We start from the raw sequence: 56,693 nt of genomic DNA on the forward strand, positions 1-56,693 counted from the left end.
TGCGCGGCCGGCGCCGCTTCTCCGGCCGCGAACAGCCCGATCTCGTAGCGCACGCTGGACGTGCCGAGCTTCGCGACCCGCAGGCCGGCATCGACCGACTGCGGAAACACGAGCGGCGCGAAGTAGTTGCACTGCGTCTCGACCACGAGGCCGATCGTCTGCCCGTGCTCGACGTCGAGCACGCCGGCGCGGATGAGGTATTCGTTCACGACGGTGTCGAAGTAGCTGTAGTAGACGACGTTGTTCACGTGGCCGTAGACGTCGTTGTCCATCCAGCGGGTCGTGATCGGCAGGAAGTGGCGATAGGCGTCGCGCGAACGCGCTTGCGGCTTGTCGGACATGGCGGTGATGGTCAGAGGGAGGATGACGTGGCGACGCGCGCGTGCGGCACGGCGCGATGCGACGCGGCGGAGCATGGACGGGCGGCGGCGCGGCCCGTCACTGGCCTGCCCGCTCGACGAATTCGAAATCGAGGCCGCGCGCGCGCATCCAGTCGGCCAGCGCGTAGCCGGTGCCGGCGCGCCACGGGCGCAGCAGCGGCGGATCGACCAGCCGGTATTCGAGCAGCTCCGGCGACAGCGCGACGGTGCCCGACGCGCGCACGTGGTACGCGATGATCAGTTCGTTCTTGCGCATGAATTCATAGACGCCGACGAGCGTGACCTGCTCGGCCTTCAGCGCCGTTTCCTCGAACACTTCGCGCGCGATGCCGTCCTCGGGCGTTTCGCCGTTCTCGAGGAAGCCGGTGATCAGCGCGAACATCCCTTCCGGCCAGGCCGCGTTGCGCGCGAGCAGGATCTTGCCGTCGAGCTCGACGATCGCGGCCACGACCGGCAGCGGATTGTTCCAGTGCACGTAGCCGCAGGTGTCGTCGGGGCACGCGCGGCGCACGCGGCCGCCTTCATGGGCGGGATCGGCGCGGTCGGTCAACGGACGCGCGCATTGCGGGCAAAAACGGTAATCGGCGGTGGTCATCGATCGGGAGTTGGGCGGACGCCGGCGCGGCCTGACGGCCGCATCGCGCGCCCGCTCGGCGCGGGAAAGGCTTCATTCTAGCGAGTTTGCCCGCGCCGCAGAGGGTGCGACGGCGAGCGTGCGGCGCTCATGCGCGCGGGCGTGCGCCGCGGGCCGCGAAGCCGGCGGCGCCGGCCAGCAGCGCGCCGGCCGCGACCCACAGCGCCGGCGAAAACGACCCGAACCGCGCGGCGAGCGGCGCCGCGACGAGCGGCCCGAGGATCTGGCCGACGCCGTACGACGCGGTCGCATAGCCCATCAGTCCGGCCGCGCGCTCGCCGTGCAGGCGCCGCGCCTCGCGCATCGCGAACAGCGTGATCGCGGTGAACGGCAGGCCGAGCAGCACGCTGCCGATCGAGAAGCCGGCAGCGTTCGGCCACACGATGCCCGCCGCGATCCCGAGCGCCTGCGTCGCGCAGCCGGCGGCGAGCAGCAGGCGGTTGTCCCAGTGGCCGGGCAGCCGCGCGGCGGCGATCGCGCCGACGATCAGCGCCGCACCGAACATCGGCCAGAACAGGTCGGGCCACGGCGAGCCGGCCGGCAGCGCGGCGCGCGCGATCACCGGCAGGAACGTCGCGGTGATGATGTAGCCGAAGCCCGGCATCCCGTACAGCGCGACGAGCCATGCGGCGTCGGCGCGACGGCGGCGTGCGTCGGGCGGCGCGGTGGGGGCTGGCGCGGTAGGGGCCGGCGCGGCGGTGGCTGGCACTGCGGCAGGCGTCACCGCGGCGGCCGGCGTGTGCGCGGCCGGCACCGCCGACGCGGCTGGGGCTGGGGCTGGGGCTACCGCCGCGGCTGGGGCCACCGGTGCCGGCGCGCGGCCGAACGTGCGCCAGATCGCCGCCGACAGCAGCGCCGACAGCGCCGCGAACCCCAGCCAGCCCGGCGCTGCGCGGTGGCCGGCCAGTGCGCCGCCGATCAGCCCCGTCAGCACGATGCCGACGCCGGGCCCCGCATAGATCACCCCGCTCCATTCGGGCGCGTGCAGTTCGGCGAGCCGCCGCAAGCCCCATTGCGACACGAACACGAAGGTCCAAGCGCTGACCACGCCGGCGACGAAACGCACCGCGAGCCACGCGGGCAGCAGGTGGCCGACGCCCATCGCGGCGGTCAGCAGCACGGTGGCCGCCAGCCCGAACCGGACCATGCGCGCGGGCGCGACGGGCAGCGCCGCGCAGCTGAGCGCGCCGACGAAATACCCGGCGTAGTTCGCCGACGCGAGCCAGCTGCCGGCCCGCAGGCCGATCGAGCCGTCGGCGAGCATCAGCGGCAGCAGCGGCGTGAACGCGAAGCGCCCGACGCCGAGCGCGACCGCGAGCCCGACCATGCAGGCGAGCGCGGCCGTGCGCGCGCGGCGGTCGGCATCGGCTGACGGGCGGGCACGGGCGGCGGTGTGAGCATCGGAACGGGACATGGCGGCGGCGGCCGCGCGCGGCGCGCGCCGGCCGGAACAGGAATCGGAAGAGCTTCATCGTAGCTTGACCGACCCTTCTCGAAAAATGAATAATCGAGAATCCACCTATCTCCCGGAGAGAACCATGGACCTGGCCGCGCTGGCGATTTTCCGCGCCGTCGTGCGCGAGAACGGCGTGACGCGTGCGGCGGCGAAGCTCAATCGCGTGCAGTCGAACGTGACGACGCGCATCAAGCAGCTCGAGGAGGAGCTGGGCGCTGCGCTGTTCGTGCGCGACGGCCGCCGGCTCGTGCTGACGCCGGCCGGCCACACGCTGCTGCCGTACGCGGAGCGACTGCTCGCGCTGGCCGACGAGGCGCGCGACGCGGTGCGCGAAGATACGCCGCGCGGGCGGCTGCGGCTCGGCACGATGGAGAGCACGGCCGCGAGCCGGCTGCCGGCCGTGCTGGCGCGCTACCACCATGCGTGGCCGGCCGTGTCGCTGGAGCTCGTCACCGGCACGAGCGGCTGGCTGATCGACAAGGTGCGCGACTTCGAGATCGACGCCGCGCTGTTCGCGCGGCCACCGGCGCCGGACACGCTGCCAGACACGTTCGAGACGGTGCCGATCTATCGCGAGGACCTCGTGCTGCTGACGCCGCGCGGCCATCCGCCGGTGCGCACGCCGCGCGACGTGATGCTGCCGACGCTGGTCGCGTTCGAGCGCGGCTGCACGTACCGGAAATACGTCGAGCAATGGTATGCGGCGCAGGGAATGAAGCCGGCGCGCGTGCTCGAGCTCGGGTCGTATCATGCGATCGTCGCGTGCGTCGCGGCCGGCGCGGGCGTCGCGGTCGCACCGCGCTCGGTGCTCGAGCTGCAGCCGCATACCGACAACGTCGCGGCCCATACGATCGTCGAATTCGAAGGCATCGACACGCTGCTCGCATGGCGGCACGGGTACGCGTCGGCCGCGCTGGCCGCGCTGCGCGATGCGCTCGCGGAGGGCGCGCGGCGGCCGGTCGATGCGGGGGTCGCGGCGGTGGCTGTGCCGGTCTGAGGCGGGGACGCGGCGGGCGGCCTTCGCAGGCCTAGGCTGGGCTTGGCCGAATCGAATCAAGTCGAGTCGAGCAGAGCCGGCCGGACGGAATCGAATCGAGCCGGCACGAGCCGAACCACCGGACCTGATCGGATTGAGCCGAACCGCGCCGGGGCGAGCCGAACCGAACCGAGCCGAACCGAATCGCGCCGGGCCGAATCGAACCGGGCCTCACCGAGCCCTACCGGGCCTAGCCAAACCCAACCGGCCGCCGCCCAGCCGAACCCCACCTCACCGCCCCCACCCCACCGCAAAAAACAAAGCGACCCGTCCGGCCAACGCCGAACGGGTCGCTTTCCCCAAGACGCGCGACGCGGTCAGCGAGACCGCATCGCGCCGTCGGCAACGATCAAGCGATCAAAGACGCGCTTCGATCCAGCCCTTCACGCCCGCGAGCGCGCCCGGCAGGTTCGCCGGTTCCGTGCCGCCCGCCTGCGCCATGTCGGGGCGGCCGCCGCCCTTGCCGCCGACCTGCTGCGCGACGAAGTTCACGAGCTCGCCGGCCTTGACCTTCTTGCTCGCCTCGGGCGTGACGCCCGCGATCAGGCTGACCTTGCCGCCTTCGACGGCCGCCAGCACGATCGCCGCGCTCTTCAGCTTGCCCTTGAGCTTGTCGACCGTCTCGCGCAGCGTCTTCGCGTCCGCGCCGTCGAGCGTCGCCGCCAGCACGAACACGCCGCCCACTTCGACGGCCTGCTGCGCGAGCTCGTCGCCCTGGCTCGACGCGAGCTTCGACTTCAGCGCGCCGAGCTCCTTCTCGAGCGACTTCACCTGCTCCTGCACCTGCGCGATGCGCTGCGTGAGCTCCGACGGCTGCGCCTTCAGCGCGGCCGCGGCTTCGTTCACGCGCGCGTCGAGTTCCTGCACGTAGCGCACCGCGTTGTCGCCGGTGATCGCCTCGACGCGGCGGATGCCGGCCGCGACGCCGCCTTCGACGACGATCTTGAACAGCCCGATGTCGCCGGTGCGCTGCACGTGCGTGCCGCCGCACAGCTCGCGCGAGAAGCCGAGGTCGAGCACGCGCACTTCGTCGCCGTACTTCTCGCCGAACAGCGCCATCGCGCCGCCCTTCACCGCTTCGTCGTACGGCATTACGCGCACGATGCCCGGCGCGTTGGCCAGGATTTCGTCGTTGACGATCTGCTCGACGCGACGGATTTCGTCGTCGGTCAGCGGCGCGTTGTGCGCGAAGTCGAAGCGGGTCTTGTCCGCATCGACGAGCGAACCCTTCTGCTGCACGTGCGCGCCGAGCACTTCGCGCAGCGCCTTGTGCATCAGGTGGGTCGCCGAGTGGTTGCGCTGCGTGCGGGCGCGGCGCTGCGCGTCGATCTCCGCGCGCAGCACGTCGCCGACCTTCAGCGTGCCCTGCTCGAGCGTGCCGTGGTGGCCGATCACGTCGGCCTGCACCTTCAGCGTGTCGGCCACCGCGAAGCGCGTCGCGGCGTTCGCGAGCACGCCCTGGTCGCCGACCTGGCCGCCCGATTCCGCGTAGAACGGCGTGTGGTCGAGCACGACGACCGCATCCTGGCCGGCCTTCACTTCGCCGACCGACGACCCTTCGACGTACAGCGCGACGACCTTCGCGTCGTCGAACGCGATTTCCTCGTAGCCGTGGAAGGTCGTCTTCGCGCCCGTGTATTCGAGGCCCTGCGTGGCCTTGAACTTGCCGGCCGCGCGCGCCTGCTCGCGCTGACGCGCCATCGCGTCGTCGAACGCCGGCTCGTCGACCGTCATGCCGCGCTCGCGGCACACGTCGGCGGTCAAATCGAGCGGGAAGCCGTAGGTGTCGTGCAGCTTGAACGCGAGTTCGCCGTCGAGCACCTTGCCGCCCTTCGCCTCGACGTCGGCGAGCGCCGCCTCGAGGATCGACATCCCGTGCTCGATCGTTTCGAAGAAGCGCTCCTCTTCCTGGCGCAGCACGTCGGTCACGCGCTGCTCGGCTTCCTTGAGCTCCGGATACGCGGCGCCCATCTCGGCGACCAGATCGGCCACCAGCTTGTGGAAGAACGCGCCCTTGCGGCCGAGCTTGTAGCCGTGGCGGATCGCGCGGCGCACGATCCGGCGCAGCACGTAGCCGCGGCCTTCGTTGCCGGGGATCACGCCGTCGACGATCAGGAACGAGCACGCGCGGATGTGATCGGCGATCACCTTCAGCGAGTTGTTGTTCAGATCGGCGGTCTCGGTCACGCGCGCGGCGGCCTTGATCAGGTTCTGGAACAGGTCGATTTCATAGTTGCTGTGCACGTGCTGCAGCACCGCGGCGAGGCGCTCGAGGCCCATGCCGGTGTCGACCGACTGCTTCGGCAGGCGCGTCATGTTGCCCTGCGCGTCGCGGTTGAACTGCATGAACACGAGGTTCCAGATCTCGATGTAGCGGTCGCCGTCTTCCTCGGGCGATCCCGGCGGGCCGCCCCAGACGTCCGGGCCGTGGTCGTAGAAGATCTCGGTGCACGGGCCGCACGGGCCGGTGTCGCCCATCGTCCAGAAGTTGTCCGACGCGTAACGCGCGCCCTTGTTGTCGCCGATGCGGATGATGCGCTCGGCCGGCACGCCGACTTCCTTCGCCCAGATGTCGTACGCCTCGTCGTCTTCCTGATAGACGGTCACCCACAGCTTGTCCTTCGGCAGCTGGTAGACGGTCGTCAGCAGCTCCCACGCGAAGCGGATCGCGTCGTGCTTGAAGTAGTCGCCGAACGAGAAGTTGCCGAGCATCTCGAAGAACGTGTGGTGGCGCGCCGTGTAGCCGACGTTCTCGAGGTCGTTGTGCTTGCCGCCGGCGCGCACGCTGCGCTGCGCGGTGGTCGCGCGCGTGTACGGGCGCTGATCGGTGCCGAGGAACACGTCCTTGAACTGGACCATGCCCGAGTTGGTGAACATCAGCGTGGGGTCGTTACCGGGCACGAGGCTCGACGAGCGGACGATCGTATGGCCCTTCGATTCGAAGAATTTGAGGAATTTCTCGCGGATTTCGGCAGCTTTCATGGCGTGCGGGGAATGTCTGGCTAAGACGGCTTCAAGCGCCGGCCGTCCTCGCGGACGCACGGCGGGCGAATATCGTAAACGGTCGATTATACGATAGAGACCGGCGGCCGCAGACGGCAGCGGCCCGCCTCGCCGGACGACCGGAATGGGCCACCGGCCGGGACGATTCGCCTTAAGATGCTCGGCATGCCAATCCTTCGCCGGCCGCGGCGAGCCATGACAGGAGACGAATCGACGATGGGTGCCCTGAGCCATATCCGCGTGCTGGACCTCACCCGCGTGCTCGCGGGCCCGTGGTGCGCGCAGACGCTTGCCGACTTCGGTGCGGACGTGATCAAGGTCGAGCGCCCCGGCGCCGGCGACGACACGCGCCACTGGGGGCCGCCGTACCTGAAGGACGCGAACGGCGCCGACACCGCCGAGGCCGCGTACTATCTCGCGGCGAACCGCAACAAGCGCTCGGTGACGGTCGACATCGCGACGCCGGAAGGCCAGCAGATCGTGCGCGAGCTCGCCGCGCAAAGCGACGTCGTGCTGGAGAACTACAAGGTCGGGCAGTTGAAGAAGTACGGGCTCGACTACGAATCGCTGCGCGCGGTGAAGCCCGACCTGGTCTACTGCTCGGTCACCGGCTTCGGCCAGACGGGCCCGTACGCGCATCGCGCGGGCTACGACTTCATCGTGCAGGGGATCGGCGGCTTCATGAGCATCACCGGCGAGCGCGACAGCGAGCCGGGCGGCGGCCCGCAGAAGGCCGGCGTCGCGATCGCCGATCTCGCCACCGGCCTCTATGCGACGATCGCGGTGCTCGCCGCGCTCGCGCACCGCGACCGCACGGGCGAAGGCCAGCACATCGACATGGCGCTGCTCGACGTGCAGGTCGCGCTGCTCGCGAACATGAACACCAACTTCCTCGCGAGCGGCAAGCCGCCGGTGCGCTGGGGCAATGCGCATCCGAACATCGTGCCGTACCAGACGTTCCAGACGAGCGACGGCTGGATCATCGTCGCGGTCGGCAACGACGGGCAGTTCCGCAAGTTCGTCGAGGCCGGCGGCCGGCCGGAGCTCGCGCTCGACGAGCGGTTCGCGACCAACCCGTCGCGCGTGCGCCATCGCGACACGCTGGTGCCGATCCTCGCGGAGATGGTGAAGACGCGCGGCAAGACCGACTGGATCGCCGCGCTCGAAGCGGCCGGCGTGCCGTGCGGGCCGATCAACGAACTCGACGAAGTGTTCGCCAACGAGCAGGTGGTCGCGCGCGGGATGCAGGTGTCGCTGCCGCACCCGTGCGGCGCCGACGTGAAGCTGGTGCGCAATCCGATCCGGATGAGCGCGACGCCGCCCGACGCGCGTACGGCCCCGCCGCTGCTCGGCGCGCAGACCGAAGACGTGCTGCGCGACATGCTCGGCTACGACGACTCGCGCATCGCGGCGTTGCGCGCGAAGCAGGCGATCTGAGTATGTCGCGGACGCGGTGCGGCGCTCGCGGTGTCAGCGGCGTGCGGGAGCCGATCGGTGCGGCGCAACGTGTGCCGCATGGCGAGCGCCAGCTAATCCGTTGCGGCGTGAGCGGCGCGTAGTGCCCCCCAGCCGATGATCCGCAGTTCGCGCCCGGCCGGCGCGACGGCCGGCACTCGGCACTCGGCACGCACGCGTCAGCCGCGTTCCGCCCCACCGCCCAGCGCGTCGAGCCAGCGGCGCCCGTCAGGCCAGTCGCCGAGCCCGCTGTCCGCATTGATATGACCACGCGGGCCGAGATCGTGGAACACACTGCCCCACGCCTGCGCACAACCGCGTGCGAATGAAATCGAGCCGTACGGATCGTCGCTGCTCGCGACCACGCGGGTCGGAAACGGCAGCCGTTCGTGCGGCACCGGCCCGAAGCCGTGCGCGTCGGCCGGAAATGCGGGCCCGGCCGGATCGGGCAACGCGACCAGCAGCGCGCCGCGCACCTTCGCCAACGCGGCTGGCCGCGCATAGCGGGTGGCCCACCAGGCCGTGGTCAACGTGCCGAGGCTGTGCGCGGCAATCGTCACCGGGCCGCGCGCGGCGTCGATCGCGCGGTCGAGCGCGAGACACCAGCCGTTACGGAATGCGTGGTTCCAATCGGGCATCGCCACGCGCACGAAGCGCGCGTCGGCCCGCTCCCAGCGGCTTTGCCAATGCAGCGGGCCGGAGTTGGCGTAGCCCGGCAGCACGAACACGAGTGAATCGCTCATGAAGGTTTCGTCGACGAATGAAATCGTTATGTGAGGCCGACGAAGTGTCGCACATCCGCTCCTCCCTGATTGCTGCCTGTCGAATTGCGGAATGGATACGCGGGAAACCGGTGCGTCGCGTGCCGCGCGCGCCGTCACGAGCGGCCGGCGCTCATGCGCCGGCTTCGCTCAACGCACGCCGGCGCCGACCAGGCCGCCGGCCGCCGCGCCTGCGACCGTGCCGATCGGGCCGCCGGTAATGAGATAACCGAGCGCGCCGCCCGCGGCCGCGCCGATGCCGGCGTTGCGCTGCGTGTGCGTCATCGCGCATGCGCCGAGTTGGGACAGGGCCGCGACGATCACGGCGGTACGAACGAGAAAAGTGGTCTGCTTCATCATGATTGTTGGCTTCCTTTCGCCGGCAAATAATACGAATGGCGGCGTCGAATCGGTAAAGCCATCATAGAAACAGCCGAACACACGCGGCAAACCGATTTACCTCGTGTTACAGCCGACACACTATCGAGATACTGCGTTGCGCGGCGCGCCCCGGCGCGAGCGGCGCCGCAACCCGCGCGGGACGGACCCCGGTCAGGTAGAATTGCAGGATTAAACCGGCGCGACGCGCCGACACAACCTGACGCCAACCGCATGAGCACCGAACGTAACGACGCCCCCGCGGCTTCCAATTTCATCCGCAACATCATCGACGACGACAACCGCACCGGCAAATGGGGCGGCCGCGTCGAGACGCGCTTCCCGCCCGAGCCGAACGGCTATCTGCACATCGGCCATGCGAAGAGCATCTGCCTGAACTTCAGCGTCGCACGCGACTACGGCGGCGTGTGCCACCTGCGCTTCGACGACACGAACCCGGAAAAGGAAAGCGTCGAATACGTCGACTCGATCGTCGACGCGGTGCGCTGGCTCGGCTTCGACTGGCGCAAGGACGCGGTCGATCATCAGTATTTCGCGAGCGACTACTACGACAAGCTCTACGAGTTCGCCGAGCTGCTGATCCAGCGCGGCAAGGCGTACGTCGACAGCCAGAGCGCGGACGAAATGCGCGCGAACCGCGGCTCGCTGACCGAAGGCGGCAAGCCGTCGCCGTATCGCGACCGTTCGCCCGAGGAAAACCTCGACCTGTTCCGCCGGATGAAGGCCGGCGAGTTCAAGGAAGGCGAGCACGTGCTGCGCGCGAAGATCGACATGGCGTCGCCGAACATGAACATGCGCGACCCGGTGATCTACCGGATCCGCTACGCGCACCACTATCGCACCGGCGACGCATGGTGCGTGTATCCGATGTACGACTACACGCACTGCATCTCGGATGCGCTCGAAGGCATCACGCATTCGCTGTGCACGCTCGAATTCGAGGATCACCGTCCGCTGTACGACTGGGTGCTCAACGAGCTCGCCGAAGCCGGCGTGTTCACGCGGCCGCTGCCGCAACAGATCGAATTCTCGCGGCTGAACCTCACGTACGCGATCACCAGCAAGCGCAAGCTGCTGCAACTGGTGACCGAAGGCCACGTCGAAGGCTGGGACGACCCGCGCATGCCGACCATCGTCGGGATTCGCCGGCGCGGCTTCACGCCGGAGAGCATCCAGCTGTTCTGCGAGCGGATCGGCGTGACGAAGGTCGACTCGTGGATCGACATGAGCGTGTTCGAAGGCGCGCTGCGCGACGACCTCGACGACAAGGCGGCGCGTACGGTCGGCGTGCTCGATCCGCTGAAGCTCGTGATCGACAACTATCCGGAAGACCTCGAGGAAGCCTGCACGGCGCCCGTGCATCCGCATCATCCGGATCGCGGCGTGCGCACGTTCCCGATCTCGCGCGAGCTGTGGATCGAGCGTGACGACTTCGCCGAAGCTCCGCCGAAGGGCTATTTCCGGCTGTTCCCGGGCAACAAGGTGCGCCTGCGCTACGGCTACGTGGTCGAATGCACGGGTTTCGACAAGGACGCCGACGGCAACGTGACGGCCGTGCACTGCAACTACTTCCCGGACAGCAAGTCGGGCACCGACGGCGCGAACAACTACAAGGTCAAGGGCAACATCCACTGGGTCAGCGCGAAGCACGCACAGCCGGCCGAAGTGCGGATCTACGACCGGTTGTTCAAGGAGCCGCACCCGGACGCAGGCGGCGCGAACTTCCTCGACGCGCTCAACCCGAATTCGAAGAAGGTCACGCAGGCCTACGTCGAACCGGGCGCCGGCGACGTCGCGCCGGAAACGCGCCTGCAGTTCGAGCGCCACGGCTATTTCGTCGCCGATCGCATCGACTCGAAGCCGGGCAAGCCGGTGTTCAACCGCATCGTCGGGCTGCGCGACAGCTGGGGCAAGCCGGCCTGACGGGCCATTGCGCGCGCGGGCCGGTGGCCTGCGGCGCACATCGCGCGATCGCCGCGACGCATGTCGCACGATCGAAAAAAAAACGGCCTTCGGGCCGTTTTTTCATTGCCTGCACACAAGGCCGCGCCGCCGGGGTCACCCGCCCGCGAGCCGGCGCTGCACATCCGCGAGCGGCAACGCCGTGTGAAACAGCCGCGCGAGGCTACGGCTCGCATACGCGTCGATTTCGTCGGGCGCGGTCCACCGGTACGCGTCCATCTCGGGAATCAGCGAGCCGTCGCGACGGCTCGGGAACAGCGACGTGCACGTGCAGCGCGCGGGATCGATCTCGTCGTCCGCGACCTGCACCGCGAACAGATGCAGATCCTTGTCGTGGCGATAGGCGAAGCGGCCGAGATCGACGAGCCGCGCCGCCGCCAGTTCGACGCCGGTTTCCTCGCGCAGCTCACGCAGCGCCGCATCGGCCGGCGTCTCGCCGGGCTCGCCCTGCCCTTTCGGGATGTCCCAGTGCGTGGTGTCCGTCGCATGCGCAAGGAACACGCGGCCCGCCGTATCGAGGATCACGACGCCGCACGACACCGTGCGCGTCGCGCCGCCGCGCGTCATTGCGCGTGCGCTCAGCGCTTCTGCAACTGCCACGCGCCCGCGGCCGTCTTGCAGTAGAACGGCTTGAGCGTCAGCGTCTGGCCCTTCGCGGCAATCTCCGTCACGACCTCGCGGCACGTGCGGCCGTCGCTGTGGCTCGTCGACGGCGTGAGCTTCGCCACGATCTGCGTGCCGCTGCTGCTGCTCCGCCACGTCGACGTCTGGCCGTCCTTGCTGGTGTCGCGCGCGTGCGCGACGGCGTCGGCCAGCGACTCCTGGTCGGCGTTGCTGAAATAGGTCAGCGGCGTGTCGTTCAGAAAGCCCAGGTTGCTTTGCGCATGGGCGGGCAGCAGCGCGGCTGCGCACGCGACGCCGGCCAGCACGCGCGTGACGACGGAAAGGGATGCACGCATCGACATGTGTTGTTCTCCTTGGATGTTCGATCGAACGGCGCGGCGCGCGGCCGGTGCGCCGGCGGCTGGCCAGCCGGCAAACCGGCGGCCGCCGAACCGGCACGCGCCACTCGCCACGCCTGTCAGCGAGCGAGCATAGCATGCGTGCCGCGTGCGCTGCGCTCAGCGCGCCGCGTGATCGGCCACGGGTTGATATCCGTCGGTCAGCGTGTTCAGGAACGCGATCACATCCTTGATCTCGGCGGCGTTCAGCGCGGGCGCGTCGCCGCGCTTGCGGTCGAACGGCGGCTCGCGATTGATGTTCGGCCAGTAGCGTTTCGGCAGGTCGTCGTAGATCTGCACCTTGCCGTGCACGACCGGATAGAACTTCTCCGGATGGATGTCGCGCTCGGCGTAGAAGCGCAGCACGTCGTCGAGCGAGTGGTACACGCCGTTGTGGAAGAAGGTCTTGCGCAACGCCACGTTGCGCAGCGACGGCGTGCGGAACAGCCCGCAGAATTCGTCGCGGCCCTTCAGGTCGGTGCGCTGCGGCCCGCACGCGCCGAGATCGTGGAAGCGCGCGTCGCGATTGACGGCCAGCGCGCGGTTGCGCGGCACCGCGATCGCGATCAGCCCGAAATCGCTGAATTGCGGCGGGCCGCCTTCGAGCGTGCGCTGGCTCACGTGACAGCTCGCGCAGTTGCCCTTGCGCTCGTCGTTGAACAGCTGCAAGCCGTGCAGTTCGGCCGGCGTGAGCTTCGCACGGCCGGCGAGATACGCGTCGTACTTGCTCGTGTACGGATCGAACAGCGCCGGCTGCTGCTGGAACGCGTCGAGCGCGCGCAGCACCGCGGCGAAGGTCGCCTGATCGTCGGCGAGCACCGGGTCGCCGAACGCGCGGCGGAACGCGTCCGCATACGGCGCCGCGCGCACGGCCTGCGCGACGCGCTTGGGCGAGCTGCTCATCTCGAACGGCGACGTGAGCGGGATGCGCGCCTGCGCGTCGCGCGTATCGACGCGGCCGTCCCACGTCAGGCCGCCCGTGGGCCCCGCGTCGATGCTCTCGTCGCCTTCGTCCGGCGAATCGTGGAAGTGCTCGCTGAACGGCGGGATCCCGCGCAGGTACTTCAGCGACGGCGCCGCGCGAAAACCGGTGCGATGCATGTCGTCGCCGCCGAGCTGCACCGACAGCGCGTTCGGCGGCCCGAACGCATGGTCGGGGCTGTGGCACGACGCGCACGCGAGCTTGCCCGAGCCCGACAGCGACGGATCGAAGAACAGCTGCTTGCCGAGCGCCGTCATCTGCTTCACGCCCTCGAACACCTGCGCGCGGCTCTGCGGCTGATTGGGCGGCGCGACCGCCGGTGCGAGCGTCGGCGCGGCCGGCGCGGCCTGGGCGGCGGAAATGACCGCTGTGGCCGCGGCAGTCGCGGCGGGCCGCGCGTCGCACCCGGCCAGGGCGGCGAGCGCGCCGGCCGCGAGCAGCGCCGCCATGGCCGGCAGCAACGATCGCGCTGACGCGCGGGAGTTCGGAAGGCTGTGCATCGTCGTTCTTCTTGTAGCGGTGGTCGATCGGCCGGAGCTTATGTCAGTTGCATGACGGTCGCATGACGGTAAGCCGACAGCGAATTGAAAGCAGCCCTACACCAGCCTGTCAAATGGGTTCCAGATAATGCGCGCAGCCGGTCGATGCCACGCCGCGTCCGCGCCGGCCGAACACCACCCGGTTCCCACACGTGACAAACGACGAGAGAGAAAAACGCATGAAGAAGCACGCCTGGATTCGCTGTACGCCGATCGCGCTCGCGGCCGCGCTGAGCCTGACCGCCTGCGGCGGCGACGATGTCACGCAACAGGGTCTGTCGGCCGTCAAGAACGTCGTCGTGATCTACGCGGAAAACCGCAGCTTCGACAACCTGTACGGCAACTTCCCGGGCGCGAACGGCCTGCAGAACGCGACGGCCGCGAACTCGGTGCAGAAGGACCGCGACGGCTCGACGCTCGCGACGCTGCCGAAGGTCTGGGGCGGCCTGACCGCGACGGGCATCACGCCGGCGGTCACCGAGGCGATGACGGCGAACCTGCCGAACGCGCCGTTCGCGATCGACGATCCGAAGGGCTTCAACCAGCCGATGAGCATCGCGACGCGCGACATCGTGCACCGCTTCTATCAGGACCAGATGCAGATCGACGGCGGCAAGAACGACATGTACGCCGCCTGGACCGATGCGGGCGGCCTGACGATGGGCCACTACACGCCCGATCCGTCGAAGCTGCCGCTGTGGAAGCTCGCGCAGCAGTACGTGCTGGCCGACAACTTCTTCATGGGCGCGTTCGGCGGTTCGTTCCTGAACCACCAGTACCTGGTCTGCGCGTGCGCACCGTACTACCCGAACGCCGACAAGAGCGTCGCGGCCGGCAAGATCGCGGTGCTCAACGCCGACGGCAAGTCGCTGCAGGTCGCGTCGAACTCGCCGGCCTCCGCGCTGAGCGGCCCGCCGAAGTTCGTCAACGACGGCGCGCTCACGCCCGACTTCTACGGCGTGAACACGATGCAGCCGGCCTACCAGCCGAGCGGCAACAAGGCTGCCACCGGCGGCGATCCGCTGCTCGCCGACCCGGCGAACCCGTCGACGATGCCGCCGCAGACGACGACCAACATCGGCGACCTGATGACCGGCGCGGGCGTGTCGTGGGCATGGTATTCGGGCGCGTGGGGCCAGGCGCTGCAGGCGAGCCAGAACGGCACGTCGAACGTGATCTACGGCGCCGATCTGTCGACGCCGAACTTCCAGCCGCACCATCAGCCGTTCAACTACTACGCGAACCAGGCGCCGGGCACCGCGAACCGTGCGCAGCATCTGCTCGACGGCGGCGCGAACGGCGCGGACTTCATCAAGGCGATCGACGCGGGCACGCTGCCGCAGGTCACGTTCTACAAGCCGCAAGGCAACCTGAACGAGCACCCGGGCTACACGGACGTCACGTCCGGCGACCAGCACATCGCCGACGTGATCGCGCACCTGCAGGCCAGCCCGCAGTGGAAGAACATGGTCGTGATCGTCACCTACGACGAGAACGGCGGCTTCTGGGATCACGCCGCACCGCCGAGCGGCGACCGCTGGGGCCCGGGCACGCGCATTCCGGCGCTGATCGTGTCGCCGTTCGCGAAGAAGGGCTTCGTCGACCATACGCAGTACGACACCGGCTCGATCCTGCGCTTCATCACGCGCCGCTTCTCGCTGCCGCGCCTCGCGGGCCTGCAACAGCGCGACGACGCGCTGAAGGCGAACGGCGCACAGCCGATGGGCGACCTGACGAACGCGCTCGCGCTGTCGCCGAACCTGTAACACGCAGCATCGTCACGACCGGACCGGCCACCACGCCGGCCGGTCGAACCAAGGGCAGCCCGTCGCGGCTGCCCTTTTTTCATCTGCCGCGCCGTGGCGCATGCGTCACCGCGCTTGCTTCGAATCGGCACGAGCGTGGTGAGCATCGTGCCTGCGCGCTAGCGTCGCCGGCCCGGCGTTGCGCGGCCTCGAGCATGTCGGTCAGCGGCGCTGACGGCCGTGCAGTCAGCACGCGGTTGCACATGGATTCCGGCACACGACCGGCCCTTCCCGACCGGACCCGGCACCGCGACGTTCGGCCGCCGATCGTCGCGCGCTACCGCAACGAAACGCGAGCGCGGCCAGCCGCGCTGGCAAACCTGCCAATCACGAAGCGCGCACGCGCGGCCCCGTCACGCACGCTCCTGCGGCGCCGCGCCGAGCGCGAGCACCGCGAGCGCGGCGGCCGGCGCGAGCAGCGCGAGAAAACCGACGTAGCGGAACCCGAGCGCGCCGCACGCCGCGCCGAATGCGAACGCGACGATCGCCGGCAGCATCTTGCCGAAGCGCGCGCGTGCGGTCGCACGCGCGGCGTCGGCCGTGCCGCGCGAGTACAGCTCGACGACGTCGAGGATCGCCTGCGTGACGTTGCCGGTCATCACCGTATTCGGCACGCCGGCGGCGCGCGGGATCACCCGCGCATGCGCGTTCTGCACGCCCATCGCGAACGTGCCGACGATGCCCGCGACGAGCGCCGGCAGCGCGTCGGGCTGCGTGACGGGCGTCGCCCACCAGCCGGCCGCGCAGAAGCCGAGCAGCAGCACGGCCTGCACCGTATGCAGCACGCGCGCGCCCTGCCACGCGGGCCGCGCGGACATCGAGCGCGCGATCAGGCTCGCCGCGATCACGCCGCACACGAACGCCGGAAACACGCTGAGCTTGAGCACGACGCCCTGGCCGAAGCCCGCGATGCCCGCACCGATCAGCACGAAGTTGCCGGTCACGTGCGCGGTGAACAGCCCGAACAGCGCGACGAAGCTCAGCGTGTCGACAAAGCCGGCCACCGCGGCCAGGATCGTGTCCTCGTGCTTCATCGCGTCGCGCTCGCGTGGATTTCGGCGATGTAGCCGCCCGGGAACTTCACGAGCGCCGCGTCGCGGCCGTCCGATGCGAACGGCGGCACGAGCACGGTCACGCCGGCGGCTTGCGCCTTCTGCAGCGTCGCGGCGAGATCGGCGACCGCGTAGCCGGTCATCTCGCGGCCGAACGGATAGGGCAACTGCCCGTCGGTGACGAGCACGGTCATCTTGCCGAAACCCGATTCGATGCGGATGCGCCGATACGTGTCGTTCGGCCGGCCGATTTCGATGCCGGGCGCGTTGGCATCGTCGGACACCACCTTGCCTTTCGAGAACTTCACGAAGTCGTGCACGAACTTGCGCATGCTTTGCGGCGACACGTACACGCGATTCTCCGGCACGCTCTGCAGCGCGTCGTAGTGCGGCGCCTGGTTGTGCCAGTACAGCTGCATGTTCACGCCGCCGGGCCACGAGACGAGCGCATCGCGGCCGATCGGATCGGCGAACGTGTCGACGATCACGTCCGCGCCGTGCTCGCGCGCGACCTTCACCGCCGCGTCCATGTCGGTCACCAGATAGCCGGTGCGCTCGGCGCCGAACGGCCAGGGCACCGGCGTCTTGAAGCCGAACACCGAAAGCGTGCCGACCGGCGTGAACACGAGCTGCGACATCGTCCGGCTCGGCGTCGGTGTGACCTGGAACACGCCCTGCTTCGACTTGCTGCCGCCGAACGTCGCGACGAAGCTGTCGGTGAAGCGCGCGAAGTCCTCGGGCGCGACGTACACGTGCGTGGTGTCGTACTGCGCACCGACGGCAAGCGTCGGCGTGACGGCCGGCGGCACCGGCGGCTTCGCGAACGCGGCCGGCGCGAGCGCGAGGCCGCCCGCGATCAGCGCGGCGACCAGCATGGAGTGAATGGATTGCATCACGAAGTTTCCTGTTGTTGCATCGTCATCGAAACGGGCCGTCGCCGGGCGGTGGGTGTGCAGCGTCGGGCGTCGGGGCGGCTGCAGGCACGCGTGCCGCGGTCGGACCGAGAGGCACGAAAAAATTGTCGAGTGAACCGAAGCGAGCAGCGCCCGCGGTTGCGGACCTCGTTCGTCGCGAAGCTCGCCGTCGCGCTCGACGACGTGCTCGCGCCGGTACGCGGTCCGGTGCCGCGCGGCCACGCCGCGGCATCATGCTGCGCTGCGGTTCGTCGTCCGCCCGGAAAGCGTTTCCGCATGATCGGGGAACCGGTTGAGCCCGTCGAGCGGATTTTGACGATTCACTTTTTCGAATTCGCCCGGCAAACGGCCGGTCGTCTCGTGATATCCGGCATAGCCGTGCGCGGTGCGGCCGGCTCGTGCATCGGGGCGACATCGAACAGCACGTCGGCGTTATCTGCACGAAGTTGCGGACGTCTGAACGACGGCGCTTCCATCACACAGCGTCGGGCGAGAACGTCGGCGTGACCGTGCGTGACCTCATCCGCACCCACACGCGAACGTGATCCTTGCCGCGCTCGCCATCGGTCTCGGCCTCGCCGGACGCGCCGTCCGTCTCGGCAGTCCGCCCTTTTTTTCTTCCCGCAAACCCGATACGCTTTCAAAACTTTGACGAAGCCCTTGCGCCGCCGCCCGGCGATCACGACACCCGCCTCCATGAAACCGTCTGTCTTCTCGCTGCTCGCCGGCGTGCTCTACGGCGCGATCGAATTGAACTCGCCCGCCCCGCCGCGGTTCGCGCTCACCGGCCTGCTGGCCGGCGAACGGCTCCCGTCCGTCGCGCGGCGCATGCCCGCAGGTTGTCGGCCGAGCGCCGCATGGCGCGACGCAACCTGCAGCCAGCGCACCTTGCCGCACCACGAACGCGCGCAAGTCATCGTGATCCACACCGCACCCCGATAGCACGCATGAGCAACGTCGAACTGTTCCATTACCTGCTGCTGTTGATCTGCGGCGCGGGCGCGCTCACGTGGCTCGCCGAGCGCGTGTCGATTCCGCCGGCCGTCGTGCTGCTCGTCGGCGGCTGCGTGGTGGCCGTCGCCGGCAAGCGGGTGCCCGACATGGACCCCGCGCTGCTGCTCGCGGCCGTGCTGCCGCCGCTGCTGATGTCGAGCGGCTTCTATACCGCGTGGAAGGAATTCCGCCACGAGCTCGCGTCGATCGCGTCGCTGGCGCTCGGCGCGGTGGCGTTCACGACCGTGGCCGTCGCGCTCGCCGTGCATGCGGCGAACTCGGCGCTGCCGTGGGCCGCATGCTTCACGCTCGGCGCGATCGTGTCGCCGCCCGACGCGGTCGCCGCGAAGGCGATCCTGCAACGCCATCCGCTGCCCGCGCGGCTCGTCGCGGTGCTCGAAGGCGAAAGCCTCGTCAACGATGCGTCGGGCCTGCTGCTGTACCAGATGGCCGTCTCCGCCGCGCTGGCGGTGACGATCACGACCGCGGGCGCCACCGCGCTGTTCTTCTCGCTCACGCTGATCGGCATCGTGACCGGGCTCGTATGCGGCCACGCGATGTGCTGGGTGCTGCAGCGCGTGCGCGAGCCGATGCTCGGCATCGTCGTCACGTTCGCGATGGCGTGGGGCAGCTACGGAATCGCGGAGGCCGTGCACGGCTCGGGCGTGCTGTCGGTCGTGACCTGCGGCCTCGTGCTCGGCGTGCGCCAGCACCGCGTGTTCGGCGCCGATCTGCGGATCAAGGCGAAGGCCACCTGGGAAGCCGTCGTGTTCGTGCTCGACGCGCTCGTGTTCATCCTGATCGGCCTCGCGCTGCACGCGATTCTCGCGCGCGTGAACCAGGAAGGCGCGGTGCTGATGGCCGGCCTGCGCGTCGCGCTGCCGGCGACGGCCGCTGCGATCGCCGCACGCGTCGTCTGGGTGTTCGTCGCGATGTGGCTGCCCGCGCGGCTGCGCGCGCCGCGCGCCGGCCATCCGCCGTGGTCGTGGCGCGAGGCCGTCGTGCTCGGCTGGTCGGGCATGCGCGGTGTCGTGAGCCTCGCCGCCGCGATCGCGCTGCCGGCCGATTTTCCCGCGCGCGACCTGATCCTGTTCAGCACGTTCCTGCTGATCATCGCGACGCTGGTGGTCCAGGGCGGCACGCTCGCGCCGCTGATCCGCGTGCTGAAGCTGCGCCCCGCCGTGCGCCACACGATGTCCGAGCACGCGGTGCGCGCGCACACGTTCGGCGCGGCGCTCGCCGCGCTCGATGCGCGCGGACCGGACGGCGACGGCCTCGAGCGCGCGTCGCGCGAGCGGCTGCTCACCGAATACCGCAACCGCGTCGCGTTCAACGAGCGCGCCCACCGCGACGGCGCGCAGCCGGCGCAGGTGCGCGCGCGGATGCTGGGCGTCGAGCTCGAGATGGTCGGCGTGTCGCGCGATGCGCTGCTCGCGCTGCATCGCGACGGCCGCGTCGACGACGCCGTGCTGCACCGCATAGAATCCGAGCTGGATTTCGAGGAGCTGCGGCTGCAGCGCCTGCTCGAGCCGTGACGCCCGGCACGCGATCGCCGGCCGCCCCCTACCCCAACCTGGAATTGCAATGAGCGAACTGTCCGTCGAAGCGAGCATCGGCTCGGTCGATTATCTGGTCCATTTCACCGACGGCGTGCATCAATGGCGCGCCGACGAACCGGTGGCGCTCGGCGGCGGCGACACCGCGCCGACGCCGGTCGCGCTGCTGCTGTCGAGCCTCGGCGCATGCACCGCGATCACGCTGAAGATGTACGCGCAACGCAAGGGCTGGCCGCTCGCGGAGGTCCACGTGAAGCTCGCGCACGAGGCCGGCAGCGCCGGCAGCACGATCGTGCGTCGCATCACGCTCGACGGCGACCTGTCGGACGAACAGCGCGCGCGCCTGCTGCAGATCGCGAACGCGTGCCCGGTCCACAAGATCCTGTCGCATCCGATCACGATCGACACGGCCATCGCCTGAGTTCACCCGCGCACGAGATCCCCACCATGTCCGCATCGATCAAGACCCTGCTCACGCCGCGCGAAAGCGACATCGGCAACCTCGTCGTGCGTCGCGTGCTGCCCGCGCGCGCGGCCCGGCTCGTCGGCCCGTTCATCTTCTTCGACGAAATGGGGCCGGCCGTGCTGCCGCCCGGTCGCGGCATCGACGTGCTGCCGCATCCGCACATCGGCCTCGCCACCGTCACGTACCTGTTCGAAGGCTCGCTGATGCATCACGACAGCCTCGGCTTCCGGCAAAAGATCGTGCCCGGCGACGTGAACTGGATGACGGCCGGGCGCGGCATCGTCCACTCGGAGCGCTCGCCCGACGAGGACCGGCCGCACGAACAGCCGGTGCACGGCATCCAGACCTGGGTCGCGCTGCCGATCGAGCACGAGGACGTCGAGCCCGCGTTCGTGCATCACGCGGCCGACACGCTGCCGTCGTTCACGCGCGACGGCGCGAGCGTGCGCGTGATCGCCGGCACCGCGTTCGGGCTCGTGTCGCCGGTCGCCGTGTTCTCGCCGACGCTTTACGCCTATGCGGAATTCGCGGCCGGCGGGACGCTCGCGCTCGACGCCGAGCATGAGGAACGCGGCGTGTATCTGGTCGACGGCGAGCTGACGATCGACGGCACGCCGCTCGCCGCGGCGACGATGGCCGTGCTCGAACCCGGCGCGACGGTCGCGCTCGCGAGCGCGTCGGGCGCGCGCGTGATGCTGCTCGGCGGCGCGCATCTGCCCGGCGAGCGATTCATCGAATGGAACTTCGTGTCGAGCGCGCGCGCGAAGATCGACGCCGCACGCGCCGCGTGGGCCGCGCAGACGTTCGGCAAGGTGCCGGGCGAGGAACACGAATGGACGCGCCAGCCCGAGCGCAACGCACACTGAGCGGCGGCATGCGGCAAGGCCGGCATGCACGCCGGCCTCGGTGCACTCATCGCACTCAGCGCGTCAATCCCATCAGCTTCGCGAGCGTCGGCCAGCGTTCGAGCGACTCGATGAACGCGCGTCGCGCCTGCTCGTCCACGTAGCGCGCGGGGTCGAGCGCGGGCAGATGCCGCGCGAGCCCCAGCACGTCGTTCGGTTGCGACAGGCGGTCGTCGTCGCCTTCGCCGATGTTGATCACTGTTCGTCGATCCATACGCCATCCGGAGTCTTGACCGCGTAGCCGCCGGCAGTCTGCAGCGTCACCGTCCCTTCGTTCTCGCCCACCATCCGCGTGCGCGGCAGGTCGGCCGCATATTGCGCGAGCGTCACGCCCGGCTTGAACGGGCTGTTCGACACGAGGTTCGACAGCAGCTGCGCGAGCGCGAGGAAGCTGGTGGGCTGATCGATCACGGTCGTGGTGCCGTGATTGCCCGCGAAGCCGACGAGCCGCACGCCGACCGGCCCGTGAATGATGCGCGGCGTCGGAATCTCGCGCAGGCCGGCGACCTGGTTGTGGTCGCCGCGCAGCGCGGCGCCATGCTCGGGCACGAACACGATCACCGCGCGCCGCCCGGACTGCGCGATCAGGTCGGCCAAGTGGTCGAAGTCGTTCATCAGCTTGGTCGCGCGCTGCGGGTACGAATCGATGCTGGTCAGCGCGCTGCCGACCACGCGGTTGCCGTCGTGCAGGCTGATCGTGTTGTAGTACAGCGCGACCGGCCCCGGCACCGACGCGCGCTGCGCGTACCAGTTCGCGAGCGTGCTGTAGTCGTCCTTGATCGCCGAGCCGTCGAACGCGTGCATCGCGACCGGCGCGGCCGCGTTCGACACCATCGGCGCATCGGGCACGCCGATGTTGTCGTGGACGATCTGCAGGAAGTTGTCGAAATGGCCGTCGTGGTTGAGCAGCGTCTGCACCGTGTAGCCGGCCGACGCGAGCTGCGAGAACAGATGGCACTGCTGCGGCGCGCTCTTGTACAGGTCCGCATGCGCTTCCTGGCCGCAGCTCGCGCGCAGCACGCGGATCGCCGCCGGCCCGCTGTAGCTCGCCGCCGTGCTGAAGTTCGAGAACAGGTAGTCGAAGTGGCTCAGCATCGGATGATTGCGCACCTTCGCGGCGTCGAGATCGTCCCACGACAGCGAGCACACGTGCAGCACGATCACGTCGAACTGCGTGGCCGGATCGTTGGCGGGATGGCCGAACGCGACCTGGCGCTGCGACTCCTGCGCGCGGAACGCCGCGAGCGCCGCGTTGTAATCCTCCGGCTGGTCGGCGCGCGCGACGGCCGCATTCGCCTGCTGCGGCAGCGGCGCGATGCCGCGCGCGACGAGCCCGCTGCCGGCCTCCCACAGCGGCAGCACGATCAGCGCCGCGAGCACGAAGGTGGCGACGCGCACCCAGCGGTTCACGATGAAATAGACGATCAGCACGCCGGCCACGGTCAACGCCAGCAACGGCGGCAGCAGGCGCGGCAGCAGCTCCATCCAGTAATCGGCGCGGAACGTGCTCATTTCGCGCGCGGCTTCGGCGAGCCGCGCGAGCGGCGGCGCATGCATCTCGTGCGCGAGCAGCGGCACCGCGATCGCGATCGCGACGAGTTGCCGGACGATCCGCGACACGCGCCGCCGGACCCGCGCGCTCGCGGCGAGCGCCAGCGCGAACGCGAGGTTGGCCAGCCACAGCGGCTGCAGATGGCCGGTCGCGAACAGCACGAACTTCAGGATGAAATACAGATTCCAGAACGTCATCTAAACCACTCCGTGTGAGCGCCGCGTCAGTCGCGCGCCCGGTCGAGTTTCGGCGCGAGCAGCGCCTGCATGCTGCGCACCGCACCCTTGTACATCCGCACATAGCCGTCGAGGCCGATGCGCAGCACGGCTTTCAGGCCGCGCAGCGGCGTGTCGGCCTGCGTCGACGTATGCCAGTCAAGCCACGCGTCGGCGCGGCCGAAAGTGCACTGCACGAGCTGACGCTCCTGCTCGAGCGTCAGCGCGTCGAAGCTCACGCCGACGTGCGTCGGCGTCACGCGGCTCACGCGCACCGGGAACGGGAACGGGCGATCGCCGCGCGTCACGCAGACGGTCAGCATGTCGCCCACCGCGAGCGACAGCCCGGGCACCGCCTCGAGGCCGAGACCGCCGGTCGAGTAGTCGCTCGTGAAGCAGGCGGCGGTCGTGCCGTCGGCGAGCAGCAGCGTGGCCGGCACGCGCATCGCGATGCGGTGCGTGACGCGCACCTGCTTCGTCTCGCGCGCGACGGCCAGCGCGGCGCCGAGCATCGCGAGGTTGTATACGGTCCAGCCGAGCGTGATGAGGATCGTCGTGGCCTCGTCGCCCTGGTCGGCCACGAGCCGCCACAGCCCGGCCGCGATCGCCAGCACGTTGAGCGCGAACAGCACGAGATACGGCTTCGAGGTCGACCAGTCGACGTAGCCTTCGTCGATCTTGCCGCCCTTGTCGGTCACGTTGAACTTGCCGTGCTTCGGGCTGAAGAACGCGACGGTGGTCGGCAGCGCGATGTACCACGCGAGCACCGACTCGTAGACTTCGGCCCAGAACGAATGGCGGAAGCGCCCCTGCATCCGCGAGTTCGCGACGTTCGCCAGCACGAGGTACGGGACCACGTAGCTCGCGAGCGCAACCGACGACGCGTTTATGAAGTACAGATGGAAGAACAGGTACGCGAGCGGGATCGTCAGGAACACCAGCCGCGGAATCCCGTAGAAGAAGTGCAGCATCGCGTTGCCGTAGCAGATGCGCTGGATCAGGCCGAGCCCGCGCCCGACGAACGGGTTGTCGATGCGGAAGATCTGCGCCATCCCGCGCGCCCAGCGCGTGCGCTGCTTCACGTGGCCCGCGAGGCTCTCGGTCGCGAGGCCCGCGGCCTGCACGGTCGGCAGGTACGCGGACGTGTAGCCGCGCCGATGCAGCTTGAGCGCGGTGTGCGCGTCCTCGGTGACGGTCTCGACCGCGACGCCGCCGACCTCCTCCAGCGCGCTGCGCTTGAGCACCGCGCACGAGCCGCAGAAGAACGTCGCGTTCCACAGGTCGTTGCCCGACTGCACGAGCCCGTAGAACAGATTGCCTTCGTTCGGCACCTCGCGGAACGTGCCGAGGTTGCGCTCGAACGGATCGGGCGAGAAGAAGTGATGCGGCGTCTGCACCAGCGCGCATTTCGGGTCGCGCAGGAACACGCCCATCGTGGTCTGCAGGAACGAGCGCGTCGGTACGTGATCGCAATCGAAGATCGCGATGTATTCGCCGTGCGTTCTCGGCAGCGCGCGGTTGATGTTGCCCGCCTTCGCATGCAGGTTGTCGTCGCGCGTGAGGTAGCCGATGCCGGCCTCGCGCGCGAACGCCGCGAACTCGGGGCGCCGGCCGTCGTCGAGCAGGTACACGCGCAGCTTCGCCGTCGGCCAGTCGATGCTCTGCGCCGCGAACACGGTCGGCTTCACGACCGACAGCGGCTCGTTGTAGGTCGGGATGTAGATGTCGACGCTCGGCCAGGTGTCGGGATCGTCCGGCAGCGGCACGATCGGCCGGTCGAGCGGCCACGCGGTCTGGATGAAGCCGAGCAGCAGGATCATCCACGTATAGGCTTCGGCGCCGTACAGCAGGTAGCCGGCGACGGCCTCGACGGGGCTGCGGAAATCGAGTGTCTGCGTCGTGCGCCACCACACGTAGCGCAGCGTGGCGAGCAGCGCGAGCGACGCCAGCGCGAGCGTCGGCAGGTGTCCCGGCAGACGGCGCAGCGCGAGCGCGAGCACCGCGACGATCGCGAAGAAGGCGAACTGCGCGCCGGGCATCAGTGGCGACATCCCGGCCGCCGCCCACATCAGCGCGCCCGCGATCAACAGCAGCGGCGCCATCCAGCGATGCCGGCCGACGCCGTTGGCGCGCGCGTCGAGCCAGCCGCCCCAGCGCGTCCACGGGAGCCGTTCGAACAACGCGTCGATGCGCGCGGCGACCGCACGCAGCGCGACGTAGACCGGCACGACGGTCGCATCGAACCATGCGAGCGGATCGCGCGCGGGCCCCTCGTCGGCTGCGCGCGGCGCGCGCACGACGGCGCGCCACAGCCATTCGCGCAGGCTCAGCGGCTGCAGCACGCCCCAGTCGCGCGCGAGCCGCAGGAACGCGGCGCGCGCCCAGCGGCGCACCGGGTCGGGCCGGCCGGGCGGCGGCGCATGGAAGAACAGCCGCACGAGCCAGTCGAGCAGCGTGCGCTGGGCCGGCAGGCCGAGGCCATGCGCGCACCAGTCGGCCGCGCGCCGCGTCGCGGCGCGCCAGCGCGAGGCGAGCGCGGCCTTCATCGCGACGCTCCGGCGCGACCGGCCGCCGAGGTCGTGGCGGTCGCGGCGGTCGCGAGCCACGCGTCGACCCAGTTCGCGACGCCGTTCAGGTCGTGCGACGCCTGCGAATGCGGCGCGTCGTCGAAGATCCAGCTGCCGCGCGCGAACGCTTCGGGCACGGCCGCATCGATATGGATGCGTTGTTCGAGCACCGCTGACTGCCCGACCACGGCGCGCAGCATCGCGATCGCATCGCGCTGCATGTCACGCGCCGGGTTCAGCCGGTTCACGACGATGTGCAGCTCGCCGCCGCCCGCGCGCAACGCGTCGATGCGTGCGGCGACGCTCGCGCAGGCGGCCGGTTCGGGCGGCACGACGACGAGCGTGAGATCGGCGCGGCGGATCGCCTGCTCGGCCTGCGGCGACGGATAGCGCGCGGTGTCGACGAGCACGACGCCATGCGCGGGCAGCGCGATCTCGTCGAGCGCGCGCGACAGCCACGCGGGATCGGCGGCGAGCCGCGCATCGCACGCGGCCGCGTCGGCGGCGTCGATCTGCCCGTACGGCACGAACAGCACGCCGTCGGCATTGCGGTAGGTCTGCGCGTGCCACGGCGCGGCAGCGTCGGCGCGCGCCAGCAGCCCGTGCGCAAGGCCGTGCGCGGCCGGCGTGTCGAGCCCGAGCGTCGCGCCCATCAGGTTCTGCACGTCGAACTCGACCGCGACGACCGGCCGCCCGCGCCGCGCGAGCAGCACGGCCAGCGCGCCGGTGAGCGTCGTGCGGCCCGCGCCGCCGGTGGTCGAGGTAATGGCGATCGTCTTCATTGCTCTGCCCCGGCCGCACGCTCGAATTCAGGCAGCAGGCGCCCGCGCAACGCGACCGGCACGAGTTCGCATGCAACCGCGTCGCGTCGAGCGAGCCCGCCCGGCGCCTGGAAGCGGCGACCGACGCCCAGGTGCTGCGCGACGATCCACACCGGTATCGCGATCGCGATGCCGACGACGAATCCGATGACGAGTTCGGCGATCATGCGCCCTCCTGCTGGCGCAGCGGCATCGCGCTGCGGATGGCGCCGCGCCGGGGCGCGGCGGAAATGACGGGGGGCCGCGCCGCTGCATCGTCGGGCGCGGGCGTGGCGGCCAGCGCTTCGAGCGCGACGATCGTATCGATCGCGTCGATCGAGCGACTGATTTCACCGGCTTCGGCGGTGTCGGCCGCTGCGGCCGACGCTGCCGATGCCGCGGTGCGCTCGGCCGCCGGCTGCGCGGCGCCGGCCGGCTGCTCGGCGGCGAACAGGTCGCTGTAGTCGGCGATCGGCGCACGGCGGTTCTCGGCCTTCAGCGCATCGAGCTCGGTGTCGATGCTGCCCTGCCCGAGACACACGACGCGGTCGGACACCGTATCGAGCGGCACGTCGACGATGCGTGCGAGCGCATCCTCCGCATCGGCCGGCTCGCAGGCGAACAGGAACACGTACAGGTGCGCGGCATCGGCGGTCACGACGTCGCCCGCGCGGCGCGGCCGGCAATGCCGCAGCGCATCGACATGCGACACGCCGGGCAGCAGCGCGAGCTTCGCGAGCGTATGCGGCAGCGCCAGCACGGCGCCGCGCTCGAGCACCGCGCGGATGCGCTCGCAGAACGCGCCGACCGGCAGGTAGCCGAGCACCGAATCGCCGAGCGCGGCGGCGAGCGCCGCCCGATAGTCGGACGCGACCGGGCGCGCGTAGAGCTGGCCGCGCAGCGCATGCACGGCGGCCTGCATCCGCGACACCGGCAAATCGCGCGCGACGACACAGTTCGCGCCGACGCTCAGCACCAGCATCTCGAACTGCTGGCGCAGCACCACGTCGCGCTCGACGACGGCGATCTTCAGCGCGCCGCCGCACTGCCGCCGCAACGCGTGCACCGCTGCGCACACGCCTTCGAGCTGCGCGTGCGCGCGGAACGCCAGCACCGCGGTGGCGGCCTGCGCGTGCGCACAGGCGGCGACCACCGCCGCGTTGTCGTCGACGACTTCCCAGCCCGCAGGCACGCGCCCGCCTGCGTCGAGCACCGCGCGGCTGACGACGACGCGATCCTCGTCGCTCGCGAGCTTCATCGCGCGCGCGGTTTCGGTCGGCACGCCATCGGCGATGGCCGCGAGACGGCCGTCGGGCGCGAAGCGCAGCGGCCGCACCTCACCGGCCGCGAGCGTGTCGCCCGCGCGCCAGAAGTCGACCACCCACAGCAGCTCGCCGTGAGTGCGCTGCAACTGCGCGACGCCCGAGCAGATGCCGTGGAAGCCGCTGCGCGTCGCGCGATTCGCGTCGCGCACGAGCGGCGGATCGTCGGTGCGCGGCGCGCTGCCCGCGCGCGCCAGCTCGGGATCGAGCAGCAGCACCAGCGCGATGCGGTGGATGCGGCACCAGTCGGCGAGCGCGTAGGCCTCCTCGGCGAGCGCGTCCGGCGCGTCCCAGCTGAGCCAGCGCTGCGCGCCTTCGACGAAGTACACCGAACGCGCACGAAAGCCGTAGCGCTTCAACGCATCGAGGCCGCCGGTGAGGCGCGCGAACGGGCCGGGCGCCGCACTGGCTGCAGGTTCGCCGTCGGCGGCCGCCTGCGCTTCGGGCGGCATCGCGAGCACGTTCAGATTGCGCGGCCAGCCGGCCGGCAAGGCGCCGCCCGCAAAGCCGCGCGCCTGCATCTGCGCGGCGACGCGCGCCGCGTCGCGCGACAGCACGACGGTCACGTCGCGCGTGCGCGACTGCCGCGCGCTTTCCCATACGAGCGCGTCGCACGCCGGCGTGTCGGCGGCCGCGTACACGGCGTACAGGCCGCCTGCTTCGAGCTGCGTCCAGGTGTCGGGCAGCCCGTCGATCGCGAGCCCGCCCAACGGGCCGGCGCGACCGCCGGCCGGCCCCGTGCGCAACAGCGCGCGCAGCGGGCCGAGCAGACCGGCCGCGCCGCGCGCGGGACGAGTGGCTTCGGTTTCGGTATTCAACGCGCTTCCCCTAGTAATCCGAATAAAGCCGCACCGGCGTCGGCGTGACGAGCCAGCTGCGCGGCGCGCGCGCATCGAACGCATAGCGCACGTAGACCAGCGCCGAGCTCGGCGCATACGCGTGCGAGCGGTCGATATGCAGTTGTGCGCCGGCGCTCAGGTGCGGGTTCACGCGATATTCGACGATGCCGTTCACGCCGTACGAGAACGCCACGCCTTGCGTCGAACTGCCGGTATAGACGAAGCCGGCCCGCTGCTGCGCGGCGCGCTGGTCGGTCAGCGTCGGGTAGAACAGCGAATCCTTCTCGTAGCTGTTCGAGATCCCGGCCGTGACGGTCAGGTCCCACGACAGCGCGTCGCGCCGCCCCGCCCATTCGATCGGCACGCCGAGCGACAGGTAGCGCTGCGGGCTGTAGTAACCGCCCTGCCCGTACGTGTAGTAACGCAGGTTCTGCGCGTAGTGCCAGGCGTTGCCGACGAGGCCGGTGCTGATGCGCATCGTCGCGCGCTCGTAGACGGGCACCGTGAAGCCGGTGCGCAGCGTCGCTTCGGCGTTGCGCTCGACGTTGCGGCCCGACAGCACGCCCGCGCCGAATTCCGCGAACAGATTCACGCGGCCGACGTCGACCGAGCCGCGCAGGTTCACGCCGTCGCGGCGCACGCCGCCCCAGACCGCGCCGGTCCACGGGTCGCGCATCCCCGCATAGGACAGCACGCTGCTGGTTTCGGGCCGGCGCGACGCGTTCACGCTGAAGCTCGCCGGGCCCGCGTCGAACCGATAGCGCACGCCGCCGACGACGTAGTGCACCGGAAAGCCGAGCGGCGACGTGCCGAGGTCGACGCGCAACGCTTCGGTGCGGTAGCCGGCGCCGAGCGCGACGCCCGTCATCGACTGATGCAGGTCGCCCGGCTGCGCGAGCAGCGCGGCCGCCGCCGGATTCTGCGCGAACGGCGCCGGCAGCCCGATCGGCGACCTGAGCGCCGCGTAGGTGCCGAAGGTCTTCAGCGTGTACGTGTCCGGCACGCTCGTGTCGAGCGTGCCGGCGTCCAGATGCACGGTGTCGAGCTGCAGGAACGCATGACCGTCGTAGCGGATCGGCAGCTGCATGTAGATCGGCACCTGCTGCGCACGGTACGCGGACACGCCTTCGTCCCCGGACTTGTACGCGGGCAGCCAGCCGGCCTCGATCTCGGGATCGCGCCGCTGCTCGAGCTCCGCGAACGCGGCTTGCGCCGGCGTGCGGCCGTCGCGGCCGGGGCTCACGCCGGTCGCACGCTCCTGCGACTGCGACAGCCGGTACAGCGACGCGGCATCGTCGTAGCGCCCCTGCGCCTCGGCCACGCGGCCGGCCGCGACCGTCACGTCGGCGCGCGCCGGATAGGCGGCCTGCAACGGCTCGACCACCTGCGCGGCTTCGTCGGCGCGGCGCAGCGCGTTCAGGCGCCGCACCACCGACAGCCGCGTGTCGACGTCGTCGTCCGGCGTGCGCGCGAGCACTGCCTGCACGCGTGCGAGCGCAGCCTTGCGCTGGCCGCTGTCCTCGTCGATGCGCGCGAGTGCGAGTTGCACGTCGGCATCGTCCGGCGTGCGCGCGACGACCGGCGCGAGCGCGGCGCGCGCCGCATCATAATGGCCCTGCGCGCGTTCGAGATCGGCGAGCTCGAGCGCGTAGCGCGGGTCGGCCCGGCCGGCCGGGCTCGCGCGCTCGAGCAGCCGGCGCGCGCGCGCATAGTCCTGCTGCGCGATCGCGTCGTCGGTCTGGCGCAGCACGAGCCGCAACGACTGGTCTTCGAGACGCGCGGTCTGCGCCGGCGTCAGCCCGCGTTCGCCGCGCAGCGCGGCGAGCCATGCGGCGAGCGCGTCGTCGCGCGCCGCGCTGCCGAGCAGATCGCCGTAGCGCAGCCGCACGTCGGGATCGGCCTCGTTCGGATGCGCGGCGATCCAGTCGCGCAGCGGCGCGAGCCCGCGCTCGGGCTCGCCCGCGTCGATCCATTGCGCGCCGATCGCGGCCAGCATGTCGGGATCGTCGGGCGCGCTCGCCTGCGCGTGCGCGAGCGACGCGGCGAAGGCCGTCCGGTCGCCACCGCCCAGCGCGACGCGCGCGTCGGCCAGCGCCGCTTCGGCGTCGAGCTTGCGTGCGAGCGCGCGCATGCCGTCCGAGCGCTGCGCGTCGGCGATGCCGGCGAGCGCCGTCCGGGCGCCCGCGACGTCGTCGATCGAGTTGCGGTACAGCGCGCACGCATAGCGCATTTCGGGCGTATCGGCCTGCGCGAGGCCGTCGTCCATCACCGTGCGGCCGAGCTGCGGCAAGCCCATGTCGCGATACAGCCGCGCCAGCGCGAAACGCGTCCACGGCTCATCGGGCGCCGCGCGCACCGCGGCCTCGTAGCGCTGCGCGGCCGGGCCGCGCTCGCCCTTGTCGGCGAGCGCGCGCGCCTCGGTCGCGAGCAGGTCGGCACGCAACCCGTCGAGCGCGCGACGATCGTCGCTGCCGGTCACGCGGCTTTGCAGCGCGTCGAGCAACGGCCCGATGCGCTCGGCGCGCCCGGTGTTCTGATAAAGCAGCGCAGTGTCGCGCACGACCGACACGCTCGGCGAACGCACGGCGAGCAACTCGCGCAACAGCGGCTCCGCACGCGTCCAGTCGCGCTGCGCGAGCAGCGCATCGGCCAGCTGCAGCTTCGCGTCGGGGCTGTCGGGCTGCATCGCGAGCGCGGCGCGCGCCGAGCGCTCCGCGTCCTGCGGCCGGCCGGCCGAGGCCGCCGCGCGGCCCTGGGCGAGCAGGCCCCAGAACTGCGCGGTACGCGCGAGGCCCTGCCACTTGCCGCGCTGATCGGTTGTGGCCAGCGCCGCGGCACGCGCGAACAGCGCACGCGCTTCGTCATGCCGGCCTTCGCGCAGCCGCAGCAGCCCGAGGCCGCCGAGCGCATCGGCGTCGTCGGGCCGGGCGCGCGCGGCGCGCGCGAGCAGCGGATCGGCGCCGGCCAGATCGCCGCGGGCGAGCGCCTGCAGGCCGCGCTGCTGCGCGATGTAGTCGGGATCGCGTTCGAGCTTGCGCTGCGCGTCGCGCTGCTGGTCGAGCTGGGCCGCGCGGTCGTGGAATTCCGTGTCGTCCGGCACCAGTTCGAGATAAGCGTGCAGCGCGTCCAGATACGCGAGATCGGCGCCCGCGGACTGCAGCACGTGCCGCCAGATGTTCATCGCTTCCGTATGGTCGGCGTCCGGGCGCTTCGCGAGCGCCCATGCGATTCGGTTCGCCTCCGCGCGCGTCTCGGCGCGCTGGTTCAGCAGCCGCGCGAGCGCCATCGACGCGTTGACGTCCTGCGGATCGGCCGCGATCCGCCGACGCAACGCGGCGAGCGCCGCTTCGCGGCCGCCCGGCGCATTCGCGAGGATCTCGTAATACTCGGCGCCGAGCGCGCCCGACGGCGCGCCGTTCGGAAACAGCGCGACGATGCGGCGCGCGGCTTCGTCCGTGCGGCCGCTGCGGGCGAGCAGGCGAATCTGCGCCATCTCGCCGCGGCCGCTCGTCGCGACGCGGTATTCGTCGGCCGCGCGGCGCGTGTCCGGCGCCGCCGGTGCGCGCGCCTGCAGGCGCGCGAGCGCGGCCTGGGCGCCTTTCGAATCGCCGAGCCGCAGCAGCACGCGCATCTGCTCGGCGAGCAGGCCCGGATCGTCCGGTGCGATCAGCAGCCCCTTGCGCAGCGCATCGCGCGCAAGATCGTCGCGATGTTTGTCGCCCCACATGCGCGCGGTCGACAGCAGGCGCTGCGCGTCCGAGCGATCGGCCGCGCTCAGCGTCGCGGCCGGCTGGGACGTCACGACGTCCTGCGCCGGAGCCACGGTGACAGCGGCGGCGGCGGCCGGCACGGCCGCACCGATCGACGACGCGAGCCACGCGAACCGGGCGACGCGCGGCGCCGCGCGTTTCATCGTGCCGCGCATGGACGGCCCTCCCAGCGCGCGTCGAGCGTCCCGTCGGCGCCGAACCGGTAGCGACCGTCGCGCCAGCCGAGGCCGAACAGCGTCAGCACGCTCGTGTAATAGCCGGGCGGCGACTGGCGCGCGAGCGCATCGACCCGCGCGGCCTGCGCATCGGCGAGCGCCTGCTGGCCGCGCGCGGCGAGGAACGGCACGGCCGCCGCGGAGAAGCCGCCGTTGCCGTCGTTCGGCGCGGCGACGCCGGTGGTCGTGTCGACCCGCTCCGGCGGCGCGCCATGCGCGGCGATGTGGTCGGCGAACGGCGCGAAACGCGCGAGCAGCGGCGCGGCGAGCGGATCGCTGCGATCCAGCATGCCGGCCCACAGGTACACGCGAATCGCGTTGTACGCGCTTTCCGCGTGGGTCTGCGGATCGGGGCCGAAGCCGGCGCCCGCGCGATACAGCGCCCAGTCCGGCGCGAAGCCCTTCGGTGCGGTGTCGAGCAGCACGCGGCCTGTGCTCGTCATCAGCGCGGCCCAGCGGCGCTCGTCGGGCAAGCGGGCGGCAAGCCCGCGGATCACCTGCGGCGGCGAATAGCTCGGGTTCACGCGCCATTGCCCGTTCGCCAGCTTGAAGCCGGTCGGGCCGGGCAGCAGCGTGAGGCCGAGGCCCGGCACGCTGGCCGTCTCGGTGTCGAGCACGCGCTTGGCGAGCAGCGCACCGCGCGCGGTGTAGCTGCGCTCGTGCCACAGCCTGCCCGCTTCGACGAGCGTGTACGCGATCCACAGGTCGGCGTCCGACGCCGCGTTCGCGTCCAGCACGCGCCACGCGCCGTCCGGCGCGCGGCCCCACAGCCACGCGGGCAGATGCGCGCTCAGGTCGCCCTGCGCGAGATTGTTCTCGGTCCATGCGAGGATCGTGTCGAACGTGCGCCGGTCGTTCGCGACGAGCGCGAAGAACAGTCCATACGCCTGCCCCTCCGATACCGTGCGCGAATCGTCGGAGCCGACGTCGATCACCCGGCCGTCGGCCGACACGAAATCGCGCTTGAACGCGTCCCAGCGCGGCCACGCCGCGCCGCCGCATTGCGCCCCGGCCGACCCCGCCGCTGCGCCCGCGCCGTCCTGCGCCGCGTGCAGCGGGCCGGCTGCCGCGGCGGCCAGCGCGAGCGCCGCGCCGGCGCGCCGCGCCGCCCGCCGTGTTGCGTATGCCCACACCATCCGTTACATCCCCCGTCGGCGCGCGGCGATTCTCTGCAGCACGCTGAACACGCCGAGCGCGAGCAGCAGCCCGGCAACGACGCCGACCACGCCCAGCACGACCGGATGACGCGCCGCGTGCGTCCAGACGCGCGCATACCAGGGCACGAAGCCCACCACGTAGCGATCGCCGACGCGCAGGCTGTCGACCTGCCCCGGCCGCACCAGCGCGAGGTCGCCCTGCAGCTGCGACACGAGGCCCGGCTTCTCGAACACGTCGAGCAGGTCGCCCAGGCGCGGCTGGTCGGTCGCGGTCAGTGCGACGACGCTGCGGCCGTGACTGCCCGGCAACTCGAAACCGGCGAGCGCGGCCAGCGGGCCCGTCTGTTCAATGTGCGCGCCGCCGTCGGGCTGGCCGACGCCGTTGCGCCAGCGCTCCTTCACCGCGAACGCGACGCGCGTCGCGCCGGCGCCCGCCTGCGGGTCGATCGACAGCGGCGCGGCCGCGCGCCACTGCGACAGCAGCGGCGACGCAGGCGAGCCGTCGATCACCAGCAGATCCTTGCGGCCCGCGAGCGCGGCGACTTCGCCCGGCCGCGCGAGCTGCACGCGCAGCGCCGGGAAGCCGGTCCACTGGCCCATGTGGCCGAGCATCGTCAGATACGCTTCGAGCTCCTGCGGCGACGGCCGGTCGGGCACCACGACGGCGGTCTGCGATAGGTCGGCGAAGCGCGTGAACGGGAACCCGCTGTTCGCGAAGTACGCCAGATTCGGCAGTTGCGCGTAGTGGACGAAGTGCGAGAAGTCGATCGTCGAATCGGGGTCGACCGCCGCGCGCTGCGGCTCGAGCGCCGTGCTCGAGCACAGCGCCGTCTTCTGCGAATCGAGCGTGAAGCGCAACTGCAGCTGGTTGCCGCTGCCGACCCGGAACGCCGGAATGTCGACGTCGCTCGTCACGCGCCCTTCCGGCACCGACAGCAGCGGCAGCTGCATGCGGCCGCGCGCGTCTTCCGAATGGGCCGGCGCGAGCCGGTACGACTTCACGAGCTGGTCGTTGATCTCGACGGACAGCGTCGAGTCGTCCTGCACGCTCGGCGCCGTGTAGCGATAGCGCAGCGTGATCGGCACGCCGGAGCCGTTCCACGAATGCAGATCGGCCGGCACGTGCAGGTTCAGACGGATCGCGTCCGGCGACGTGCCGCGCACTTCCAGCTGGCGCGGGTCCGACACGAGCTCGCGGAACGCGATCGGCCGGTCGACCGGCAACCAGCGCGGCGCGTCGTACGGCTTGCGCGGCGCGCCGAGATCGACGTGCGCGACGGTCGCGGCCGGGCCCGACAGCGCCGCGCGGCCGAGCACGAGCGTCCCGACCGCGTCGTCGACCTCGGCCGCCGTGCGGCCGGTCACGATCAGCAGCTTGCGCCCGGGAGCGGCCGGGTTGTCGGCGACGGCGAGCAGCGGGCCGTTGACCGCCGGCAGCGCGAGGCCGGCCGGCAGCGTCGCGACCGTGCCGATCACGACGGCCTGGTCGTCGGCCGGCAGCGTCGTCGCGACCGGGAAGCGCGCCTGCCGGTAATCGGCCAGCGCGCCGAACCATGACGCGAGCACGCCGGCACTGCGCAGCGTCGCCGAGTCGGGCGACGCCGGCAGCACGAACGACAGCCGCAGGCGGCCGTTGTCGCGCCGGTCGAAGAACGGCGCGGGCAGCAGCGCCAGATCGTTCGGCAGGCGCACCGGCGCTTCGTCGAGGATCAGCTCGCTGGTCGGGCTCACGTCGGCCCACAGCGCCGAGTTCGACGGGTCTTCGCAATGATCGAGCGTGTAATGCGCGATCAGGCGCAGGCCGATCTGGTTGAAATCGGAGAAGTAGCGCGGATCGATCGGGATGTCCTGCGTGACCATGCGGCCCGCGCGCGGCGCGTCGAACGGCACGGTCGAGACGACCTCGCCGTTCACCAGCACCTTCAGATGCGACATCGGAAACACCAGCGACGGCGAATACGCGTAGGTCAGGCGCAGCCGCGCGCCGGTCACCACGCGATCGAGCCGCACGCCCGCGTTGATCGTGCGCGCATCGTCGGCGCCGCGCAGATGCAGCGGGTCGAACGCGCCGAGCGACGCGAACGGCAGACGCACGGTGATGGCCGGTCCGCCGGCTGCAGCCGTGGTGGCCGCGCCCGATGCGGCGGCAACCTGTGGCGCGCGCGCAACATCGGCGGGTGCGGACGCGGCGCCGGCAACCGCAGGCACGGCCGACCCGGCCGACGCGACCGGCATCGGCGCGGCGGACGGCGCGGCGGTATGCAATGCGCCGAACAGCGCAGCGGACAGCATGAACAACGACGCGGCCGGCCTCATGCTCGGCCCCGCATCGTTTCGAACGTCCGGTGATCCAGCGCGCCGCGACCGGCGCGCGCAAAGCAGCTATGCCCGTAAGTGCACATCCCCACTGCTTCCCCTCAATAATCTATCTGGCCTGAATTCATTTATCTGAACGGCGACGCGGCTTCTTTGTCCGGTCGCGCGTCTACGCGAGCGCCTGGCACCGGCGCTACCCCATTCGTCACACTATCTTAAAAATAGGACGAAAGCCGCACGATTCAGCAACGCCGAAGCGAAAAAAACTCAATTCGGTCGGAAATGCTGCGTGCAGCGATTGAATGGCAAAACTTGCACGAGGGCTGGCGATCGGCCTGCCAGCATCGAGTCGGTGCGGCAGGTGTGCGTGGAGACGGATTGCGGCTCCTTGCGGGCCGCCCGAAATGTGCGCTGCCGCGTGGGCGGCGCGTATGCTACCGCAAGCGTGCGCCGCACGTCGGGATTTCTTCGCGCAAAGCTGATTTATATCAAATCGATTCCGCGGTTCGGTCACGCGGTTCGGGCCATTGCTGCGCTGCGTCGCGGGCGGCGCCGCGATCGTGTGGCGCGGCCGGGCGCTAATGGGTCGCTAACGGGCCGCTAATGCGCCGAGATGGCCGTCAATGGCCCACCGGCACCGCGATCGCGACCGCCACCACGACCCATTGCACGATCGCGACGAGCATGCCGGCCCGGCATAACCGGACCGCGCCGCGCACGCGCGCGTCGAGCCCGCGCGCGGCGCTGCGTGGATCGATCCAGCCGAGGTCGGCCAGTGCGCGATCGAGCGCGGTGAGCGCGTGGCCGAGCTCGTCGTCGCCGTCGTCCGACGTCGCGTGCGCGAGCGCGGCGAACAAGCGGCGATCGATCTCGATGCGCACCGCGTACCACAGCGCGGCGATCGCCGAGCCGGCGCTGATGACGGCCAGCACCGCGCGCGCGATGCTCGCCGGCGGCCAGCCCGATGCGATCCATCCGCCCGCGCCGGCCGCCGCCAGCGCGGCCGCGATCGCCCACGCGCCCGCGTCGAGCACGCCGCGTGCGGCGGCGATCCGGAACGGCGCCGAGGAAGCGCCGCTCATGCGCGCCCCGCCGCGCGGCGATCGAGCCAGTCCTGCAGCACGGCGACCGCGTCGTCGGACCAGACCGCCCGCGCTCGCACCTCGCGCACCGCGGCGAGTGCGTCGCGCGCGTCGCTCAGCCCGCGCCGTGCCGCGAGCCATGCAGCCGCGCACAGCACGCTGCGCCCGTAGCCGAGCGCGCAATGAACCAGCACGTCGCGGCCTTGCGCATGCAGGCGCTCGATGGCCTCGACCGCCGCCGCGAGTTGCGCGCAGCTCGGCACCACCAGATCGAGCTGCGGCACCGCCGCATACGCGAGCGACGCGTCGGCCGCGGCCCAGCGCGGCATCTCGGCCGTCAGGTCGACGAGCGCGGTGAAGCCGTGGCGTCGCACGTCGCGCGTCGTCGGCGTGCGGCCGATCCACACGCGCTCGGCGACGCGCACCGGCGCCGCGTGCCGCAACGTCCACAGCCGCGAATTGACGAACGCGCCGACGATCGTCGGCGCGAGCAGCCAGCGCGCGAACACCGGCATGCGGCCGGCGTCGTCCTTCTGGAACGCGGCGGGCGCGCCGCGCCAGTAAGCCCACGCGACGCACGCGAGCGTCAGCGCGACCCACCCGGCGAGCAACGCCGCGGCCGGCGCGCGCGGCACGCACCAGAGCGCGACCAGCACGAACGTCGCCGCGCCGAGCGCATAGCGGCGCGCGAGCGCGCGGCTCGCCGCGCACGGCGCAGCGTCGCCGCTGCGCGAGCGGCCCGCCGCATCGCGCAACGGAAACAGGAACAGTGCGATGCAGCCGACGGCCGCGCCGGTCGGCACGTCGATCACGTGGTGCTGGTAGGTCGTCAGCACCGATACGCCGATCGCCGCGAACCACAGATGCAGCAGCGCCCGCGCGAGCGTGCCGCGCAGCTGCTGCGCGTAGACGGCCCACAGCACGACGAGCAGCCCGATGTGCAGCGACGGCGCCTGGTTGTACGGCTTGTCGAACCCCATCAGCAGCGTGAACAACGCGCCGGCCACGCCGCTCGCGTCGGGACGCGCGAAGCCGAAGCGCAGCGGCCATGCGATGAAGCAGGCGACCGACACGAGCTGCACGGTCAGCAGCCGCTTCACGTGGTCGAGCAGATCGTCGCGACGGGTCCAGAACAGGAACGACAGCGCGTACAGCAGATCGATCGACCAATACGGCACGATCGTCCACGGCACGAACGGGATCGCGTGCTCCCAGCCGAACGCGAAGGTCGGCACCGCGGCGCGGCGCGCGGCGAGCCAGTTCGCGAGACCGTAGGTGGAGAAGAACAGCGCGCCCATCGCCGCGAGCGCGCCGATGCGCAACGCCCAGGACGCGTCGCCTGCGCCGGCCGCCGCCTGCGTGGCACGGCCCGCGCGAACGCCGGGCGCGCTCATTGCGCGTCGACCCGCTGGGCCAGGCTGACCGTGAAGATGCCCATCGCGTCGATGCGCTGGTCGAGCTTGCGAAAGCCCGCGCGCGCGACGAGCTCGTCCATCTCGGCCTGCGAGCGGCGGCGCATCACCCACGTCGCCTCGCCGCGGTGATTGTTCAGCACGCGCGCGATGAATTCGAGCTGCGGATGCCAGGGCTGCCCCGTATAGACCAGATACCCGCCGGGCGGCACGGCCTGCGCGAGCCCGCGCAGCGAGCGCTCGACGAGCGCGTTGTCCCCGAACAGCTCGTACAGCCCCGACACGATCGCGAGCGTCGGACGCGGCTCGAGCGTCGCGAGCGACGCGTCGTCGAACGCATCGCCGCGCTCGAAGCGCGCGATCGGCTCGAGGCCGCGCTGCGCGATCAGCACGCGCCCGGCATCGACGTTCGGCGCGCTGTAGTCGCGCAGCAGGATGTCGTCGGGCGCCCCGCCGTCGCGCTCGGCGGCCGTCGCGATCGCGTCGAGCACGTAGCGCCCGTGGCCGGCCGCGATGTCGACGATGCGCACCGGTTCGCCGCGGCTGCGCAGCCGGCCGATCGCCGCACCGATCAACTCCTGCAGGTGCAGCTTGCGCTGGCGAATGCCGGCCCAGCCCGGCGAGTCGAGATAGGTGCGATCGATCCGCGCGCCGATGCCGAAGCGCCCCTGCGCGCGATTGCGGTACACGTAGTCGAGCGTCGAGCCCGAATCGAAGCCGAGCCGCAGCCCGAGCGCGATGCCGTCCGACAGCGCGCCGCCCGCCTTCAGGCCGGCCCGCACCAACGCCCAGTACGCGCGCGCGAACGGGCTCCCCGGCGCAGCGCGGAGCGCCACGTATTCGTCATGGAACGCGCCGCGCCGGTCGGCGTCGGCGAGCGACACGCGCGGGCCCGGCGTGTCGAATTCGCGCAGCACGAACGCGCGCAGCGGCGCGAGCGCCTGCGTGCGGTCGCGCTCGCCGAGCGTATCGTGATAGAAGCCCGGCAGCACGATGCGCTCCTTGCGCGCGGCGCCGAGCCGCTCGAAGAAGCGATCCTGCGGAGCGCGATGCACGACCCAGTCGGCGCCCGAGATCAGCAGCTGGGTCGGCACCGTGATCGCGGCCGCATCGGCGACGATCCGCTGCGCGGTGTCGTGCAGATCGAGCAGCATGTTGACCGCGATCGGCCGCGTGACCAGCGGATCGGCCGCATAGCTCGCGATCCGCTGCGGGTCGTGCGTGAGGAATTTCGGCTTCACGTAGCTGTTCACGTAGAACAGGCCGCGCAGCTTGTGCATCAGCCGCAAGCCCGGCCGCGCGAACGGTACGTACAGCTTGATGTGGAACGCGGGCGACGCGAGCACGAGGCAGCGGATCGGCGGCGCATAGTCGTGCGCCCACGCGGCTGCGAGCACCGCGCCGACGCTCTGTCCGACGACGGCGATGTCCTCGATCGCGACGCCGTGCGTGTCGCGAATGTGCTCGACGAAGCTCTGCAGATCGCGCACCGACGCGGCCGCGCCCGGACTGTAGCCGCGCGCGCCGGGCGAGCGGCCGTGGCCGCGCGCGTCCCATGCGAAGAACGCGAAGTCGGGCAGGTCGAGCTCGTCGACGAGGTGCGCGACACGCGCCGAATGCTCGTGACCGCGATGCAGCAGCACGATCGCGCCGCGGCAGCGCGGCGCGGTGGCGGGCCAGTGACGATAGAACAGCGCGGTGCCGTCGTGCGCGATGAAGTCGGCCTCGCGGGCCGTGCGTGCGCTCATGCGATCTCTCTCGTTTCGTTATTCGAATCATGCGGCGCCGCCCCCGGCGCCGGTCTCACGCGCGTGCCGTCAATCGTCAGCCATCAGTCATCAGCCGCCGGCTTCCGCGACGCCGGCCCGCACGCGCCGCACGGCCGTCACGATCGACAGCACGATCAGCACGCGCCACAGCCACGCGCCGACGCCGCCGATCGGCAGGCCGACGCCGAACCACAGCGCGAACGCACCGAGCGCGAGCGCACGGTCGCTCTTGCCGAACGGGCCGTCGTAGCGGCGCGTCGCGCCCGCGAGCGGGCCGATCAGCCCCGCGCATTCGACGATGACGGCGGCGAGCGCGAACAACCAGACGTCGGCCGGCGCGAACGCGGGAATCGCGAGAAACGGCAATACGAGCGCGAGATCGGACACGACGTCGCCGAGCTCGTTCAGGTACGCGCCGAGCGTGCTTTTCTGCCCGTGTTCGCGCGCGAGCATGCCGTCGATCGCGTTGAGCGCCATCCGCGCGAACAGCCAGACCGGAATCAGCAGGAACAGCGCGCGGGCGAACCCGCCGAGCCCCGCGAGCGCACCGACGACGATCGAGCCGCCCGCCGCGAACAACGTGACCTGGTTGGCGGTGACACCGCGCTCGGCGAGGGAATCCGCGAACGGACGCAGGCAGTTCTGGAATTTTGGTTTGAGTGCGTAGAGGCTCATGATTTTTCTGGTTCGGCACGCTCGGACACGTTCGCCGCCGCCCTACCCCCGGCGGCTCGACCGCCGCGATCGGCGGTCGTCAGGTGGGCGTAATCGTCGCCGAGCGGCTGCGACGCGTCAAGCCGTGCGCCGCGTTCGTTGCGCGCGCAATCTGGCATTTTCGACCGAAACTCGCGATAATCCGCAAGCCCGTCAGCACACCAATCCATTCGAATTGCAGCGGGCGCTCGTGCAATAGCCGATTATTACGCCGCCGATCGGCGCATTCGCCGCACTCCGATACAAGCGGCAACGCGTCCGGCCGTCGCGGCCCTGCGACAGGCAGCCACGAATTTGACAAAAATTGAACCATGGCCGTCCGGTGCGCATCCTGCCGCGCCGGCATTTCGGGATCCACGCGGTCGCCGCGCATCGGTGGCGGCACGCTCACGCATGCGGGAGGCGCGGCGCCGATGAACATCGTCAACGTCTGGCAACGCGATTTCCTGCTGTCAATCGTGCGGCTCGTGGCCGGCGCGTATCCGGTATGGCATCAGGGCCGCCCCGCGCCGACGCAGAAGATCTACTTCTCCAACCACACGAGCCATATCGACACGCTCGCGATTCTCGCGGCGCTGCCGCGCGACGTGCGCGCGGTCGTGCGGCCCGTCGCCGCGCGCGACTACTGGGACAGCGGCAATCTGAAGCGGCACATCGCGCAGAAGCTGCTGAACGTCGTGCTGATCGATCGCCACCGCGAGTCGGGCGGCGACCCGCTCGACCCCGTGCGCGACGCGCTGCGGCAAGGCCACTCGATCATCATCTTTCCGGAAGGCACGCGCGGTGCGGACGTGCTGCCGCAGCCGTTCAAGAGCGGGCTGTACCACCTCGCGACCGAATTCCCGGACGTCGCGCTCGCGCCCGTCTACCTCGAGAACCTGCAGCGGATCATGCCGAAGGGCACGATCTGGCCCGTGCCGCTGATCTGCAACGTGCATTTCGGCGCGAACGATGCGCTTCGCGCCGGCGAGGACAAGCCGACCTTCCTCGCGCGCATGCGCGACGCGCTCGTCGCGCTCGCGCCGCCGCAGCGGCCGGCCGGCTGAACGCGGCGCCTACTCTTCCTATTCCGGACTTCTTCATGCGAACTCTCTTCTGGGAACTGGTCGCGGGCGTCACCGGCGTGCTGGTGATCGCGACCGTGATCGGCGCGATCCTCGGCGCGCGCAGCGGCGGCGCGAACGCGACCATCGTCAACCTGAACCAGCGCATCCGCGCGTGGTGGGCGATGATCGCGATCATGGTGGTCGCGATCAGCCTCGGCAACAACGTCACGTATTTCGTGTTCGCGCTGCTGTCGTACCTGACGCTGCGCGAATTCATCACGCTCACGCCGACGACGCCGAGCGACCACACCACGCTGTTCATCGCGTTCTTCGTCGCGATTCCGGTGCAGTACCTGCTGCTCGCGATCAACTGGTACGGGATGTATTCGATCTTCGTGCCGGTGCACCTGTTCTTCGCGATGTCGCTGGTGTCGGCGCTCACGCAGGACACGCGCGAATTCCTGAGCCGCAACGCGAAGATCAACTGGGCGCTGATGGTGTGCGTGTACGGGCTCAGCCATGCGCCCGCCGTGCTGATCCTCGACATTCCGCACTACGCGGGGCAGAACGCGCTGCTGCTGTTCTTCTTCCTGTTCGTCGTGCAGATCAGCGACGTGCTGCAGTACGTGGTCGGCAAGCTGTTCGGCCGCCGCAAGATCGCACCGCAGCTGTCGCCGTCGAAGACGGTCGAGGGCTTCGTCGGCGGCGGCTTGCTCGCGACGCTGTGCGGCGCGTCGCTGTATCGCGTGACGCCGTTCAGCTTCGGCGCGGCGTTCGGCATTTCGCTCGCGGTCGTGATCGCGGGCTTCGTCGGCGGGCTCGTGCTGTCGGCCGTGAAGCGCTCGCTCGGCACGAAGGACTGGGGCTCGATGATCGCCGGTCACGGCGGGATGCTCGATCGCGTCGATTCGATCTGCTTCGCCGCGCCGGTGTTCTTCCATCTCGTGCGGTATCTGTACGTCTGACGCGCGGGCGCGCGGCGTGCCGAGGGGTGCTTGCCGGGTGCCGCGCAGCGCCGCTCAATAGCCTTCGCGCAACGGCTTCGGCACGACGTAGCGGCCGCGTGCCGCGTCGAACTTCACCGTGTAGCGCGCGTGGATCTCGTGGCTGCCGCGCCGGCCCGTCTCGATGACCGTCAACGGATAGACGTCGTCCGTGGCCGTCGTGTCGGGCGCGATCGCGAACGTGGGGTGCTCGCAATGCGGCTTCGCGTTGGCGCAATCGAGCGAGCCACCGTTGTCGAGCGCTTCGTCGATGCGCGGCGCGGCTTCGACGAGCGCGTTGCGGTACGGCAGCCGGATCGACCGGCTCGTCTGCGTATAGCCCTGCAACGTGGTGCCGTCGCCGATCACGAAACCGAACAGATGCGGGCCGAGCCGCTCGATGCGCACCGTGCCCGGCGTGCCGTCCGAGCCCATGCCCTGCATCCCGTTGGCGACGGCCGCGTCGGTCTCGCCGCACATCGCGAGCAGCATGCGTGGACCGTCGGCCGTCGCGACCCGCAACGTTCCGCGTGCCGAATAGATCGAGTCGCCGGCAGCCGGCTGCCAGCCTTTGCGGTCGGCGCGCCACGCGCCGTAGGTGTCGCGGATGAACGCGTGCAGCCCGCGCTCGAGCGCAGCCGGCGCGCCGCGTATGCGTATGCGGGTGCAACCGCGCAGAGGGCAGACAGGAGTGCCAAGGCTGCTGCGAACAGCTGCAGGCGCGACTTTGGAGACGGGACGGTCATGATGGTGTTCTCGGAGCGGGTTGCGAGCTGTTGCGGGCGATCGGTGCCGATGCGGCGCGCACCGGCCGGCGCGAATGCGGCGCGCAAATAACACATCCCACATGCTTTCCGGCATTCGATTCATTCAATAATTAATTGACGAATCGGCGACAAACGCGTTTCGGTGTGAAATTCGCGTGGAATTATCGCAAATCCGGCAACGCAAATCTTATATGCGCGCGTATTTCACCGATATTGATTCGCGTTTATCAATAATCTGAATCTCTCAATGCACCTTGCTGCAGAATGCACATGTCGGCTTTAGGTCACATCGGAGTATTTCGTTTTTGCCGATGCGCGATGCGCTCGGTAGTCTCCTGCCATTCCGCTTTTCGTGAAAAAACCAATACGCAAGGAGATGAGATGAAACGCACGGCCCTTTCGCTGATGTCGCTCGCGTCGTTCGCGGCGATTCCCGCCGCGCACGCGCAATCGAGCGTGACGCTGTACGGCGTGATCGATACATCGGTCACCTACGTGAATCACGCGCAGGGCAAGGACAACGCGTGGATGCTCGGCAACAGCAGCGCGGGCAATCTCGCCGGCAGCCGCTGGGGCGTGAAGGGCATCGAGGATCTCGGCGGCGGCCTCAAGGCGTTGTTCCAGCTCGAGAACGGCTTCGATCCGAGCAACGGCCGGCTCGGCCAGGGCAACCGGCTGTTCGGCCGCCAGGCGTTCGTCGGGCTGACCAGCGACCAATACGGCACGCTCACGTTCGGCCGCCAGTACGATCCGCTCATCGATCTCGTGCAGGGCATCACCGCCGACAACTATTTCGGCAGCGTGTTCGCGACGCCGGGCGACGTCGACAACTACGACAACAGCTTCCGCGTCGACAACGCGGTGAAATACACGTCGGCCGTCTATTCGGGCCTGCAGTTCGCGGCGATGTACTCGTTCGGCGGGATCGCCGGCAGCACCGGCGCGCAACAGTCGTACTCGGCGGCCGTCACGTACGGCAACGGGCCGTTCAGCGTCGCGGGCGGCTACTTCCATGCGACCAACAGCGCGGCGTCGAACGGGCTGCGCAACGGCTGGACCAGCTCGTCCGACGGCACCTTCGACGGCCCGGTCAACAGCGGCTACGCGAGCGCGCATTCGATCGGCATCGCACGCATCGCGGGCCAGTACGTCGCGGGCCCGTTCACCTTCGGCGTCGGCTACAGCAACGCGCAATACCGCCGCGATGCGAGCTCGGTGTTCGGCTCGAACGAGCACTACAACACCGGTCAGAGCTTCGTGAACTATCAGGCGACCAATGCGCTGCTCGTCGGCCTCGGCTACAGCTATACGCGTTCGGGCGGCGATACGTCGGCCACCTATCACCAGGTGTCGGTCGGCGCGGATTACAACCTGTCGAAACGCACCGACGTCTACCTGACCGCCGCCTACCAGCACGCGAGCGGCCAGACCGGCGACGGCAACGGCGAATCGATGGCCGCGCAGGCATCGATCGGTTCGTACGGCTACGCAGGCACCAGTTCGCAGACGATCGTCAACCTCGGGCTGCGCCATCGCTTCTGAGGGGCACGACGGGCCGCGCGTTGCCGCCATTTACCAAGGCCCATTGGCCGCAGCCTTGGGCTGCCGTCTTTCATGGCCGCATTTTGTGGTGAATTGACGCGCCGCGTCATCTCCGTGCGCGGCAGCAACGGCTCGTCGGCATAGATGCGCCAGATCGTCTTTTTTACCGATTTCAGCGGGGTGGAATTCACGAAAACGCGGGGAAATTCGGGCCAAAATGCCCGCACAATTGCAAAGGAAAGTTTGACGCGAACCATTTGACCGAATGCTATGGCACACTTCGCGTCTGCGTAATTTCCTTGCACCGGGCGGACGGATTCCGCCCCATCCTGTCATGCCGCGTCAGACCAACCGTTCGATCAGCCACGCCATGCCGACGCTCGCCGCGGCGCTCGCCCTGTCGTGCGCGCTGCCCACGCTTGCGCACGCGGACTGCCTCGACGACGCCGCCACGTTCCAGAAGGTGAGCGTGAGCCTGCTGCGCGGCATCGCGCAGGTGGAGTCCGGGATGAATCCGAACGCGGTGAACACGAACACGAACGGCACGGTCGACATCGGCCTGATGCAGATCAACAGCACGTGGCTGCCGACGCTCGCGCGCGAAGGGATCACGCGCGAAAGCCTGTTCGACGCCTGCACCAACGCGTACGTCGGCGCGTGGATCCTGTCGCAGAACATCCGTCAGCTCGGCGCGAACTGGAACGCGATCGGCGCGTACAACTCCGCGTCGCCCGACAAGCGCCTCGCGTATGCCCGCAAGGTCTATGATGCAATCCGGACCCTGCCGGATTCGCCCGATACTCCCATGCCCATCCTGCCCCCTTCCTTTACGCCGCCGCAACAGGTGCAGCCGTACAACCCGTTCGCGAGCCTGAGCGTGTCGGCGCCGCCGGTCGCGCGCACGCGCACGCTCGCGCCGGCCGCTCCGCCTGCTTCGCAGGGCGGCCCCGCCGGGCCGGCCGGCACGTACAACTTCGGCTGGACCGTCACGGGCGCCGACCAGGCCAAGCCGACCCAGGTGTTCGACGACGGCGCGCGCATCTACGTGCAGTTCAGCGACATGAAGCACGTGCCGGCGATCTTCACGGAGACTTCGTCGGGGCGCGTCCTGATGTCGTGGGAACTGCAGTTTCCGTATGCCGTCGTAACGCGCTCCGCGCAAACGTTGATCTTCCAGCTCGGGCCGTTCGAGGCGCGCGCGCAACGTGGCGGCGGCGCGACGACTGCGCAGGCAAGCGCGGCAACGACGCGCCCGGGCGCGGCGCCGGCAACGAAACAGCCGGCAAAGGCGCCGACCGCGCGGACGGCTTCCACCGACGCGCTGTGGTATCTGAACACGCCGGGCACGTCGGGTTCGGCATCGACCGGCAGCAGCGCGAACAATCCCGCGGTGTCGACCGCGTCGAACACACCCGCGACGTGGCCGACCGCCGTCACGTCGAACACGCCGCCGGCCGCCGCGCCGCAAGCCCCGGCTGCGGCCACGCAGGATTCGCGCGCGAGCGCCGACGCGCTCTGGTACATCTCGAAGTAGCGCAGCGGGCCGGCGCGCTACGGCCGCGCTGCGCGCGCGCCGTCCGTCATCCGCGCCGGACCCAGATCACCTTCCCGTCGCGCACGCCAAGATCGCGCCGCTCCGCGCGGTAATCCACCGTGCCCGGCAGAGAGCGGCCGTCGCGTTCGAGCACGCGCCACAGGCAGCCGTCGAGCAGCGCGGCCGCATCGGCTTCGGTCTTGCCGATCAGCGCGTCGTCGGGCATCGCGTCAGCCTGGCACGCGTTCGCGGCGCCCGATGGCACGGCGATCGGCACCGCGCCGCCGGCGGTGGCGTTGCGATGCTGTGTGGCCGTATCCGCGCAGCCGGCAATGGTTGCACTCGCAACGAGCGCGGCCAGCATCGTGATCGTCTTGTTCATCCGCTTCTCCTTGTTGCGGCCGGACAGTGTGCCGGCTTCGCGCCGATGTTACCGCAGGCAAATCGCGCAGTGCAGGCGTCGCTTGCGGTTTGGTCAGAACCGGTAGGTCGCACCTGCCATCCCGTAGTAGTTGCTGCGCGTCTGCACGATGGGGCTGTCGCCGTAGCGGCCCAGCAGGCGCGTGAAGCCGCCCGTCGTGCGCACTGCCCAATGCCGCGACAGGTCCCAGTTCCACGTGAGCGACAGCGTCGCGCTGTCCACGCCGCCGCTCGTGGAATACGGGCCGAACGCGCTCGCCCGCGACTGCGCATCGGTCACACCGTAGAAGGTCTGCATATAGCGCCCCGTGCCGGCATGCACGCTGGCCGTCGCGACCAGCGCGTACCGTCCGCGCTCGAACACGGGCACCGCGAGATCGACATGGCCGGACAAGCCGCGCGACCCATGCGTGACCGGCGCATCGATCGCAAGGCTCAGCTCGCCGCCGTCCGGCAGCTTCACGCCTGCGCGCATCGCGAACAGCACCGAGCCCGGTACCCTGCCCATTCCCTTCAGATGATCGGAGCCCGCGCGACCGAAGCGGTCGTCGTCGGTGCGACCCGCGTCGTAGCCCAGCGCGGCCGACACGAACGCGCCGTTCGGCAGCGCGAGGCGATAGCCGGCGCCGGCGCTGCTGTCGACGAAGAAGCCGTTGCCGAACATCGCGGAAAAGGACGGCGCGACGATGGCGCGGTACTGATTGCTGCCCTGATAGCGCGGCGCGAAGCCACCGCCGAGCGATATCGCGTACTGGTTTTCGGCGTGGACGGCGGAGGCGAGCGTGAGGCCGGCAAGCGGCATGCAATAGCGCAACGAACGAATGGATGGACGCACGATATCGGAACGAGAGTGACGGAGCCCGAAGTCTAGGAGCGCCCGCGCGGCACGACTGTCCGCAATCTGCGGAAAATGTGTGCTCAATTGTGTTCGAGTGTTCCCGATTGTCGTGAGGCCTCGCGGGCCGCTACAACGCCGGATAGAATTCGCGTGCCGCGCCACGCCCGCATTGGCGTGAAAGAGAAGGCGCGCATTTCGAGGAGACCATGAACGACCATCCGCTCAAATACCGCGTACTGCTGATCGAGGACGACGACCGCCTCGCCGAGCTCGTGCGCGAATATCTCGACGGCTACGAATTCTCGGTGACGGTCGTGCGCCGCGGCGATCTCGCGATCGCCGCCGTGCGCGAACACCGGCCGGCGCTCGTGATACTCGACCTGATGCTGCCGAATCTCGACGGGATGGAAGTGTGCCGGCGCATTCGTGCGTTCAGCAACGTGCCCGTGCTGATTCTAACGGCGCGTGCGGATGTCTACGATCAGGTCGCGGGCCTCGAAACCGGCGCCGACGACTACGTGACGAAACCGATCGAGCCGCGCGTGCTGGTGGCCCGCGCTCGCGCGCTGCTGCGCCGTGCGCAGCCTGCGGAACCGCGGACCGATGACGCTGCGCCCGTGCAGGCGCTGCAGTTCGGCGAGCTGACGATTTCGCCGCCGAACCGCACGGTCGCGTGGCGCGGCGAGCTCGTCGACCTGAAGACCACCGAGTTCAACCTGCTGCTGATCCTTGCGCGCGCAGCCGGTACCGTACTGAGTCGCGACGCGATCCTGAAGCAATTGCGCGGCATCGAGTTCGATGGCATCGACCGGTCGGTCGACGCGGGCATCTCGAAGCTGCGCCGACGCTTCGAGGACGATTCGTCCGAACCGCAACGGATCAAGACGATCTGGGGCCGCGGCTATCTGTTCAGCCCTTCCGCATGGGACGAGTGAATGCTGCGCCCGTTGATCAAGCTGTACCTGATCGTGATCGTCAGCTGTGCCGCGGCGGTCGTATTCGTTCAATGGTCATTCGACAAGATTTTCTACGAGCGCGTTGCGCAGGCGCAGCGCGATACGCTGACCACGTATGCGTTCGTGCTCAACGATTACCTCGAACGCCATCCGGGTGCGAAGCGTACGCTCGCGCTCAGCGAACTCGGCCAGCACGGCAACGAGCGATTCGGTTTCCTGACGATGGCCGACGCACGCGCGCAATTGTCCGACGCGCCGCTGCGCGATCTGGACGCCGGCCGGATTGCGATCAGCTACGACCGCAGGAACTACTACATGCCGCTCGCCGATGGTTCGGTGCTGCATGCTCGTCCGATTCAGCCGGCCATGCTCGACGTCAAGATCTATGCAAACGGGATGATCGCGCTCGCCGCACTGTTCGCCGTTGCGCTGTGGACGTCACATCACTGGCGCGACCTGCGCAAGCTGCAGACTGCCGCACACGCGTTCGGCGCGGGCGAGCTGTCGACGCGCGTGCGATTGTCCGCACGGTCGAACATCTATGAGCTGTCGGTGCAGTTCAACGACATGGCGGAACGGATCGAAGCGTCGATCAAGCAGCAGCGCGAAATGATGCATGCGATTTCGCACGAGCTGAAGACGCCGCTCGCTCGCCTGGAATTCGGACTCGCGCTGCTCGCGGACGCCGACGACAGCAGCCGGATGCAGACACGTTGCGACGCGCTGCGACGCGACGTGCGCGAACTCGACGAACTCGTGACCGAGTTGCTGACGATCGGACGGCTCGAACAGGGCGCGAGCGAACTGGAGCCGATGGAGGTGGCCGTCAATGCGCTGATCGACAGCGTCGCCGGCAGCGTCGCGAACGATGTCGCCGATCGCGGCATCATGCTCGACGTGTCGACCACGGGGGCGCCCGCCTCGCACGTATGCGATCCGAAACTCGTCGCGCGTGCGCTGTTGAACTTGATCCGCAACGGCGCGCGCTACGCGTCGCGTACGGTGCTGCTGTCGGCGGCGAGCGATGCGTCGGGCGCGTTGGTGCTGAGCGTCGACGACGACGGGCCGGGCATTCCAGTGGCCGATCGCGCGCGCGTGTTCGAACCGTTTCAGCGGCTCGATTCGAGCCGCGACCGACAGACCGGCGGCTTCGGACTCGGGCTCGCGATCGTGCGGCGCGTGGCGCGCGTGCATGGGGGTGAGGTGTGGCTCGAGGATTCGCCGTTGGGCGGCGCGCGGTTCGTGATTTCGTTGCCGGGGTGAGGTGGATGAGGTTTCTAAGCGGACGTTGGCGCACGGAATTTCCGAAGGGTCCGGGTGACGGGCCGTCAGCGAACCCATGCCGCCTCTCGCCGACAGCCCCATGTCCAACCGAACGGAAAGCGATTGCGTGATTCGCGACAGGGTATGTCTCAAGCACGTTGCACACTGTCCATCAGAATCAGGAACAGGAACAGGAACAGGAGATGCACACGTGAATACCCGCATGACGAAACCGGCGAGCCACGAGCGCGCCTACCTGGCACGATCATCTCGTTGCCTCCGCAACGATTCCGCAACGCTGCGTATCGCATTGCGCCCGTGGGGATTCGATGCCTGCGTCGTCCAGTCGTGGATCAACGCACTGCCTACACTGGATCGGGCTATCGCGTGGGAGCTCGCGACCGATCGACGGGCGCCCGGCGCGGATATCGTGGTCCACGTCGTCAGGCCGGCGCCGGCAGCGCGCGGGCAGTTCTGCTGGAACGGCATCGGTGCAAACTATGCGCTCAGGCAATCGCTTGCGGCCTGCGGCACGGAGCTCGCTCTTCTGATCGGCGCTTCGGAGCAGATGCCGGCCGAGCGCGTCGGTCACTGGGTCGCCGCCGGGGCATTGCCGCCGGCCGCGGCACTTGCAAGGCTCGGCCGGTTGATCGCGGCCTGTGCCGCGCCGCAGCGGCAGACGCAGCCGCCGGTGCGACGCGCGCTGATGCGCCTGATCTCGCATGATCTCGACATGGCATGAACGGCCTCGCGCGGCGGTCGCGGACGGAACGCCGCACCGCCGCCCGATTGCTTTTACTCCTGCGGCGAATGCCTGCGCACGTCAGGCGGTCATTCCGGCCGCCCCGCTTCATCGGCGCGGCTTGCACCCGCCGGCTTGCCGTACATGCGTGCAAGCTCATTCGCCTCTCGCACGAACTCGGCACGCAAGCCGGCGGGCGCAAGCACCTCGACGTTCGGCCCGAACGAGCGCAACCACCACCGCAAGCGCTGACTCAATAGCACGGTGCCCTTGACGAAAAGTGCGTCGCCGTCGCGGGTATGTGCCTGATCCTTCGACATCGGCGCTTCGAGCAGATGCTCGCCGGCACCGTTGAGGAACTTGAGCTTGAGCATCACCTCCTTCTCGACCATGAAGTCGAAGCGACGCTGTTGCTTCACATAGGCATCGAGCGAAAAGGTCGGCGGATAGTCAAACGTTTCGAGCAGCGCGCTGGCACGCGTGAAACGGTCCATGCGGTACATCGTCGGTTCGGTCTTGCCCGGCGTACCGCCGACCAGGTAGACGAGCCCGCCAACCTCCACGAACCCGAGCGGCAGAATGATCCTGGCCCGGTCGTTGTCGGTGTTGTGACGCGGGCGATAGACGATTTCGAGCTTGCGCTCTTCAAAGAGTGCGCGTGACACGATGCCGAACAGTTCCCGGTCGATTACCGGGTAATGCAGCGAGAAGCCGCCGCTTTCGACCGCGACCTTGCTCGCCCAGCGCGAATAGCGCCGCTCGGTTTCATTGCTCGTCCGCTGCAGCCGTGCCTCCGCGACGTCGAACATCGACGACAGTGATTCGGCCACCAGTTCCGGAATCTGGCGCGACGAAAAGCGCCGCAACGTCTGCAGCGCGAGCGCCTCGTCGAACGTCATCATCGAGCCAGCCTTGGCGGCCATGCCGCTCGCACCCGCCTTCTTGCGCCACACCAGCGCGGTGCCTCGTTCGAGCACCTCGACGAGCCCGTCGCGCTCAAGCTTCGCGAGGCGCCGGTTGATCGTCCTGACGGTTGGCGTGTCGAGCGCGGTCCGCGACAGCCAGCGGTGGATATCGGGGGTGCTGATGTAGTCGTCGTGCGTTGCCGCGTCGGGAAGCGCGCGCATGATTTCGCGATCGAGATCGGACATGATGGGTAAGCGTTGCTCGCAAAGAGTCGATCACGGTATATCGACCGGCGATGGCCATTCTTGAGCGCCTCGCCTCAACGCTTCGCGCGAAGCACGCCCCTCAGGTGACACAGCACGTGCTCGAGCGGACCTATCGGGCGCAGACTCAGGCCGCTGCCAGCGCATGCGGAATCGGATATTCACGCAGACGAACTCGCACCGGAAGCGAGTGTGCCGTGCGGTTCGGACAATTGGTGTCCCGATGACGGATTCAATTCTGCGGCGGCGTGAACTTCGATGTGCATGCAACGATCGTCACTACCGTGCCGGGGATGCATGACCTCATGCGACATCAAGACACCGTATGTCCGAACGGGCGTCGACAATACCCGTTCGACAACCACAGGACGATATTCTCGATGCCATTCTCTTCGGACATGCGGCGCTCGACGTTTCAGGCCGAGAACCGCCTCGCGAAAGACGATTCCGATAACAAAGTACAGGTTCGCGTCGATGCAGCGCGCGGCCAGCCGCTGATTGACGACCTCGACTTCAATGACGGTTCAATCAACCGCGCCGCCATGAAAATTCCGCTGAACGAGCGGCCCATGTCCGAGAAAATGCAGCGTGTGGCCAAGTGGATCGCGTGCAACTTCGACAAGCCCGTCAAGGTTCGACAGGCCGCCGATCTCGTCGCGATGAGCGAGCGCACCCTGCTGCGTCACTTTACAAGCGAGATCGGCATGGCACCCAGCGCCTATTTGATGCGTGTCAGGCTGGCACGCGCGTGTGCGATGCTCGCCTTCACCGCGCTCCCGGCAGACTCGATCGCTCGGCGTTGCGGGCTCGGCAGCGGCGAGCATCTCGCGCGCCTGTTTCGCCAGCACTTCGACAAGACCCCGATCGAATATCGGCGAGCACATGCGCATGCGCGTCCGGACATGCGTGCAGTGGAGCGCGATGGCGCGGGGGACGCGCCGAGCTCTTTTCGGTCCGTGCCGTGACCGTCAAGTCGTGCCATGTACCCAGCCGGTACAGCGCATCGGGAGAGATGCTCGAGCGATCTGGTGGCAGCGGCCTTCGCGCGTTCAAACTGGCCCGGCCGGAGCTTCATCGACAATCGCAAGCCGTTTAGCGCATGGCGTCGCTCAAACTCAATCGGCGACAGGCCGAACCATCTCACGTTTCGTGGAGGTCCCAACTCTTTCGAGAAATGGTATGGACACCTCCCTCCCGTATCGTGAGGCGCAGGCAAAAGCGGTCGCCTGGGTGATTCTTGGCTTTGCTTCGCCGAAGTAGCAACGCGGCTATCTCACATTGACCAAATCCGGTTACACCATGGTTACATGGTCTACGGCTCGACGGCATTGACTCAAGGGGGATTTTCGCAAGTGCTTGATTTGACTGGCCCGCCCTACACGATTCGAACGTGTGACCTACGGCTTAGAAGGCCGTTGCTCTATCCAACTGAGCTAAGGGCGGTCGAGAGAAAAGACACGGCGACACAAACACAACCCAGGCCGCATGCAACGCACAGGCGCTTCGAGCCATACCAGAACCACCCACTCGAAGCCCCGAAACGAAACGGGCCCGGCATGAAGCCGAGCCCGAAATTATACCCGATCATCGCGACACATCACGCCAGACCGGTGCAGCAACCATCAAACCGGTTGCGGATGCAGCATGAACCACCCGAGACAGAACGCCCCGGCGATCACACAGTAAAGCCCGAACGACGCCAACCGCCCGCGCCCTTCGAAATAACGCATCAGGAACCGCACGCTCAGATACGCGGCAATCGCCGTCAACACGCCGCCGAGCAGTGCATCGGCGAGTTGGTCGCGAGCATGGAACAGCTTCGGCAACTCGAGCACGCCCGCGGCAAAAATGATCGGCGTACCGAGCAGGAACGAAAACTCCGCGGCCTTCTCCGCAGTCAACCCGGCCACATTGCCGGCGATCATCGTCAGCCCGCTGCGCGAGAAGCCCGGGATCAGCGCGCCGATCTGCGCGAGGCCCACGAGGAACGCCTGCTTGAACGTCATCTTCTCCGGCGGCTGATGCGCGCGGCTGCGCTGAATCCGATCGCCGATCCACAGCAGCACGCCGTTGACGATCAGTGCGATCGCAACGATCCGCAGGTCGTGGAACACGCGCTCGATGCGCTTCTCGAGCAGCAACCCGACGATGCCGGTCGGGATCGTGCCGATGATCAGCGCCCACATCATGTGCCCGTCATCGTTCTTGCGGCCGCCGAGCTGCGCGAAGAAACCGCCGATCAGCGCAATCCAGCGCTCACGGAAGTACCACAGCAGCGCGAGCGCCGTACCCAGATGCAGCGCGACGAGAAATGGCAGCAACTGCGGCGCGTGCTTGTCGATATGCATGCCGAACAGCGCCGGCACGAGCAGCGTGTGGCCGAGGCTGCTGACGGGGAACAGTTCGGTGACGCCCTGCAGGACGCTCAGGAATACCAGAAACCAGAGACTCACGCGTCGGTCCTTTTAAAGGTGAACAATCGGTAGGAAGACGGACGACGCACCGCGTCATCCGAAAAACGCGCCCCGATTATGCCGAGCCATGATTACTGCGCCAAGGGCATTTGACCGCTAATTGCGGCGATGCACACAAACGCTTGCAACATGTAAGCGCACAGAAAGCAAAAGGCCCGCCATTTGCATGGCGGGCCTTTCGAATCGGACAGAATCCTGTCGTCAGCGGCCGAGCTGATAAAAGAACAATACCGTGCTGCCGGTGAACATGCCGAACAGTGCGATTCCCATTGCCATTGCCAGATCCATGGCGCCTCCTCGAAGTGTCATGACCCGGCAACATCACCGGTTTAGATGCATTATCCCGACCGCCGACGGTGTTAAAAAGTCGCGATTTCCCGAGAAGGGTTTTCCCCGACCGCGTCGCTGCCCGATAATGGATCGCGCTCGCGCATCCCCTCACCCGTTCATCCCGACTTGCCATGCCGATCTTCCAGCAGCACGACATCCATGAACTTCACACCGGCCCGTCGCTCGTTCGGGTCGCTCCGCAATTCGGCGGCCGCCTGCTGTCGTGGCACGTCGACGGCGAGCCGATCATCTTCTGGCCGGAAACCGCCGACTGGACCAACCTCGCGCGCGTGCGCGGCGGCAATCCGCTGTTGTTCCCGTTCCTCGGCCGGCATCGCGTCGACGGCGAACTCGGCCGCTGGCGCGACGCCGCCGGCGTGGTCCGCGACCTGCCGATGCACGGTTTCGCGCGCGACCTGCCGTTCGCGGCACACGCGTCGCCGGACGGCGCCGCGCTCGCGATGTCGCTCGATGCAACCGACGCGCTGGACGACAGCTACCCGTTCGATTTCCGCTTCGAAGCGACCTACCGTCTCGTCGATGCCCACACGCTCGACGTCGCGCTGACCACGACGAACCGCGGCGCCACGCCGCTGCCGTACTACGCAGGCCACCACTTCTATTTCGCGCTGCCGCACGGAGAACGCGCCCAGACCACGCTCGAACTGCCTCCGACGCAGCGCCGCATGCAACTGGCCGACGGCTCGATCAGCGCGGCCGAGCCGGGCCAATCGTCCTACAGCCTCGGAGATCCGGAGATCCTCGACCGCTTCCACTGTCTCGACGATGGCGCGCCGTCCGCGCCGGTACGGATCGTGATGCCGGGGCGCGGCCGCACGATCGAGATCGCGCTCGACATCCCGGGCTCGATCCCGTGGTATGCGGTCACGACGTGGACCGAGAAGCCGGAATCCGACTTCTACTGCGTCGAGCCGTGGCTCGGCCTGCCGGACGCAATTCACAACGGTCTCGGGCTGCGCATGCTCGCGCCGGGCGCGACCGAAACGGCCACGCTGCGCATTCGCGTGCTGCCGCACGCCGGCTGACATCGCCGGCGCCGGGCCGGCCATGCCGGCCGACTACGGCCAGAAACTGCGGCGGGCCGATCGAACCCGTTAAAATCGGACGTTTTGGATTGCCTGCCGCGCCGCGCGCGGCAGCGTTTTGCGAGGTTCAATGTTCGGAACAACAACGAAGCGGCTCTTCGCTGCCGCCTGTGCGGCGCTGCTCGTCGCGTGCGGCTCCGCGCCCGTCGGCCCCGGCTACTACCGCGTCGAGCGCGGCGACACGCTCTACAAGATCGCCCGCGACAACCGCACGTCGCTGGCAAACATCGTGCGCTGGAACCAGATCACGAACCCCGATGCGATCGAAGTCGGGCAGGTACTGCGCGTCGCGCCGCCGCCCGGCACGACGACCGCGTCCACCTCCGGCACCAGCACCGGCAGCGCGCCGCGCAGCCGCCCCGCGCCATCCGCGCCGGTCGAATCGAACGTCAAACCGGCTTCCAGCATCGCACTGATCTGGCCGGCAGCCGGCAATGTGGTGCGCACGTTCGACGGATCGAAATCCAAGGGGATCGACATCGCGAATTCGGCCG

At 69.4% G+C, this 56,693-nt stretch carries 49 protein-coding genes, 1 tRNA gene and 1 pseudogene (2 of these 51 only partly in view); 19 read left to right on the forward strand and 32 right to left on the reverse strand.

All coding sequences use genetic code 11. From position 1 onward, the window contains the following. The 3 genes from MBR110_RS10935 to MBR110_RS10945 form a co-directional block, all read right to left on the reverse strand. A protein-coding gene (locus tag MBR110_RS10935; RefSeq protein ID WP_011884432.1) for an acyl-CoA thioesterase crosses the window boundary here: on the reverse strand, positions 1-341 show its 5' portion. It extends 97 nt beyond the left edge of the window; only the first 341 of its 438 coding nucleotides appear in the window; the start codon lies at positions 339-341; its stop codon lies off the left edge, out of view. 97 nt (positions 342-438) lie between these two features. Continuing rightward, a complete protein-coding gene (locus tag MBR110_RS10940; protein ID WP_011884430.1) occupies positions 439-975 on the reverse strand; it encodes an NUDIX domain-containing protein in 537 nt (178 codons plus the stop codon). Between the two features lie 127 nt (positions 976-1,102). After that, positions 1,103-2,428, reverse strand: a complete 1,326-nt coding sequence (locus MBR110_RS10945) for a YbfB/YjiJ family MFS transporter (protein ID WP_059695909.1) — start codon at positions 2,426-2,428, stop codon at positions 1,103-1,105. Between the two features lie 124 nt (positions 2,429-2,552). Here MBR110_RS10945 and MBR110_RS10950 point away from each other — a divergent pair, with 124 nt between their 5' ends. After that, positions 2,553-3,467: a LysR family transcriptional regulator gene (locus MBR110_RS10950; protein ID WP_011884425.1), complete on the forward strand. Its 915-nt coding sequence runs from the start codon at positions 2,553-2,555 to the stop codon at positions 3,465-3,467. A gap of 396 nt (positions 3,468-3,863) precedes the next feature. Here the strand turns inward: MBR110_RS10950 and alaS are convergent, their stop codons facing one another. Beyond that, positions 3,864-6,488: an alanine--tRNA ligase gene (alaS, locus tag MBR110_RS10955; protein WP_045579232.1), complete on the reverse strand. Its 2,625-nt coding sequence runs from the start codon at positions 6,486-6,488 to the stop codon at positions 3,864-3,866. Positions 6,489-6,725: 237 nt separating this feature from the next. On the opposite strand from alaS, the gene MBR110_RS10960 reads away from it, so the two are divergent. Then, positions 6,726-7,946 (forward strand): CaiB/BaiF CoA transferase family protein, encoded by a 1,221-nt coding sequence (locus tag MBR110_RS10960; protein ID WP_011884420.1) that lies wholly within the window; start codon positions 6,726-6,728, stop codon positions 7,944-7,946. Positions 7,947-8,143: 197 nt separating this feature from the next. Here the strand turns inward: MBR110_RS10960 and MBR110_RS10965 are convergent, their stop codons facing one another. Both MBR110_RS10965 and MBR110_RS10970 read right to left on the reverse strand, forming a co-directional pair. After that, positions 8,144-8,707, reverse strand: coding sequence for an RBBP9/YdeN family alpha/beta hydrolase (locus tag MBR110_RS10965; protein ID WP_014722858.1), 564 nt, complete (start codon positions 8,705-8,707; stop codon positions 8,144-8,146). Positions 8,708-8,875: 168 nt separating this feature from the next. Beyond that, complete coding sequence (locus MBR110_RS10970) at positions 8,876-9,085, reverse strand: ornithine acetyltransferase (protein ID WP_011884418.1); 210 nt, start codon at positions 9,083-9,085, stop codon at positions 8,876-8,878. A gap of 252 nt (positions 9,086-9,337) precedes the next feature. On the opposite strand from MBR110_RS10970, the gene MBR110_RS10975 reads away from it, so the two are divergent. Further along, positions 9,338-11,047, forward strand: a complete 1,710-nt coding sequence (locus tag MBR110_RS10975; RefSeq protein ID WP_011884416.1) for a glutamine--tRNA ligase/YqeY domain fusion protein — start codon at positions 9,338-9,340, stop codon at positions 11,045-11,047. Between the two features lie 135 nt (positions 11,048-11,182). Here the strand turns inward: MBR110_RS10975 and MBR110_RS10980 are convergent, their stop codons facing one another. From MBR110_RS10980 to MBR110_RS10990, 3 genes are all read right to left on the reverse strand, one after another. After that, positions 11,183-11,653 carry an NUDIX hydrolase gene (locus MBR110_RS10980; protein WP_011884413.1) on the reverse strand — a complete coding sequence of 157 codons (471 nt, stop codon included), beginning with the start codon at positions 11,651-11,653 and terminating at the stop codon, positions 11,183-11,185. An 11-nt stretch (positions 11,654-11,664) separates the two neighbouring features. Further along, positions 11,665-12,051 carry an RT0821/Lpp0805 family surface protein gene (locus MBR110_RS10985; RefSeq protein WP_011884411.1) on the reverse strand — a complete coding sequence of 129 codons (387 nt, stop codon included), beginning with the start codon at positions 12,049-12,051 and terminating at the stop codon, positions 11,665-11,667. Positions 12,052-12,207: 156 nt separating this feature from the next. After that, positions 12,208-13,569, reverse strand: coding sequence for a cytochrome-c peroxidase (locus MBR110_RS10990; RefSeq protein ID WP_059669439.1), 1,362 nt, complete (start codon positions 13,567-13,569; stop codon positions 12,208-12,210). A gap of 218 nt (positions 13,570-13,787) precedes the next feature. Between MBR110_RS10990 and MBR110_RS10995 the strand changes: the two genes are divergently transcribed. Then, positions 13,788-15,374 (forward strand): acid phosphatase, encoded by a 1,587-nt coding sequence (locus MBR110_RS10995; protein WP_176153872.1) that lies wholly within the window; start codon positions 13,788-13,790, stop codon positions 15,372-15,374. 392 nt (positions 15,375-15,766) lie between these two features. Here the strand turns inward: MBR110_RS10995 and MBR110_RS11000 are convergent, their stop codons facing one another. Beyond that, positions 15,767-16,447: a YoaK family protein gene (locus MBR110_RS11000; protein WP_181709064.1), complete on the reverse strand. Its 681-nt coding sequence runs from the start codon at positions 16,445-16,447 to the stop codon at positions 15,767-15,769. Then, positions 16,444-17,358: a VOC family protein gene (locus MBR110_RS11005; RefSeq protein ID WP_176300215.1), complete on the reverse strand. Its 915-nt coding sequence runs from the start codon at positions 17,356-17,358 to the stop codon at positions 16,444-16,446. The genes MBR110_RS11000 and MBR110_RS11005 overlap by 4 nt, the downstream gene beginning before the upstream one ends. Before the next feature lie 132 nt (positions 17,359-17,490). On the opposite strand from MBR110_RS11005, the gene MBR110_RS11010 reads away from it, so the two are divergent. The 5 genes from MBR110_RS11010 to MBR110_RS11030 all read left to right on the forward strand — a co-directional run bounded on the left by MBR110_RS11010 (position 17,491) and on the right by MBR110_RS11030 (position 21,260). Continuing rightward, a complete protein-coding gene (locus MBR110_RS11010; protein WP_155632397.1) occupies positions 17,491-17,886 on the forward strand; it encodes a hypothetical protein in 396 nt (131 codons plus the stop codon). A 189-nt stretch (positions 17,887-18,075) separates the two neighbouring features. After that, positions 18,076-18,321 (forward strand): DUF1427 family protein, encoded by a 246-nt coding sequence (locus MBR110_RS11015; RefSeq protein WP_181709065.1) that lies wholly within the window; start codon positions 18,076-18,078, stop codon positions 18,319-18,321. Positions 18,322-18,326: 5 nt separating this feature from the next. Beyond that, positions 18,327-19,907: a cation:proton antiporter gene (locus tag MBR110_RS11020; RefSeq protein WP_181709066.1), complete on the forward strand. Its 1,581-nt coding sequence runs from the start codon at positions 18,327-18,329 to the stop codon at positions 19,905-19,907. 49 nt (positions 19,908-19,956) lie between these two features. Continuing rightward, positions 19,957-20,349: an OsmC family protein gene (locus MBR110_RS11025; protein ID WP_011884400.1), complete on the forward strand. Its 393-nt coding sequence runs from the start codon at positions 19,957-19,959 to the stop codon at positions 20,347-20,349. A 26-nt stretch (positions 20,350-20,375) separates the two neighbouring features. Further along, positions 20,376-21,260, forward strand: a complete 885-nt coding sequence (locus MBR110_RS11030) for a pirin family protein (protein ID WP_045579240.1) — start codon at positions 20,376-20,378, stop codon at positions 21,258-21,260. A gap of 55 nt (positions 21,261-21,315) precedes the next feature. Here the strand turns inward: MBR110_RS11030 and MBR110_RS11035 are convergent, their stop codons facing one another. From MBR110_RS11035 to MBR110_RS11095, 14 genes are all read right to left on the reverse strand, one after another. Then, entirely contained in the window at positions 21,316-21,513 is a 198-nt protein-coding gene (locus tag MBR110_RS11035) for a hypothetical protein (RefSeq protein WP_011884396.1), read from the reverse strand. Continuing rightward, the gene (bcsG, locus tag MBR110_RS11040) at positions 21,495-23,048 is read right to left on the reverse strand and encodes a cellulose biosynthesis protein BcsG (RefSeq protein ID WP_014722846.1); all 1,554 of its coding nucleotides are present in this window, start codon (positions 23,046-23,048) and stop codon (positions 21,495-21,497) included. The genes MBR110_RS11035 and bcsG overlap by 19 nt, the downstream gene beginning before the upstream one ends. A 26-nt stretch (positions 23,049-23,074) precedes the next feature. After that, entirely contained in the window at positions 23,075-25,612 is a 2,538-nt protein-coding gene (gene bcsA, locus MBR110_RS11045; RefSeq protein ID WP_126220573.1) for a UDP-forming cellulose synthase catalytic subunit, read from the reverse strand. Then, the gene (gene bcsQ / locus MBR110_RS11050) at positions 25,609-26,415 is read right to left on the reverse strand and encodes a cellulose biosynthesis protein BcsQ (RefSeq protein WP_059741302.1); all 807 of its coding nucleotides are present in this window, start codon (positions 26,413-26,415) and stop codon (positions 25,609-25,611) included. Before bcsQ ends, bcsA begins: the two co-directional genes overlap by 4 nt. Beyond that, a complete protein-coding gene (locus MBR110_RS11055) occupies positions 26,412-26,621 on the reverse strand; it encodes a hypothetical protein (protein ID WP_011884388.1) in 210 nt (69 codons plus the stop codon). Before MBR110_RS11055 ends, bcsQ begins: the two co-directional genes overlap by 4 nt. Next, positions 26,618-28,573: a cellulose biosynthesis protein BcsE gene (bcsE, locus tag MBR110_RS11060; protein ID WP_176295599.1), complete on the reverse strand. Its 1,956-nt coding sequence runs from the start codon at positions 28,571-28,573 to the stop codon at positions 26,618-26,620. The genes MBR110_RS11055 and bcsE overlap by 4 nt, the downstream gene beginning before the upstream one ends. A 10-nt stretch (positions 28,574-28,583) precedes the next feature. After that, complete coding sequence (locus MBR110_RS11065; RefSeq protein ID WP_181709067.1) at positions 28,584-32,519, reverse strand: cellulose synthase subunit BcsC-related outer membrane protein; 3,936 nt, start codon at positions 32,517-32,519, stop codon at positions 28,584-28,586. Next, positions 32,504-33,715 (reverse strand): cellulose synthase complex periplasmic endoglucanase BcsZ, encoded by a 1,212-nt coding sequence (gene bcsZ, locus MBR110_RS32110; protein WP_045579244.1) that lies wholly within the window; start codon positions 33,713-33,715, stop codon positions 32,504-32,506. The genes MBR110_RS11065 and bcsZ overlap by 16 nt, the downstream gene beginning before the upstream one ends. Positions 33,716-33,718: 3 nt before the next feature. Continuing rightward, entirely contained in the window at positions 33,719-36,052 is a 2,334-nt protein-coding gene (gene bcsB / locus MBR110_RS11070) for a cellulose biosynthesis cyclic di-GMP-binding regulatory protein BcsB (protein WP_212165408.1), read from the reverse strand. A gap of 620 nt (positions 36,053-36,672) precedes the next feature. Continuing rightward, complete coding sequence (locus MBR110_RS11075; protein WP_059462253.1) at positions 36,673-37,134, reverse strand: hypothetical protein; 462 nt, start codon at positions 37,132-37,134, stop codon at positions 36,673-36,675. Further along, positions 37,131-38,528: a phosphatase PAP2 family protein gene (locus MBR110_RS11080; RefSeq protein WP_131753617.1), complete on the reverse strand. Its 1,398-nt coding sequence runs from the start codon at positions 38,526-38,528 to the stop codon at positions 37,131-37,133. Before MBR110_RS11080 ends, MBR110_RS11075 begins: the two co-directional genes overlap by 4 nt. Continuing rightward, positions 38,525-40,294, reverse strand: coding sequence for a bifunctional alpha/beta hydrolase/class I SAM-dependent methyltransferase (locus MBR110_RS11085; protein WP_181709068.1), 1,770 nt, complete (start codon positions 40,292-40,294; stop codon positions 38,525-38,527). Before MBR110_RS11085 ends, MBR110_RS11080 begins: the two co-directional genes overlap by 4 nt. Positions 40,295-40,384: 90 nt before the next feature. After that, the gene (locus MBR110_RS11090; RefSeq protein WP_011884371.1) at positions 40,385-40,990 is read right to left on the reverse strand and encodes a CDP-alcohol phosphatidyltransferase family protein; all 606 of its coding nucleotides are present in this window, start codon (positions 40,988-40,990) and stop codon (positions 40,385-40,387) included. Positions 40,991-41,069: 79 nt separating this feature from the next. Further along, positions 41,070-41,450, reverse strand: coding sequence for a hypothetical protein (locus MBR110_RS11095; protein WP_155416765.1), 381 nt, complete (start codon positions 41,448-41,450; stop codon positions 41,070-41,072). On the opposite strand from MBR110_RS11095, the gene MBR110_RS11100 reads away from it, so the two are divergent. Both MBR110_RS11100 and MBR110_RS11105 read left to right on the forward strand, forming a co-directional pair. Continuing rightward, a complete protein-coding gene (locus MBR110_RS11100; RefSeq protein WP_175994797.1) occupies positions 41,443-42,075 on the forward strand; it encodes a lysophospholipid acyltransferase family protein in 633 nt (210 codons plus the stop codon). The genes MBR110_RS11095 and MBR110_RS11100 overlap by 8 nt on opposite strands. 35 nt (positions 42,076-42,110) lie before the next feature. Further along, entirely contained in the window at positions 42,111-43,040 is a 930-nt protein-coding gene (locus tag MBR110_RS11105) for a phosphatidate cytidylyltransferase (protein ID WP_011884369.1), read from the forward strand. Between the two features lie 54 nt (positions 43,041-43,094). Here MBR110_RS11105 and MBR110_RS11110 read toward each other — a convergent pair. Further along, positions 43,095-43,804: pseudogene (locus tag MBR110_RS11110) on the reverse strand (topoisomerase IV). Positions 43,805-44,206: 402 nt separating this feature from the next. On the opposite strand from MBR110_RS11110, the gene MBR110_RS11115 reads away from it, so the two are divergent. Continuing rightward, positions 44,207-45,367 carry a porin gene (locus MBR110_RS11115; protein WP_181709069.1) on the forward strand — a complete coding sequence of 387 codons (1,161 nt, stop codon included), beginning with the start codon at positions 44,207-44,209 and terminating at the stop codon, positions 45,365-45,367. Here MBR110_RS11115 and MBR110_RS11120 read toward each other — a convergent pair. Beyond that, the gene (locus MBR110_RS11120; protein WP_176000480.1) at positions 45,310-45,624 is read right to left on the reverse strand and encodes a hypothetical protein; all 315 of its coding nucleotides are present in this window, start codon (positions 45,622-45,624) and stop codon (positions 45,310-45,312) included. The genes MBR110_RS11115 and MBR110_RS11120 overlap by 58 nt on opposite strands. 77 nt (positions 45,625-45,701) lie before the next feature. On the opposite strand from MBR110_RS11120, the gene MBR110_RS11125 reads away from it, so the two are divergent. Next, positions 45,702-46,901 carry a transglycosylase SLT domain-containing protein gene (locus tag MBR110_RS11125; RefSeq protein WP_014722830.1) on the forward strand — a complete coding sequence of 400 codons (1,200 nt, stop codon included), beginning with the start codon at positions 45,702-45,704 and terminating at the stop codon, positions 46,899-46,901. Positions 46,902-46,947: 46 nt separating this feature from the next. On the opposite strand, the gene MBR110_RS11130 is transcribed toward MBR110_RS11125, so the two are convergent. Continuing rightward, on the reverse strand, positions 46,948-47,283 hold the full coding sequence (locus MBR110_RS11130) for a hypothetical protein (RefSeq protein WP_060121787.1): 336 nt from the start codon (positions 47,281-47,283) through the stop codon (positions 46,948-46,950). 93 nt (positions 47,284-47,376) lie between these two features. After that, complete coding sequence (locus MBR110_RS11135) at positions 47,377-48,123, reverse strand: MipA/OmpV family protein (RefSeq protein ID WP_060043165.1); 747 nt, start codon at positions 48,121-48,123, stop codon at positions 47,377-47,379. A 242-nt stretch (positions 48,124-48,365) separates the two neighbouring features. Between MBR110_RS11135 and MBR110_RS11140 the strand changes: the two genes are divergently transcribed. The 3 genes from MBR110_RS11140 to MBR110_RS11150 all read left to right on the forward strand — a co-directional run bounded on the left by MBR110_RS11140 (position 48,366) and on the right by MBR110_RS11150 (position 51,120). After that, the gene (locus MBR110_RS11140) at positions 48,366-49,094 is read left to right on the forward strand and encodes a response regulator (RefSeq protein ID WP_011884363.1); all 729 of its coding nucleotides are present in this window, start codon (positions 48,366-48,368) and stop codon (positions 49,092-49,094) included. Next, on the forward strand, positions 49,095-50,378 hold the full coding sequence (locus MBR110_RS11145) for an ATP-binding protein (protein WP_059462260.1): 1,284 nt from the start codon (positions 49,095-49,097) through the stop codon (positions 50,376-50,378). A 211-nt stretch (positions 50,379-50,589) separates the two neighbouring features. After that, positions 50,590-51,120, forward strand: coding sequence for a hypothetical protein (locus tag MBR110_RS11150; protein ID WP_224056575.1), 531 nt, complete (start codon positions 50,590-50,592; stop codon positions 51,118-51,120). 89 nt (positions 51,121-51,209) lie between these two features. Here MBR110_RS11150 and MBR110_RS11155 read toward each other — a convergent pair whose 3' ends face one another. Further along, a complete protein-coding gene (locus MBR110_RS11155; RefSeq protein WP_059567945.1) occupies positions 51,210-52,271 on the reverse strand; it encodes a helix-turn-helix transcriptional regulator in 1,062 nt (353 codons plus the stop codon). A 398-nt stretch (positions 52,272-52,669) separates the two neighbouring features. Here MBR110_RS11155 and MBR110_RS11160 point away from each other — a divergent pair, with 398 nt between their 5' ends. Beyond that, positions 52,670-53,254, forward strand: a complete 585-nt coding sequence (locus MBR110_RS11160; protein ID WP_258569958.1) for a helix-turn-helix domain-containing protein — start codon at positions 52,670-52,672, stop codon at positions 53,252-53,254. A 401-nt stretch (positions 53,255-53,655) separates the two neighbouring features. On the opposite strand, the gene MBR110_RS11165 is transcribed toward MBR110_RS11160, so the two are convergent. Beyond that, a tRNA-Arg gene (locus MBR110_RS11165) sits at positions 53,656-53,732 on the reverse strand. Between the two features lie 179 nt (positions 53,733-53,911). After that, on the reverse strand, positions 53,912-54,742 hold the full coding sequence (locus MBR110_RS11170; protein WP_011884310.1) for an undecaprenyl-diphosphate phosphatase: 831 nt from the start codon (positions 54,740-54,742) through the stop codon (positions 53,912-53,914). Positions 54,743-55,224: 482 nt separating this feature from the next. On the opposite strand from MBR110_RS11170, the gene MBR110_RS11175 reads away from it, so the two are divergent. Both MBR110_RS11175 and MBR110_RS11180 read left to right on the forward strand, forming a co-directional pair. Next, positions 55,225-56,139, forward strand: a complete 915-nt coding sequence (locus tag MBR110_RS11175; RefSeq protein WP_059475295.1) for an aldose epimerase family protein — start codon at positions 55,225-55,227, stop codon at positions 56,137-56,139. A gap of 130 nt (positions 56,140-56,269) precedes the next feature. Further along, a protein-coding gene (locus tag MBR110_RS11180) for a peptidoglycan DD-metalloendopeptidase family protein (RefSeq protein ID WP_011884308.1) crosses the window boundary here: on the forward strand, positions 56,270-56,693 show its 5' portion. Its footprint extends 275 nt past the window's final position; the window shows 424 of its 699 coding nt (coding positions 1-424); its start codon is at positions 56,270-56,272; the stop codon falls past the right edge of the window.

This window comes from Burkholderia sp. MBR-1 (genome assembly GCF_013822785.1).
GTDB classification, from domain to species: domain Bacteria; phylum Pseudomonadota; class Gammaproteobacteria; order Burkholderiales; family Burkholderiaceae; genus Burkholderia; species Burkholderia vietnamiensis.

What these genes read in the sequence shown, in the direction of transcription:
- MBR110_RS11075 (WP_059462253.1), bottom strand. Translation starts at nt 37,134, where the DNA reads ATGAGCGGCGCTTCCTCGGCGCCGTTCCGGATCGCCGCCGCACGCGGC.
- MBR110_RS11035 (WP_011884396.1), bottom strand. Translation starts at nt 21,513, where the DNA reads ATGGATCGACGAACAGTGATCAACATCGGCGAAGGCGACGACGACCGC.
- MBR110_RS10945 (WP_059695909.1), bottom strand. Translation starts at nt 2,428, where the DNA reads ATGTCCCGTTCCGATGCTCACACCGCCGCCCGTGCCCGCCCGTCAGCC.
- MBR110_RS11175 (WP_059475295.1), top strand. Translation starts at nt 55,225, where the DNA reads ATGCCGATCTTCCAGCAGCACGACATCCATGAACTTCACACCGGCCCG.
- MBR110_RS11025 (WP_011884400.1), top strand. Translation starts at nt 19,957, where the DNA reads ATGAGCGAACTGTCCGTCGAAGCGAGCATCGGCTCGGTCGATTATCTG.
- MBR110_RS10960 (WP_011884420.1), top strand. Translation starts at nt 6,726, where the DNA reads ATGGGTGCCCTGAGCCATATCCGCGTGCTGGACCTCACCCGCGTGCTC.
- bcsQ (WP_059741302.1), bottom strand. Translation starts at nt 26,415, where the DNA reads ATGAAGACGATCGCCATTACCTCGACCACCGGCGGCGCGGGCCGCACG.
- MBR110_RS11130 (WP_060121787.1), bottom strand. Translation starts at nt 47,283, where the DNA reads ATGAACAAGACGATCACGATGCTGGCCGCGCTCGTTGCGAGTGCAACC.
- MBR110_RS11000 (WP_181709064.1), bottom strand. Translation starts at nt 16,447, where the DNA reads ATGAAGCACGAGGACACGATCCTGGCCGCGGTGGCCGGCTTTGTCGAC.
- MBR110_RS10990 (WP_059669439.1), bottom strand. Translation starts at nt 13,569, where the DNA reads ATGCACAGCCTTCCGAACTCCCGCGCGTCAGCGCGATCGTTGCTGCCG.
- MBR110_RS10965 (WP_014722858.1), bottom strand. Translation starts at nt 8,707, where the DNA reads ATGAGCGATTCACTCGTGTTCGTGCTGCCGGGCTACGCCAACTCCGGC.
- MBR110_RS11140 (WP_011884363.1), top strand. Translation starts at nt 48,366, where the DNA reads ATGAACGACCATCCGCTCAAATACCGCGTACTGCTGATCGAGGACGAC.
- MBR110_RS11095 (WP_155416765.1), bottom strand. Translation starts at nt 41,450, where the DNA reads ATGTTCATCGGCGCCGCGCCTCCCGCATGCGTGAGCGTGCCGCCACCG.
- MBR110_RS11155 (WP_059567945.1), bottom strand. Translation starts at nt 52,271, where the DNA reads ATGTCCGATCTCGATCGCGAAATCATGCGCGCGCTTCCCGACGCGGCA.
- MBR110_RS10995 (WP_176153872.1), top strand. Translation starts at nt 13,788, where the DNA reads ATGAAGAAGCACGCCTGGATTCGCTGTACGCCGATCGCGCTCGCGGCC.
- MBR110_RS11135 (WP_060043165.1), bottom strand. Translation starts at nt 48,123, where the DNA reads ATGCCGCTTGCCGGCCTCACGCTCGCCTCCGCCGTCCACGCCGAAAAC.
- MBR110_RS11020 (WP_181709066.1), top strand. Translation starts at nt 18,327, where the DNA reads ATGAGCAACGTCGAACTGTTCCATTACCTGCTGCTGTTGATCTGCGGC.
- bcsB (WP_212165408.1), bottom strand. Translation starts at nt 36,052, where the DNA reads ATGAGGCCGGCCGCGTCGTTGTTCATGCTGTCCGCTGCGCTGTTCGGC.
- MBR110_RS11120 (WP_176000480.1), bottom strand. Translation starts at nt 45,624, where the DNA reads ATGGTTCGCGTCAAACTTTCCTTTGCAATTGTGCGGGCATTTTGGCCC.
- MBR110_RS11085 (WP_181709068.1), bottom strand. Translation starts at nt 40,294, where the DNA reads ATGAGCGCACGCACGGCCCGCGAGGCCGACTTCATCGCGCACGACGGC.
- MBR110_RS11090 (WP_011884371.1), bottom strand. Translation starts at nt 40,990, where the DNA reads ATGAGCCTCTACGCACTCAAACCAAAATTCCAGAACTGCCTGCGTCCG.
- MBR110_RS10980 (WP_011884413.1), bottom strand. Translation starts at nt 11,653, where the DNA reads ATGACGCGCGGCGGCGCGACGCGCACGGTGTCGTGCGGCGTCGTGATC.
- MBR110_RS11065 (WP_181709067.1), bottom strand. Translation starts at nt 32,519, where the DNA reads ATGCGCGGCACGATGAAACGCGCGGCGCCGCGCGTCGCCCGGTTCGCG.
- MBR110_RS11115 (WP_181709069.1), top strand. Translation starts at nt 44,207, where the DNA reads ATGAAACGCACGGCCCTTTCGCTGATGTCGCTCGCGTCGTTCGCGGCG.
- MBR110_RS11005 (WP_176300215.1), bottom strand. Translation starts at nt 17,358, where the DNA reads ATGCAATCCATTCACTCCATGCTGGTCGCCGCGCTGATCGCGGGCGGC.
- MBR110_RS10950 (WP_011884425.1), top strand. Translation starts at nt 2,553, where the DNA reads ATGGACCTGGCCGCGCTGGCGATTTTCCGCGCCGTCGTGCGCGAGAAC.
- bcsA (WP_126220573.1), bottom strand. Translation starts at nt 25,612, where the DNA reads ATGAAGGCCGCGCTCGCCTCGCGCTGGCGCGCCGCGACGCGGCGCGCG.
- alaS (WP_045579232.1), bottom strand. Translation starts at nt 6,488, where the DNA reads ATGAAAGCTGCCGAAATCCGCGAGAAATTCCTCAAATTCTTCGAATCG.
- bcsZ (WP_045579244.1), bottom strand. Translation starts at nt 33,715, where the DNA reads ATGGTGTGGGCATACGCAACACGGCGGGCGGCGCGGCGCGCCGGCGCG.
- MBR110_RS10975 (WP_011884416.1), top strand. Translation starts at nt 9,338, where the DNA reads ATGAGCACCGAACGTAACGACGCCCCCGCGGCTTCCAATTTCATCCGC.
- MBR110_RS10985 (WP_011884411.1), bottom strand. Translation starts at nt 12,051, where the DNA reads ATGTCGATGCGTGCATCCCTTTCCGTCGTCACGCGCGTGCTGGCCGGC.
- MBR110_RS10970 (WP_011884418.1), bottom strand. Translation starts at nt 9,085, where the DNA reads ATGATGAAGCAGACCACTTTTCTCGTTCGTACCGCCGTGATCGTCGCG.
- MBR110_RS11160 (WP_258569958.1), top strand. Translation starts at nt 52,670, where the DNA reads ATGCCATTCTCTTCGGACATGCGGCGCTCGACGTTTCAGGCCGAGAAC.
- MBR110_RS11015 (WP_181709065.1), top strand. Translation starts at nt 18,076, where the DNA reads ATGAAACCGTCTGTCTTCTCGCTGCTCGCCGGCGTGCTCTACGGCGCG.
- MBR110_RS10940 (WP_011884430.1), bottom strand. Translation starts at nt 975, where the DNA reads ATGACCACCGCCGATTACCGTTTTTGCCCGCAATGCGCGCGTCCGTTG.
- MBR110_RS11100 (WP_175994797.1), top strand. Translation starts at nt 41,443, where the DNA reads ATGAACATCGTCAACGTCTGGCAACGCGATTTCCTGCTGTCAATCGTG.
- bcsG (WP_014722846.1), bottom strand. Translation starts at nt 23,048, where the DNA reads ATGACGTTCTGGAATCTGTATTTCATCCTGAAGTTCGTGCTGTTCGCG.
- MBR110_RS11105 (WP_011884369.1), top strand. Translation starts at nt 42,111, where the DNA reads ATGCGAACTCTCTTCTGGGAACTGGTCGCGGGCGTCACCGGCGTGCTG.
- MBR110_RS11055 (WP_011884388.1), bottom strand. Translation starts at nt 26,621, where the DNA reads ATGATCGCCGAACTCGTCATCGGATTCGTCGTCGGCATCGCGATCGCG.
- MBR110_RS11030 (WP_045579240.1), top strand. Translation starts at nt 20,376, where the DNA reads ATGTCCGCATCGATCAAGACCCTGCTCACGCCGCGCGAAAGCGACATC.
- MBR110_RS11080 (WP_131753617.1), bottom strand. Translation starts at nt 38,528, where the DNA reads ATGAGCGCGCCCGGCGTTCGCGCGGGCCGTGCCACGCAGGCGGCGGCC.
- MBR110_RS11145 (WP_059462260.1), top strand. Translation starts at nt 49,095, where the DNA reads ATGCTGCGCCCGTTGATCAAGCTGTACCTGATCGTGATCGTCAGCTGT.
- MBR110_RS11125 (WP_014722830.1), top strand. Translation starts at nt 45,702, where the DNA reads ATGCCGCGTCAGACCAACCGTTCGATCAGCCACGCCATGCCGACGCTC.